53 protein-coding genes and 9 pseudogenes (1 of these 62 running past the window's edge) are annotated in these 56,903 nt (G+C 69.1%); 35 read left to right on the top strand and 27 right to left on the bottom strand.

Annotated features, from left to right (window positions below; genetic code table 11):
- Positions 1-147 carry the start of a hypothetical protein gene (locus ACFVT1_RS37510; RefSeq protein ID WP_389804346.1) on the bottom strand. It extends 1,275 nt beyond the left edge of the window, so 147 of the gene's 1,422 nt are visible here — the first part of the coding sequence; the start codon lies at positions 145-147; its stop codon lies beyond the left edge, outside the window.
- Positions 148-661: 514 nt separating this feature from the next.
- Positions 662-1,231, bottom strand: coding sequence for a hypothetical protein (locus ACFVT1_RS37505; RefSeq protein WP_389804344.1), 570 nt, complete (start codon positions 1,229-1,231; stop codon positions 662-664).
- Positions 1,232-1,281: 50 nt separating this feature from the next.
- On the opposite strand from ACFVT1_RS37505, the gene ACFVT1_RS37500 reads away from it, so the two are divergent.
- The 4 genes from ACFVT1_RS37500 (at position 1,282) to ACFVT1_RS37485 (ending at position 3,032) form a co-directional block, all read left to right on the top strand.
- Positions 1,282-1,452 (top strand): hypothetical protein, encoded by a 171-nt coding sequence (locus tag ACFVT1_RS37500; protein WP_351266512.1) that lies wholly within the window; start codon positions 1,282-1,284, stop codon positions 1,450-1,452.
- Positions 1,453-1,528: 76 nt separating this feature from the next.
- Positions 1,529-1,834: a DUF6247 family protein gene (locus tag ACFVT1_RS37495; protein ID WP_389804351.1), complete on the top strand. Its 306-nt coding sequence runs from the start codon at positions 1,529-1,531 to the stop codon at positions 1,832-1,834.
- On the top strand, positions 1,831-2,091 hold the full coding sequence (locus ACFVT1_RS37490; RefSeq protein WP_382229442.1) for a hypothetical protein: 261 nt from the start codon (positions 1,831-1,833) through the stop codon (positions 2,089-2,091). Before ACFVT1_RS37495 ends, ACFVT1_RS37490 begins: the two co-directional genes overlap by 4 nt.
- A 416-nt stretch (positions 2,092-2,507) precedes the next feature.
- Complete coding sequence (locus ACFVT1_RS37485) at positions 2,508-3,032, top strand: hypothetical protein (protein WP_389804341.1); 525 nt, start codon at positions 2,508-2,510, stop codon at positions 3,030-3,032.
- An 86-nt stretch (positions 3,033-3,118) separates the two neighbouring features.
- Here ACFVT1_RS37485 and ACFVT1_RS37480 read toward each other — a convergent pair.
- The 4 genes and pseudogenes from ACFVT1_RS37480 to ACFVT1_RS37465 all read right to left on the bottom strand — a co-directional run bounded on the left by ACFVT1_RS37480 (position 3,119) and on the right by ACFVT1_RS37465 (position 6,284).
- Positions 3,119-4,778 (bottom strand): annotated as a pseudogene (locus ACFVT1_RS37480) (IS1182 family transposase).
- 177 nt (positions 4,779-4,955) lie between these two features.
- Positions 4,956-5,462: a hypothetical protein gene (locus tag ACFVT1_RS37475; RefSeq protein WP_389804338.1), complete on the bottom strand. Its 507-nt coding sequence runs from the start codon at positions 5,460-5,462 to the stop codon at positions 4,956-4,958.
- Between the two features lie 140 nt (positions 5,463-5,602).
- Positions 5,603-5,899, bottom strand: a complete 297-nt coding sequence (locus ACFVT1_RS37470) for a hypothetical protein (protein ID WP_389804335.1) — start codon at positions 5,897-5,899, stop codon at positions 5,603-5,605.
- A 136-nt stretch (positions 5,900-6,035) separates the two neighbouring features.
- Positions 6,036-6,284, bottom strand: coding sequence for a hypothetical protein (locus tag ACFVT1_RS37465; RefSeq protein ID WP_389804333.1), 249 nt, complete (start codon positions 6,282-6,284; stop codon positions 6,036-6,038).
- A 149-nt stretch (positions 6,285-6,433) separates the two neighbouring features.
- Between ACFVT1_RS37465 and ACFVT1_RS37460 the strand changes: the two genes are divergently transcribed.
- The 5 genes from ACFVT1_RS37460 (at position 6,434) to ACFVT1_RS37440 (ending at position 9,882) form a co-directional block, all read left to right on the top strand.
- A complete protein-coding gene (locus ACFVT1_RS37460; protein WP_389804330.1) occupies positions 6,434-6,745 on the top strand; it encodes a hypothetical protein in 312 nt (103 codons plus the stop codon).
- A complete protein-coding gene (locus ACFVT1_RS37455) occupies positions 6,745-6,903 on the top strand; it encodes a hypothetical protein (RefSeq protein WP_389804327.1) in 159 nt (52 codons plus the stop codon). Before ACFVT1_RS37460 ends, ACFVT1_RS37455 begins: the two co-directional genes overlap by 1 nt.
- A 622-nt stretch (positions 6,904-7,525) precedes the next feature.
- Complete coding sequence (locus ACFVT1_RS37450) at positions 7,526-7,822, top strand: hypothetical protein (protein WP_389804325.1); 297 nt, start codon at positions 7,526-7,528, stop codon at positions 7,820-7,822.
- 67 nt (positions 7,823-7,889) lie between these two features.
- The gene (locus ACFVT1_RS37445) at positions 7,890-9,155 is read left to right on the top strand and encodes a WD40 repeat domain-containing protein (protein WP_389804322.1); all 1,266 of its coding nucleotides are present in this window, start codon (positions 7,890-7,892) and stop codon (positions 9,153-9,155) included.
- Positions 9,156-9,678: 523 nt separating this feature from the next.
- Positions 9,679-9,882, top strand: coding sequence for a hypothetical protein (locus tag ACFVT1_RS37440; protein WP_389804319.1), 204 nt, complete (start codon positions 9,679-9,681; stop codon positions 9,880-9,882).
- Between the two features lie 126 nt (positions 9,883-10,008).
- On the opposite strand, the gene ACFVT1_RS37435 is transcribed toward ACFVT1_RS37440, so the two are convergent.
- Positions 10,009-10,428, bottom strand: coding sequence for a hypothetical protein (locus ACFVT1_RS37435; protein WP_389804316.1), 420 nt, complete (start codon positions 10,426-10,428; stop codon positions 10,009-10,011).
- Between the two features lie 228 nt (positions 10,429-10,656).
- On the opposite strand from ACFVT1_RS37435, the gene ACFVT1_RS37430 reads away from it, so the two are divergent.
- Positions 10,657-10,950, top strand: a complete 294-nt coding sequence (locus ACFVT1_RS37430) for a DUF4158 domain-containing protein (RefSeq protein WP_389804313.1) — start codon at positions 10,657-10,659, stop codon at positions 10,948-10,950.
- Positions 10,951-10,978: 28 nt separating this feature from the next.
- Positions 10,979-13,684, top strand: coding sequence for a Tn3 family transposase (locus ACFVT1_RS37425; RefSeq protein WP_389804348.1), 2,706 nt, complete (start codon positions 10,979-10,981; stop codon positions 13,682-13,684).
- A gap of 133 nt (positions 13,685-13,817) precedes the next feature.
- Here ACFVT1_RS37425 and ACFVT1_RS37420 read toward each other — a convergent pair whose 3' ends face one another.
- Both ACFVT1_RS37420 and ACFVT1_RS37415 read right to left on the bottom strand, forming a co-directional pair.
- A complete protein-coding gene (locus ACFVT1_RS37420) occupies positions 13,818-14,489 on the bottom strand; it encodes a response regulator (RefSeq protein WP_389804310.1) in 672 nt (223 codons plus the stop codon).
- On the bottom strand, positions 14,486-15,661 hold the full coding sequence (locus ACFVT1_RS37415) for a sensor histidine kinase (RefSeq protein WP_389804308.1): 1,176 nt from the start codon (positions 15,659-15,661) through the stop codon (positions 14,486-14,488). The genes ACFVT1_RS37420 and ACFVT1_RS37415 overlap by 4 nt, the downstream gene beginning before the upstream one ends.
- Before the next feature lie 225 nt (positions 15,662-15,886).
- On the opposite strand from ACFVT1_RS37415, the gene ACFVT1_RS37410 reads away from it, so the two are divergent.
- From ACFVT1_RS37410 to ACFVT1_RS37395, 4 genes are all read left to right on the top strand, one after another.
- Positions 15,887-16,807: an ABC transporter ATP-binding protein gene (locus tag ACFVT1_RS37410; protein ID WP_389804305.1), complete on the top strand. Its 921-nt coding sequence runs from the start codon at positions 15,887-15,889 to the stop codon at positions 16,805-16,807.
- Positions 16,804-17,637 (top strand): ABC transporter permease, encoded by an 834-nt coding sequence (locus tag ACFVT1_RS37405; protein ID WP_389804302.1) that lies wholly within the window; start codon positions 16,804-16,806, stop codon positions 17,635-17,637. The genes ACFVT1_RS37410 and ACFVT1_RS37405 overlap by 4 nt, the downstream gene beginning before the upstream one ends.
- A gap of 401 nt (positions 17,638-18,038) precedes the next feature.
- The gene (locus tag ACFVT1_RS37400; RefSeq protein ID WP_389804299.1) at positions 18,039-18,833 is read left to right on the top strand and encodes a recombinase family protein; all 795 of its coding nucleotides are present in this window, start codon (positions 18,039-18,041) and stop codon (positions 18,831-18,833) included.
- A 55-nt stretch (positions 18,834-18,888) separates the two neighbouring features.
- Positions 18,889-19,713, top strand: coding sequence for a sensor histidine kinase (locus ACFVT1_RS37395; protein ID WP_389804297.1), 825 nt, complete (start codon positions 18,889-18,891; stop codon positions 19,711-19,713).
- Between the two features lie 503 nt (positions 19,714-20,216).
- Here the strand turns inward: ACFVT1_RS37395 and ACFVT1_RS37390 are convergent.
- The gene (locus ACFVT1_RS37390; protein ID WP_389804294.1) at positions 20,217-21,095 is read right to left on the bottom strand and encodes a serine hydrolase; all 879 of its coding nucleotides are present in this window, start codon (positions 21,093-21,095) and stop codon (positions 20,217-20,219) included.
- 639 nt (positions 21,096-21,734) lie between these two features.
- On the opposite strand from ACFVT1_RS37390, the pseudogene ACFVT1_RS37385 reads away from it, so the two are divergent.
- Positions 21,735-22,959 (top strand): annotated as a pseudogene (locus ACFVT1_RS37385) (IS110 family transposase).
- 501 nt (positions 22,960-23,460) lie between these two features.
- Positions 23,461-24,528, top strand: a complete 1,068-nt coding sequence (locus tag ACFVT1_RS37380; protein ID WP_389804292.1) for a bile acid:sodium symporter family protein — start codon at positions 23,461-23,463, stop codon at positions 24,526-24,528.
- Between the two features lie 288 nt (positions 24,529-24,816).
- Here ACFVT1_RS37380 and ACFVT1_RS37375 read toward each other — a convergent pair whose 3' ends face one another.
- Positions 24,817-25,566: a transposase family protein gene (locus ACFVT1_RS37375; protein WP_389804290.1), complete on the bottom strand. Its 750-nt coding sequence runs from the start codon at positions 25,564-25,566 to the stop codon at positions 24,817-24,819.
- Positions 25,567-25,859: 293 nt separating this feature from the next.
- Positions 25,860-26,618, bottom strand: a pseudogene (locus ACFVT1_RS37370) (transposase); the annotation flags it as partial.
- A 49-nt stretch (positions 26,619-26,667) separates the two neighbouring features.
- On the opposite strand from ACFVT1_RS37370, the gene ACFVT1_RS37365 reads away from it, so the two are divergent.
- From ACFVT1_RS37365 to ACFVT1_RS37325, 9 genes and pseudogenes are all read left to right on the top strand, one after another.
- Positions 26,668-26,910: an ATP-binding protein gene (locus ACFVT1_RS37365; RefSeq protein ID WP_389804287.1), complete on the top strand. Its 243-nt coding sequence runs from the start codon at positions 26,668-26,670 to the stop codon at positions 26,908-26,910.
- A 421-nt stretch (positions 26,911-27,331) separates the two neighbouring features.
- The gene (locus ACFVT1_RS37360) at positions 27,332-27,985 is read left to right on the top strand and encodes a response regulator transcription factor (protein ID WP_389804284.1); all 654 of its coding nucleotides are present in this window, start codon (positions 27,332-27,334) and stop codon (positions 27,983-27,985) included.
- On the top strand, positions 27,976-29,244 hold the full coding sequence (locus ACFVT1_RS37355; RefSeq protein WP_389804281.1) for a sensor histidine kinase: 1,269 nt from the start codon (positions 27,976-27,978) through the stop codon (positions 29,242-29,244). The genes ACFVT1_RS37360 and ACFVT1_RS37355 overlap by 10 nt, the downstream gene beginning before the upstream one ends.
- 39 nt (positions 29,245-29,283) lie before the next feature.
- Positions 29,284-30,555, top strand: a complete 1,272-nt coding sequence (locus ACFVT1_RS37350; protein ID WP_389804278.1) for a hypothetical protein — start codon at positions 29,284-29,286, stop codon at positions 30,553-30,555.
- 325 nt (positions 30,556-30,880) lie between these two features.
- Entirely contained in the window at positions 30,881-31,390 is a 510-nt protein-coding gene (locus ACFVT1_RS37345) for a hypothetical protein (RefSeq protein WP_389804275.1), read from the top strand.
- Positions 31,391-31,523: 133 nt separating this feature from the next.
- Positions 31,524-31,789 (top strand): annotated as a pseudogene (locus ACFVT1_RS37340) (hypothetical protein).
- The gene (locus tag ACFVT1_RS37335) at positions 31,758-32,291 is read left to right on the top strand and encodes a DUF6879 family protein (RefSeq protein ID WP_389804272.1); all 534 of its coding nucleotides are present in this window, start codon (positions 31,758-31,760) and stop codon (positions 32,289-32,291) included. Before ACFVT1_RS37340 ends, ACFVT1_RS37335 begins: the two are co-directional and overlap by 32 nt.
- A 16-nt stretch (positions 32,292-32,307) precedes the next feature.
- Positions 32,308-33,153 (top strand): annotated as a pseudogene (locus tag ACFVT1_RS37330) (helix-turn-helix domain-containing protein); the annotation flags it as partial.
- A gap of 281 nt (positions 33,154-33,434) precedes the next feature.
- Positions 33,435-33,821, top strand: coding sequence for a DUF6415 family natural product biosynthesis protein (locus tag ACFVT1_RS37325; RefSeq protein WP_389804269.1), 387 nt, complete (start codon positions 33,435-33,437; stop codon positions 33,819-33,821).
- Between the two features lie 94 nt (positions 33,822-33,915).
- Here the strand turns inward: ACFVT1_RS37325 and ACFVT1_RS37320 are convergent, their stop codons facing one another.
- The 3 genes from ACFVT1_RS37320 to istA form a co-directional block, all read right to left on the bottom strand.
- Positions 33,916-34,710, bottom strand: coding sequence for a hypothetical protein (locus ACFVT1_RS37320; RefSeq protein WP_389804266.1), 795 nt, complete (start codon positions 34,708-34,710; stop codon positions 33,916-33,918).
- A 121-nt stretch (positions 34,711-34,831) separates the two neighbouring features.
- On the bottom strand, positions 34,832-36,136 hold the full coding sequence (locus ACFVT1_RS37315) for an ATP-binding protein (protein WP_389804263.1): 1,305 nt from the start codon (positions 36,134-36,136) through the stop codon (positions 34,832-34,834).
- A complete protein-coding gene (gene istA / locus ACFVT1_RS37310) occupies positions 36,133-37,731 on the bottom strand; it encodes an IS21 family transposase (protein WP_389804261.1) in 1,599 nt (532 codons plus the stop codon). Before istA ends, ACFVT1_RS37315 begins: the two co-directional genes overlap by 4 nt.
- Positions 37,732-38,077: 346 nt before the next feature.
- Here istA and ACFVT1_RS37305 point away from each other — a divergent pair, with 346 nt between their 5' ends.
- Entirely contained in the window at positions 38,078-39,442 is a 1,365-nt protein-coding gene (locus ACFVT1_RS37305) for a hypothetical protein (RefSeq protein WP_389804258.1), read from the top strand.
- Entirely contained in the window at positions 39,442-41,793 is a 2,352-nt protein-coding gene (locus tag ACFVT1_RS37300) for a pPIWI_RE module domain-containing protein (protein WP_389804256.1), read from the top strand. The genes ACFVT1_RS37305 and ACFVT1_RS37300 overlap by 1 nt, the downstream gene beginning before the upstream one ends.
- Here ACFVT1_RS37300 and ACFVT1_RS37295 read toward each other — a convergent pair.
- The 10 genes and pseudogenes from ACFVT1_RS37295 to ACFVT1_RS37250 all read right to left on the bottom strand — a co-directional run.
- Positions 41,721-42,425: pseudogene (locus tag ACFVT1_RS37295) on the bottom strand (transposase); the annotation flags it as partial. The gene ACFVT1_RS37300 and the pseudogene ACFVT1_RS37295 overlap by 73 nt on opposite strands.
- A gap of 268 nt (positions 42,426-42,693) precedes the next feature.
- A complete protein-coding gene (locus ACFVT1_RS37290) occupies positions 42,694-43,230 on the bottom strand; it encodes a GNAT family N-acetyltransferase (RefSeq protein ID WP_389804254.1) in 537 nt (178 codons plus the stop codon).
- Positions 43,231-43,534: 304 nt separating this feature from the next.
- Positions 43,535-43,597: pseudogene (locus tag ACFVT1_RS37285) on the bottom strand (hypothetical protein); the annotation flags it as partial.
- 90 nt (positions 43,598-43,687) lie between these two features.
- The gene (locus ACFVT1_RS37280; RefSeq protein WP_389804251.1) at positions 43,688-44,176 is read right to left on the bottom strand and encodes a universal stress protein; all 489 of its coding nucleotides are present in this window, start codon (positions 44,174-44,176) and stop codon (positions 43,688-43,690) included.
- Positions 44,177-44,181: 5 nt separating this feature from the next.
- Positions 44,182-45,132: pseudogene (locus ACFVT1_RS37275) on the bottom strand (ArsB/NhaD family transporter); the annotation flags it as partial.
- 112 nt (positions 45,133-45,244) lie between these two features.
- Positions 45,245-45,907, bottom strand: coding sequence for a hypothetical protein (locus ACFVT1_RS37270; RefSeq protein ID WP_389804248.1), 663 nt, complete (start codon positions 45,905-45,907; stop codon positions 45,245-45,247).
- Between the two features lie 45 nt (positions 45,908-45,952).
- Positions 45,953-46,339: a fic family toxin-antitoxin system, toxin component gene (locus ACFVT1_RS37265; protein ID WP_389804245.1), complete on the bottom strand. Its 387-nt coding sequence runs from the start codon at positions 46,337-46,339 to the stop codon at positions 45,953-45,955.
- On the bottom strand, positions 46,336-46,632 hold the full coding sequence (locus ACFVT1_RS37260; protein WP_389804242.1) for a DUF1778 domain-containing protein: 297 nt from the start codon (positions 46,630-46,632) through the stop codon (positions 46,336-46,338). Before ACFVT1_RS37260 ends, ACFVT1_RS37265 begins: the two co-directional genes overlap by 4 nt.
- Before the next feature lie 337 nt (positions 46,633-46,969).
- The gene (locus tag ACFVT1_RS37255; protein WP_389804240.1) at positions 46,970-47,206 is read right to left on the bottom strand and encodes a hypothetical protein; all 237 of its coding nucleotides are present in this window, start codon (positions 47,204-47,206) and stop codon (positions 46,970-46,972) included.
- Between the two features lie 893 nt (positions 47,207-48,099).
- Positions 48,100-48,498 (bottom strand): annotated as a pseudogene (locus tag ACFVT1_RS37250) (putative phosphothreonine lyase domain-containg protein); the annotation flags it as partial.
- 201 nt (positions 48,499-48,699) lie between these two features.
- Between ACFVT1_RS37250 and ACFVT1_RS37245 the strand changes: the two are divergent.
- Positions 48,700-49,068 (top strand): VOC family protein, encoded by a 369-nt coding sequence (locus ACFVT1_RS37245; RefSeq protein ID WP_389802580.1) that lies wholly within the window; start codon positions 48,700-48,702, stop codon positions 49,066-49,068.
- Positions 49,069-49,114: 46 nt separating this feature from the next.
- On the opposite strand, the gene ACFVT1_RS37240 is transcribed toward ACFVT1_RS37245, so the two are convergent.
- Entirely contained in the window at positions 49,115-49,603 is a 489-nt protein-coding gene (locus ACFVT1_RS37240; RefSeq protein WP_389804237.1) for a transposase family protein, read from the bottom strand.
- 533 nt (positions 49,604-50,136) lie between these two features.
- Between ACFVT1_RS37240 and ACFVT1_RS37235 the strand changes: the two genes are divergently transcribed.
- The 5 genes from ACFVT1_RS37235 (at position 50,137) to ACFVT1_RS37215 (ending at position 55,502) form a co-directional block, all read left to right on the top strand.
- Entirely contained in the window at positions 50,137-51,339 is a 1,203-nt protein-coding gene (locus ACFVT1_RS37235) for an FAD-dependent oxidoreductase (protein WP_389804235.1), read from the top strand.
- 218 nt (positions 51,340-51,557) lie between these two features.
- Positions 51,558-52,985, top strand: coding sequence for a rhodanese-like domain-containing protein (locus ACFVT1_RS37230; protein ID WP_389804233.1), 1,428 nt, complete (start codon positions 51,558-51,560; stop codon positions 52,983-52,985).
- Positions 52,982-53,959: a TSUP family transporter gene (locus tag ACFVT1_RS37225; RefSeq protein ID WP_389804230.1), complete on the top strand. Its 978-nt coding sequence runs from the start codon at positions 52,982-52,984 to the stop codon at positions 53,957-53,959. Before ACFVT1_RS37230 ends, ACFVT1_RS37225 begins: the two co-directional genes overlap by 4 nt.
- Before the next feature lie 285 nt (positions 53,960-54,244).
- A complete protein-coding gene (locus ACFVT1_RS37220; protein WP_389804227.1) occupies positions 54,245-55,027 on the top strand; it encodes a GntR family transcriptional regulator in 783 nt (260 codons plus the stop codon).
- A gap of 94 nt (positions 55,028-55,121) precedes the next feature.
- Positions 55,122-55,502: a hypothetical protein gene (locus ACFVT1_RS37215; RefSeq protein WP_389804224.1), complete on the top strand. Its 381-nt coding sequence runs from the start codon at positions 55,122-55,124 to the stop codon at positions 55,500-55,502.
- Here the strand turns inward: ACFVT1_RS37215 and ACFVT1_RS37210 are convergent.
- Positions 55,450-56,136, bottom strand: coding sequence for an IS5 family transposase (locus tag ACFVT1_RS37210; RefSeq protein ID WP_389804221.1), 687 nt, complete (start codon positions 56,134-56,136; stop codon positions 55,450-55,452). The two genes, ACFVT1_RS37215 and ACFVT1_RS37210, sit on opposite strands and share 53 nt — an antisense overlap.
- Before the next feature lie 560 nt (positions 56,137-56,696).
- Here ACFVT1_RS37210 and ACFVT1_RS37205 point away from each other — a divergent pair.
- Positions 56,697-56,903: transposase (locus ACFVT1_RS37205; RefSeq protein WP_389804218.1), on the top strand; the 207-nt coding region annotated here is incomplete at its 3' end.

Raw genomic sequence — 56,903 nt, 5'->3', positions numbered from 1 at the left:
CTGCGGGCGGTTCCAGGCAGCCTCACGCACTCCTGCGTCCAGCGCGAGCCAGTCACCGGGGTCGGCGACATCAAGCGTGCTTTGAAGCGGCGCACCTCCCGCGAGCCGTGTCGCTGCCGCTGCCCCGTCCTTGATGTCCTCAAGCATTCCCGCCCCTCCAGCAGTCGTACCAGTGATCGTAGAATCCGGGGTTCGCGTAGGGCGCGTGAAATATGGCCCGTGATCGCCGAGGGCCGCCGCTCGGCACCGTGCCCACCAGAAGCCGAACGCGGTGACATCGCCCCTGCTTCGCTTGCCGCTGGTGACAGGTAGAGCGCCGCATCGGTGACAACCACCACGCTTTGTCCTACCGAAGCCGCAGGCCAGCGGATGCCGATGGTGACAGCTATCGTGCTTCGGCACAGCGACTGAGCGCCTCATTTGGCCGGTGAGCGTTCGAGTCGGCTGCTTGAGCGTTCCGCGTTGAGAGCGACCGAGTTGGGTGGCGTAGGCGTCGAGCAGGGGCTTCATCTGTCGGTAGAAGGGCATCTCGTTCTCGTTGAGCCGGTGCGTGAGGTTGTATCGATCTCGGCTCCATCGGCGCTCGGGGTCGTGCTTCGGGAGGGCAGGGGGCGAACCGGGCTTCACCGCAGGTGACTTGGGACCAGATGAGGCCGCCGGCTCAGGAGCCCCCCGCTCCCGTGTCGTTCGAGGGGCGCCACGGTGGAGGCCACGGGACGTCGTGGGCGATCCGCGCCCCCTGGACGCCGAGATCGCAGCGCACGGCCTTCAGGAAGTCCGCGCGCGCCTTCCGGAACTCGAGGTAAGCCTCAGGCCATGTGGCGATGCCGGTAGTCGGTATGCCGCGGGCCAGCCACTCGATATGCCAGAGCGCGTGGTTCAGTTTGATGGCGGCGGTATTGCTGTTTACGTCGCCGAGGAGCCAGAGGGCCTCTGCGAGCGCCGATCGGTGGGCCTCTGTTGCTGCGAGTTCCTTGAGCACCTCATCGGTCGGCTCCAGCGGTGTCGACCCGGTAATGAGCCCCCGAGCGATGGCTAGCCCTGTGTACCGGCTGCTGAGTTGCTTGACGGTGTGGGCGTATTCCGCATAGGCGTTGAGGCGCCGCTCGTCCCATCGGACGGATTGCTCGCGCCGCCACCGAGCGCGCTCGTTCACGGCGGAGACAGCCAGAGACACCACTGCGCCGATAGCGACACCAACGAGAGGCAGGGCCTGACTAGCGAGACTCATCCTTCTCCCCCTTGAACGGAACGAACGGCTTCCCGGGTTCATAACCCCCGATGAGGGCGGCGACACGTGGGGCCCCCGACCAGCTGCTCGCCAGCGACCCGAGTGACTCGGAACGCGCCACGGCCGAACTCCTCAACTACGTGGCCGCCACCTGGGACAAGCAGGATCTGCCGCTGCGCGAGCACGCGCAGGCCGTCGCCCGCGCCCTGCGCACCCGGTAGGAGGGATCACCGCATGTCCGCTTCCACGGCCACCCGGCACGCGTACCGTGAGGTGACGACCCGCCGGGAGGACCAGATGAGCGCGCAGCCCGACCACGCCCCCGTCACGCCGTACGCCCCCGCGCCCGGCGCGCCAGCCGAACTCCTCGCCCAGCTGCGCGCCGACCAGCACGCTGAGAAGTGGGTGCCGGCCTTCGAGCGGGAGTGGTCGGCCGCCCTTGAAGAATCCCGCCGCACGTTCTCCCTGACCGGGCTCTACGAGGTCGTCCAGGACTGGCAGGGCCGTATCGCGCACGCCCCGGCCGTCGACGCGTTCGTCGCCTCCGGCTACGACGACAGCGACGCCGTCGACCTGGCGGAGCTCCGCCGACGGCGCCGGTGAGCCCGTCGCCGTACGCGGTCCGCGTCTCCGCCCCGGCCGCCAAGGCCCTCGACGCCCTGCCCGAGCACGCGGTGGACACCGTGTGGGACATCCTCGCCGCGGCCGCCGCCGATCCGTGGGGCTTCCGCCAGTTCGATACCGCCGACGACGAGGGCGAGGACGTCCGCTACGCGGCCGTCGGCCAGCTCTCCGTCACCTTCTGGATCAACCGGCCCCTGCACAGCCTGACGGTCCTGAACATCGTCTGGCTCGGGTAGCCACCCGTGGAAACGGCCCGGCCCCGGCATTGCAGCGACACTGTTGGCGAATCCGGGAGACGCGTGACGTCGGCGGGGGGCTTTGCACGCTCGCCGGTTCACCGATTGGCGTTCGGTGACCCGTCTTGTCCTTCCCTCCCGGCAGTGGGGTGGATACGGTTTCGTCCACCAGTGATCGCAGATAGTCATGCTGTCAGGTTGCAGGGGAGTTGGGGGAAATGGTGTTGAGTAAGCGGGCCCGTACCCGCGGAGTTTCTGGGTTAGTTCTGTCTGTCCTTCTCACGACGGCCATCACTTCCTGTTCAGGCGACGACAGTGCATCCCCTGGGCCGTCCCGGCACGCGTCACACAAGCAGACGTCGGAGCAGCCCGCCCCTGCTGCAAGCGATGCGCCCAGCGACGACGACCTTCGCCGCATGCTGCCCACCACTGCGGAGCTGCCCGTGGGGTGGAAGCTCTCCGGATCGAATTCGGTCGGCTGGCGTGACGGCGACACGTCTGAGGAATTCGCCAAGTATCTGCCGTGCTCCGCGACGGCTCAGGAGTCCGCCGAGCGGCACGGCTACGGGAGCGTCGTGGTCGATAGCCCCGGCAACGGGGGCGAGGGGATCGACTTGCGCCTTTCCGTGCCGCGGTCACCGGACACCTACGATGATGGGCCCGCGCCCAAAGCCGAGGCTGTCACCCTGGTCGAGGAGAACCTGACGCTTTACCGGAAGATGTACGACTGCTACAACCCCAAGAGCGCCAGCATCGGAGACTCCTCGATAGTGTTCACCACCGAGCGCTTCACGCACATCATCATGCGCGTAGGGCCGGTGGAAGTGGCCATCAATGGTGTTCCTGACGGTCGGCTGACGGCCGAGGAGTGGGCGCGCGTCATGACGGAGCGGGTGCGGGCGGTGCTGGACGGGAAGAAGCCCACCGCTCGGGTCGGCTGACCCACCTCCAACCACCGCACCCCCGCCGACACTACGACACGGTTGGCGAATCCGGCCCGCTGGTCTCGATTCCGGCCCGTCGAGTTCTACTCGGCGGGCCGGAGGGCTGCCAGGTGCGATGTGCGAGTGTGGGCTCGTGGGCTGTCGGTCCACCAGGCGTTGAAGCGGTGGAAGTTCATCGCAGTGGCGGTGAGCTGGTGCTGTAACCGGGCCTTTGCAAGGCCGGAATACCGACATCTTCGCAGGCCGAAAGCCCGGACGCCCTGGGAGATGGTGCCTTCGACACCGGCCCGGTGTGCGTACTGCTCCTCCCACTCCCGGGTTTCTTGCTGGGCACGTGCCTGCTGGATCACCTCCTGCTCCGCCTGGGGGCGGAGGGTGAGCCGGCGGCTGATGTCGGACTTCGTGCCTGGCGCGAGTGCATTGCTCACGATCCTTGCAGGGACGGCAGGCAGTCATCGAAAACCGTGCCCGGACCACGGCCGCCCCGTGCTGGGAGCGTTCTTCCCGCCAACTGGTGCTGGTCTTGCCGTTGGGGCAGGTCACCCGCCGGTTGTCCCAGTCGATGGTGAAGTCGGCTTGGGAGAAGGCTTCGACGTCCTTGGTCTGCCAACTGGTGGACGCGAGGATCGGGCCCACCAGGTCGACCTTGTGATCCCGGCGGGCGATGACCACCTCCCGGGCTGTTGCATAGCCCGCGTCGACCAGGTGGCGGTCAGGCAGGAGGCTGCGCTCGGCGAGGTGTGCGTGGATCGGGGCGACCAGACGCACGTCCTGGACGGTGGAGTCGGTGGTGGCGACGCATGTGATCAGGTTCGGGCTGTCCGGCTCGCAGGTCTCGGTGAGGTGGACCTTATAGCCGTCCCAGAAGACGCCGCGCTTCACACTCCCTCGCGCGTCGGTGTCATAGGGCGTGACCAGCCGCTCCGCGCCCGGCGGCCGGTCCTTGAGGTCCCGGCGACGGACCTGCCCGTCGTCGACGAAGTACTGCTGGATCCACATCTGCCGCAGGGTCTGCACCCGCTGAAGAAGCCGCAGGCAGGCAGGGGCATCCGGCCGGTGCACGGCCTCGATGAGAGTCAGCCCGTCGGCACCGATCTGCTCGATCAACTCCGCCCGCTTGGCTTTGCCCTTGGGTAGACGGGTGTCTTCGAACCGGATCGCGTACCGGTCGAACCAGTCGGACGGGACCCAGCTGGCCAACCACTCCGGCTCGTGGGCGGCCACGCTGTTCAACGCTGCCCGCAGGGTCTCACCGAGCCGCACCAAGCCGTTGATCTGCCGCGCGACAGCCAGCACGATCGTGGAATCCGTGCGGGCCCGGCCGCCGGCCTTAAGCAAACCGTGCTTCGCGGCGGCCTGTAAGACCTGGTCCAGGAGCTTGATCCCGGCGTCTCCCGAGATCAGCCGGTCCCTGAACTCGGTGAGCACCGAGTAATCGAAGCCCGGATCGGCCAGCTCCAGCCCCAACAAATACTTCCAGCCCAGCCGTCCGCGGACCGCGTCCGCAGCCTGCCGGTCGGACAGACCCTCGGCGAACTGCATGACGGACACCAGCGCCAGCCGGCCCGGCGACCACGCCGGCTTCCCCCTGCTCGGATACAGGTCGGCGAAGTCCGCGTCCGAGAACAGCTCGCCCAGCTCGTCACGGATTCGCATCGCCAGGCTGCCCTTCGGGAACGCAGCCCGCGCTACCCGGGCCGTCTCCCCAGGAACCCCGTCGACCATCCTGGCGTGCAACGACACCGACACCCTCCCCAAACGCAACGTCGACCCCTCACGACCACAATGGGGTCGCGAGGGCGGACGTCACGTTCAGCCCCAGAATTCGCCAACAGTGTCTTGCAGCTGCCGGGGCCGGGCCGTTTCGCATCGTAGACACCGCCGTATCCATCCGTTGCCACCCGGCGGCAACGGCAGTTGTCACCAGGCGCCACGGGGGCGGTCGGCACCGAGCTGTACTTCGCGGCGGCACTCCGGGCATTCCGGCGGCCCTTCCACCTGGCGCGGCCTGTCGTCGTTCGCCCAGCTGAACCCGCACAGCGCCTTGTGCGTGACGCCCCGGAAGGATTCGTCCTTGATGGCGTGGGAGCCGTAGCCCGGCACCATCCAGGTGAACGTCGCCTCCCCGTCGTACGGAGCGCTGCCGGGCCAGGCGTAGGCCGGCTCGGTCGTGGTGCAGCGCATCCGCAGATCAGGCCCCGTCCAGCGATTGCCGTACCGGATCTCCGAGCTGGCGTCGACCGCGTCCGCGAGGCGCTCGAAGGACAGGTCGAAGTCGTGCATGTGCTTCCACCGGCCGGGCCGCTGCTCGCGCATCAGCGAGCGGAACATCAGCAGCAGCCGCGCCAGGTCGTGCTGATCGACCCGGACCGTGTTCGTCTCCGAGTCGTAGCCGTACGTCGGGTCGTGGGCGGGCTTCTTCGGCATCGGTCCTCATTCGCGTTGCTCGGCGGCCAGCGCCCCGCCACAGGGCCTGCGGTGCGGCCGGATACTCAACGACCCGGGCCCGCCAGGGCCACGCGGCCTCCGCCGTCCGTGCGCCGGCCGAACCGCGTGGCCCTCGCGTCTCAGGCTTGCGGCGGTGTCGCGCCGGGCAGCTCCCCGGAGAAGGCCCACCACTGCTCGATGGTCCACACGGCGACGCTGGAGCGGTCGGTGGACATCCGCAGCCACACCTCCTCGCCACCGGGCATGAGCGCCACCTCCAGGTGCTCCTCATCCCACGTGCCCACCGGGTACATCCACTCGATGCCGTCGGGCCACGTCCGCATCGCCACCGTGCGCACGCTCAGCGCCGCGGCGAAGGCATCCAGCGCCGCCTTGGGTATCCGCACCTCCGCCGGCTCCCGCTCGATCCCCGCCACCTGGCCCCCTTCTCCTCGTGCGGCGGACCCGCGCCCGCCATCGCGGATCAGCGTGACAGACCCGCGGCGCCCCGCACGGTGTAACGCTGTGAGGCTGGCAGGCTCACAGACCGTTTCCCCAGGTAGACGAGGTGAACTATGAGGCTGTGAGGGTGTGAGACGGAGCTCGCGCCCCGTGCTCCCGCACGCCCTGGTGGTGCCCGCCGGCCCGGAGGACGATGGAGTCGTGGGCGAGCAGCACGACGACCAGGAGCACGGCGCCGAACCGGCGCGGCCGCCGCTCACCGCGGCCCGCGCCCGGGAGATGACGGCCGGGCTGCGCGAGGCGATGGACGATGTCCGGCGCTCCGTGGCGGTCCTCGCCGCCCGGGTCCGCGACGCGCACGCCGCCCGCGTCTGGTCCCCCTGGGGCACAGCAGCTGGGAGTCGTACTGCGCCGCGGAGTTCGGCATCAGCCGCGCCCAGGCGTACCGGCTCCTCGATGTCGCCCGCGCCCTGGCCGCGATCCACGGCGCGGTCACCGCCAGCCCCGGCTTGTCTCGCACGCGAGACACTGACCCCGGTGCCGCGGCCGCGCTCGACTACGGCCTGTCCCAACGCGCCCTGATCGCCGTCTCCGGCCGTACGGACGACGTCGCGGAGCTGATCACCCGCCGACTCACCACGCTCGCCCACAGCGGCCTCCAAACTCTCGACACCGCCACGGTGCGCGCGGTGGTCCGCCAGGCCGTCCGCGACATCCGCACCGCCCCGCCCCCGCCGATCCGCCGGCGGATCCGACCGTCGCCGCGCCGCGCGCCGTCGTCGACGACCTCGCCGCCAGTACCCACGCGATCGGGGAGCTGATGCTCGAAGTCGCGCCGGCCTACCTCTCCGACATCGAGGCCGCCGACGTCCTGGCGCTGCTGTGCGAGCAGATCGGCGAGCCCCTCGAACACGGGCTCGCCGCCCGCCGCTACGCGATGTCCGGCGACCGCCGCGCCCTGCACCTCACCGTCCTGTAGAGCGCCATTCCCGGCTGCTCCTGTGTGGCACACAGCCCGTTTCCCCAGGTGGGCGCGGTGCGCTGTGAGGTGTGAGGCGGGGCGGGCGGCCGTCGTTGGTGGCGTGCTGCTCACGGTCCTGGTGGTGGCCGTCAGGTTGCAGCACGGTGGTGTCGTGGGTGCAGCGCAGCATTTGCATGGGCCAGGCGGCACACGGGTGCTGCACAGGTAGCAGGCCGGCCCCGGCCGGTGCAGCACGGCCAGCTGCTGCAGGCAGCTCGGGCCGCGCTGCCTGCAGCCGGCGCCTGCTGCCCCGCGGTGTCAGAAGGGCCGGAGCTGGGACGGCCAGCCCTGGAGATCGCCCCGGCCTACGAGTCCGACGACGTCGCTGCGGTACCGCCAGCCGTCCCGGCCGGGTCGTCCGGTGTCGGATGTCCAATTCCCCGGGCGTTCGTCCTGCTGCGGTTCTACGATCGGTGGGTACGGGGCCCGTGTGGGCGGAAGTCTTTCCGTGCGAGAACGGTGTCGGCGGTTGATGGATGCCGGGGTCCCGTGATGTCGGCCTGCGCCCGTGGGCCGGTTCCCGACGCGACGTTCGTGGCGGGGTGTTCGGTCTTTCCGGGGGGCGTGGATGAGTCCGGTCGTGCAGCGTTTCGTGGGCGCGGTGGGGGCGGTGGTGGTCGCCGCGGTGGTGAACGTGGCCACCGGGTTCCTCACCGATCACCGGTCGACGCGGTGGTGGGTCTCCGCGGCGGTGTTGCTCGTGGTGGGGGTCGCGGTGCAGTGGTGGCTCCCGGCGGCACCCGCGCAGCGTCGGATGCAGTCGATCGAGGACAACACGGTCGGCGGCTCGGTTACCCAGACGTCCACCGGGCCTGCGGAGCAGGAAGCGCGCCGGAACGACATCACGGGCGACTTCGACCAGCGCCAGGATGGGTGAGCCGCGGAAGAAACTCCGACGCCTGTTCCGTCGGCGCCCCGCGCGGAGCCCCGAGACCGCGCAGGACGTGGCCAACAGCACAGTCGGCCGGGATCTCCAGCAGACCAACTTCGGCGGTGACCAGTACATCAACATCATTCACGTCGACGAGCAAGGTCTCGAGCAGGCCCGGCACCTGTGGGAACCCCGGCACCACCCCGATGAACACCTCCCCGGACAGCCCCCGGGCGCGTTACCGCGGCCCGGTCTCGCCCCTCACCCCACACCGATCCATATCGGAGCCGGGACCGGGGAAACGCCGACCACCTCGGGTGGACCGAGCCGCCGCACCGTTCTGCTCGGCGCTGGCGCCACCCTGGCCGCGGCGGCCGGCGCACTCGTCGTCCTGCGCCTCACCGACGAAAGCGCCGACGCCGATGACTATTCCCTGGCCGGGCATGCGGACAACGTGAATTCCGTGGCGTTCAGCCGCGACGGCATCGTGGCCAGCGGCAGCGTCGATAAAACCGTGCGTCTATGGAACATTGCCGATCGGGGACAGAAGCCCCGTCTCCTCGAAGGAGGCCACAGCGGAAAGGTGAATGCCGTGGCGTTCAGCCCAGACGGCAAGACCTTGGTCAGCGGCGGCACCAATGAAATGTATTTCTGGGGAGCGGACGGCACCAAACTGGGTCCCGCCGAAGGCGACGTCACCTGGGTGATGTCGGTGGCGTTCAACCACGACGGCAAAATCCTGGCCAGCGGCGACTACGACCACACCGTGAAACTGTGGGACGTCGCCAGCCGGACACTGATCGACACCCTCGAAGGCCACACAGACGCGGTGACTTCGGTGGCGTTCGACCGCGACGGCCGAATCCTGGCCAGCGCCAGCAACGACAACACCATCCTGTTGTGGGACTCCGACGATTGGAAGAAGCAGCCCGTCAAGCTCACCGTCGGCCCCAAGACCGGGGAGAGGGACGACGGGCTGAAAGGCGTGGCGTTCAGCCCCGACAACAAATACCTGGCCGCCGCGGGCGGCAACCACGATGTGCTGTTGTGGGAGGTCGCCGACCTGAAGAAGGATCCCACCCCCCTCAGACGCCATTCGAGCCCTGTGTCCTCGGTGGCGTTCAGTGGCGACAGCAAGACCCTGGCCAGCTGCGGCCGCGACAACGCCATCCGGTTGTGGAACGTCGAGACCAAGGAACTCATCGTCACCCTTTCCAGCACCGAGTGGGTAAAATCGGTGGCATTCAGCCCCGGCGACGAAGCCCTGGCCAGCGGCGGCGACGACCACAAAGTCTGGGTGTGGAAGCTTCCACGGCCAGCCAACGGAGACACCCGATGACGATTGAATCGTCCCTCATGGAGCCGATGAGACCACGGCGGTAGCCAGCTGGCTTCGTTGATTACTACCTCGATAGAGCCAAGCCCGACGAACCCGGCTGCTCCTATGTGGCACACAGGCTGCTTCCCCAGGTGGGCGAGGCGCGCTGTAAGGATGTGAGGTGTGAGGCGAGGGCCTGTGGCAACGGGACGCCGCTGCTCCTGGTCGTGCTGTTCGCCGTGGTGTGCAGCGGGTGCTGCTCGGTGGGGTGCTGCTCGTGGTCCTGGTGGTGGTCGCTGGGGTTGCAGCACGGTGGTGTCGTGAGTGCAGCGCAGCATTTGCATGGGGCAGGTGGCACACGACTGCTACACGGGTAGCAGCCCGGCACCGGCCGGGAACGACGACGGCGCCCTCCCAGGATCGGGGGCGCCGTGCGGCGGCGGTTCAGCCGGCTAGCCTGAGAGAGGGCCGTACCGCGGGGGCCGGCGCGTCCAGCTCAGGGTCGAAGTCGGCGCCGGAACATACCTCATGAGTGATCTTATGCGTGAGATCTATTCACCCCAGGCGGGCGCATTCAGCAGAGCTGCGCCCCGAAGCCCTCCAAGGCGCGCTCGCCACCAGCGCGACGATCGCGGCCGGCGCAACCGGCCTGTGGCCGACCATCCAGGCATTCGCCGACATCAAACCCAAACGCGCACACGGCAAGTGGCACTACGTATGGGGCCTGCAAAAGAAGGCCGCCCGCTGAGCCCGCTGTCACTTCTCCCGGCCGGGGAACACCATCTACAACTACGTGCCCCAGCTAAAGGGCGGTCGCCTCGCCCGTCAGACCTGCTGGGTACGGAATAAGCCAGCAGGATCGATGGCGCGACTCTTACCGGTGCCCCGGCAACCGTTGGTCGGCGTCCGGGAGAGCCGCCATCCGCCGGTTGTGCCCTTGCTTGCGCCGCAGGGCAAGGTTTTCGTGGTAGAGGTTCGCGGTGACGGTGGCGAGGGCATCGAGCTTCCCGTTCAGCTCCGTGACCTGCTGTTTCACTTCGCGGAGCTGTCGGCGTAGGGTGTCGATTTCTTTGTCCCGGCGGACTTCGCCAGGGGTCCGCAGGACCTGACGGGGGACCTTGGCGTCCCACTCGGCAAGGATGTCCTCGGCCCGGTGGACGGTCGCGTGGCTGACCCCGGCCTCGCGGGCAAGGCTCTCCTTGGTCAGAGCCCCGTCGGTGCGGATGGGCTCACCTGCAAGAAGCCGCTGCATGGCCTCCCGCAGTTTGGTGGCCGTGGCGGCGGAGACCGGCATCAGTTGCTGCCCTTTTGGTCTTTGAATGCGCGGGTGATCCGCTGGACGTCGGCGAGTTCGATCAGGACGGCCTCGCGACGGGGCGGGGCCAGGCGGCGGTCCTTGGAGGCCCTGTTCTCGTATAGCTACCGCCAGGTGGTGTGTAGCGCTGAGTAACCGCCATAGCCCTCGTTTCCCCGGGCTGGCCACCTCGTTGAGCTGAACGAGTGACGGTGAGAGGTGGGGTGGATGCGGCAGGACTGGGAGCCGGAAGATCTGATCGAGATCTGGACGCTGCTCGAAGACGATATGGAGAGGGTGCGGAACAAGTCCGGGGCGACCCGGTTGGGCTTCGCGTTGTTGCTCAAGTTTTTTGAGGTAGAGGCCCGGTTCCCTGAGTCCGCCAAGGAGATGCCCGCGGCGGCGGTGGACTACGTGGCCCAGCAGGTGAAGGTTCCGGCCGGGGCGTGGGCGGACTACGACTGGCAGGGCGACCGGATCAAGCGGCACCGCAAGGAGATCCGGGGAGGCGTGCGGGTTTAGGGCGAACACCGAGGAGGACCAGGAGCGGCTGGCCGAGTGGCTGGCCGCTGAACTATGTCCGGTGGAGCTGTCGCGGGATCGTCTTGCGGCGGCGGTGGTGGCCCGGTGCCGTAACGAGCGCATTGAGCCGCCGGCCCCGGGGCGGGTCGGGCGGCTGGTGGGCAAGGCGGTCAAGGACTTCGAGGCCCAGTTCTGCCGCAGCAGGGTGGAGCGGATCTCGCACGCGACGCGCTCGCGTCTGGAGGATCTGGTCGCCGTCAGCGAGGACGAGACGGGCGAGGGAGCGGTGTCGGGCGGCGGGCGGTCGCACTTCGCCGAGCTGAAGGCCGACCCGGGGGCGCCAGGGCTGGAGAGCCTGCTGGCGGAGGTGAACAAGCTGGAGCGGGTGCGGCGGTTGGAGTTACCCGCGGACTTGTTCGCGGACGTGTCGGAGAAGCTGGTGGAGGCGTGGCGGGCGCGGGCGTCGAAGGAGTATCCGGCGAACCTGGAGCGGATGAAGCCGCCGCGGCGCCTGACGCTGCTGGCTGCGCTGTGCCATGTGCGGCAGACGGAGATCACCGACTCGCTGGTGGACCTGTTCATCCAGCTCGTTCTGAAGATCAACACTCGGGCGGAGCGGAAGGTCGACAAGGAACTGAACGCCGAGCTGAAGAAGGTCCGGGGCAAGGAGGGCATGTTGCTGCGGGTCGCAGAGGCCGCTTTGTCCGAGCCGGCCGGCTCGGTACGGCGGGTGATCTACCCGGTGGTCGGTGGGGAGAAGACGTTGAAGGCGCTGGCGGCGGAGGCCGCGGCGAACGAGGCCCGCTACAAGGCCCTGGTCCGCACGGTGCTGCGGTCGTCGTACTCGGCGCACTGGCGCCGGATGCTGTCGCCGCTGCTGGGCGCGCTGGCGCTGAAGTGCAACAACACCACCTACCGGCCGGTCATGGACGCGATCGACCTGCTCCAGCGCTACCTGGACCAGCCGTTGAAGGAGGGCGCGTTCTTCGATCCGGCGGAGAGCGTGCCGCTTGCGGGGGTGGTGCCCGAGCAGTGGCGGGCGGCGGTGGTGGACGACAAGGGCCGTGTCGAGCGCATCCCGTATGAGCTGTGCGTGCTGGTGGCGCTTCGGGACGCGGTGCGGCGTCGGGAGATCTGGGCGGTAGGGGCGAACCGGTGGCGTAACCCGGAGGACGACCTGCCGACGGACTTCGAGGAGAACCGCGACGTGCACTATGCCGCGCTGGGCCAGCCGCAGGACGCCGGGGAGTTCATCGCTGCCCTGCAAGGCAAGCTCCGCACTTCGCTGGACCGCTTCGAGCAGGCGCTGGTGGAGGGAACGACGGGTGGGGTGGCGATCGTCAAGAAGCACGGCGAACCGTGGATCAGAGTCTCCCCGCGCGGCAAGCAGGAGGAGCCCGAGAGCCTGGTGGCGATCAAGGGTGAGATTGAGCGGCGCTGGGGGACCATCGACCTGCTGGACATCTTGAAGTACGCCGAGTTCGACACGGACTTCATCGCCGAGTTCACCTCGGTGGCCACCAGGGAGATGCTGTCGAAGGATGTGCTGCGGCGCCGGCTACTGCTGGTGCTGTTCGGCCTGGGCACGAACATGGGGATCAAGAGGGTCGCGGTGACCGGCAAACACGGCGAGAGCGAGGCGACGCTGCGGCGGGTGCGGCACCTGTTCGTCAACCGCGCCAACATGCGCGCGGCCCTGCGGAAGCTGGTGAACGCCACCTTCGCCGTCCGCGATGAGATGTGGTGGGGCACCGGCACGGCGTGCGCCTCCGACAGCCGCAAGTTCGGCGCCTGGTCCTCCAACCTGATGACCGAGTGGCACCAGCGCTACCGGGGCCCCGGCGTGATGATCTACTGGCACGTCGAGCGGAAATCTGTCTGCATCTACTCCCAGCTGAAGTCCTGTTCGGCCTCCGAGGTTGCCTCGATGATCGAGGGCGTGCTGCGGCACTGCACCGACATGGAGGTGGACCGGCAGTACACCGATACGCACGGAGCCTCCATCGTCGGTTTTGCCTTCGCGCACATGCTCGACTTCAAGCTGATGCCGAGGCTGAAGAACATCGGCTCCGCGAAGCTGTACCGGCCGGCGGCTGGGGAGGACGACAACTGGCCGAACCTGGGCCCGGTGCTCTCCACCAAGACGATCGACTGGGAGCTGATCGCCCAGCAGTACGACCAGATCGTGAAGTACACCACAGCCCTGCGGCTGGGCACCGCCGAGGCCGAGCAGGTCCTGCGCCGGTTCACCCGCGGCGGCCCGAAGCACCCGACGTACCGGGCGATCGAGGAGCTGGGCCGGGCGGTGCGTACTTCGTTCGTCTGCGACTACCTGGCCGACGTCGAGATGCGCCGGGAGATCCACGAGGGATTGCAGGTGGTGGAAAACTGGAACTCAGCAAACAAGGACCTCTTCTACGGCAAGGACGGCGACCTGGCCGGTGCGGACAAGGAATCCCAGGAGGTCAGCATGCTCGCGCTGCACCTGATCCAGTCCGCGCTGGTGCACGTCAACACGCTGCTGATGCAGGAGGTCCTGGCCGACCCGAAGTGGGCGGACAAGCTCACCGAAGCGGACCGCCGGGCGCTGTCCCCGCTGTTCTGGACCCACGTGAATCCCTACGGCCGGTTCGAGCTGGACATGAACAGCCGTCTCGATCTAGACCTGTCCATCCGGGCGACGGTGCCGAGCCCGCGCACTCCGCAGGGGGAAGCAGCAAGCATCCCAGCGTGACGCTCCGGGCCTGGCCGGAGCCGTGCCGAAGACGACGTTGCCCGGGACGCTGAAGAGTCCCGGGCAACGTCGTGAGCGGCGGCAGGGCTGTGCGAGGAACGGACCAGGAAACCGGTGTTGCTGTCGGACGCGCTCAGCCGGGCAGCGTGACGAGCCCCGTCTCATAGGCGGTGATCACGAGCTGAACCCGGTCCCGGGCGCCCAATTTGGTGAGCAGGCGCGACACGTGCGACTTGGCGGTGGCCACCGTGATGAAGAGGTCCTCCGCGATCTCGGTGTTCGACCGACCGCGCCCGATCAGGGTCAGGACTTCCCGTTCCCGCTCGGTGATGCCCTCGACCAGCCGTGGGGAGCGTGCCGGGGCGGCTTCGGGGCGCCCGGCGAACTCTGCGATCAGACGACGCGTGACACCCGGGGCGATCAGCGCGTCGCCGGCGGCGACCACGCGGATCGCCGCGAGGATGTCGTCGAGCGCCATGTCCTTGACCATGAAGCCGCTCGCTCCGGCCCGGAGCGCACCGTAGACGTGGTCGTCCTCGTCGAAGGTGGTCAGGACGAGGACGCGGGCGGTCGCCGGACCGGCGGTGATCAGTCGAGTGGCCTCGATCCCGTCCATGCCGGGCATCCGGATGTCCATCACCACGACGTCGGGGCATATGTCCCCAACCAGTTGGACCGCCTCGGCGCCGGTGGACGCCTCACCGACGACCTCCAGGTCGGGGTGGTCGGCCATGATCACGCGGAGGCCGGACCGCACCAGCGGCTGGTCGTCGACGAGCAGGACGCGTACGGGACTGCCGGTCATTGGGCCTCCACCGGAACTACGGCGAGGTCGGGCAGGGGCAGCCGCGCCGCCACCCGGAAGCCACCCTCGGGACGCGGCCCGGCGCTGAGGCGGCCGTGCAGCAGAGCGACCCGCTCGCGCATGCCCACGATGCCGAAGCCGTGGGCCGGGCCGTCCTCGGTGGCGCCGCGCCCGTCGTCGACGATTTCCACGGATAGTTCCCCGTCCCCGTACTCGATGGTCACCCGGCAGTGTCCGGTGCCCGCGTGGCGGACCACATTGGTCAGCGCCTCCTGGACGATACGGTAGGCCGACAGGTCGATGTCGGCGGGCAGGGGGCGCTGTTCCCCGCCGCGGCGCACGTCGACGCGTACGCCGACGTCCGCCGTCGTCGCCGCCAGCCGTTCGAGGTCCGCAAGACCGGGCGAAGGCGTGATCGGTGCCCGCCCCGAAACCTCTGCGTCCGGGTCTGCCTGGCGGAGTGCCACCAGCGTGCGCCGCAGGCCCGACAAGGTCTCTCTGCTGGTGGCTTCGATGGCTCGCAGCGCCTCGTGGGCCTCCGCGGGCTGTGTCCGGATGACCCGGCTTCCCACCCCGGCCTGGATGGCGATGATGCCGATGCTGTGCGCGACCATGTCGTGCAACTCCCGCGCGATCCGCAGCCGTTCGGCGATGACGGCCTCGGCCACCTCCTGCGCGCGCAGCTCCACCGCGTGCTCGCGGCGCTCGCGGCTCAGCAGACCGACCGTGCAGGCCGCGGCCATCGCCAGGAGGGTGATCACGAGGTTGACGGTCAGGCTGTCGCCGTACGCGAAGCCGCCGACGAGCAGGAGCTGGACGACGAGGGATGTGGCCGCGGCGACGGTCGAAGCCCGCCGCGCGCGGGTGGCGACGATGAAGCCCAGGACGAGGTCCACCGCCAGATACGACAGGAACTGGCCCTGGTACGAAGCCGACAGATCCACACCGGCGGAGCTCGGGGGACCCACCACCACGGCCGTGGATCCGAAGAGCGCCATCGCCAGGGCCAGGACCGGACCACGTCGCAGGACACCGACGAGCAGGCTCGCCGCCAGCAGTGCCCCAATGCCGTGGACCGTGCCCGAAGCTCGCGGCGCACCTCCTATGAGCAGACCCACCGCGAGGACGTACAGAACACCCCCCACCCAGGCCATGACCTTCGTTCTCGTCATCGGCGGTGTGCCCTCTCGAGGCGATGTGCCCACTCAAGAGAAAGGTCGTGCCCTGCGACGCGCCCAGGCAACGGGGTGGTCGGTACGTCGTTCATCCCGCGAGGCTATCCAGCCGCCGACCCTGCGGCATCGGCCCGTGGACGTACGCCCACGGGCGAAGGCGGCCACGGGATTGCCGCCCACGGCCCCATGACCGGACGGGGCCCTCCCGGCAGGGTTGTCCATGTGATCGAAGTCAACGAACTCACCAAGCGCTACGGCGGCAAGACCGCCGTCGACCAGCTGTCCTTCACCGTGCAGCCGGGACAGGTCACCGGCTTCCTCGGCCCCAACGGAGCCGGAAAGTCCACCACCCTGCGAATGATCCTCGGCCTGGAAGCCCCCACCTCGGGCACCGCCACCGCCAGCGGAGTCCCCTTCCGCGGCCACGCCCGGGGACTGCGGCACGTCGGCGCCCTCCTCGACGCGGGTCAGGTCCACGGCGGACGCACCGCCACGGCCCACCTGTCCGCCCTGGCCCGCAGCAACGGGATCTCCCCGCGCCGTGTGGACGAGGTCCTGCACGAAGTGGGATTGACCGATGTGGCGAACCGCCGCATCGGCGGGTTCTCGCTCGGCATGAAGCAGCGCCTCGGAGTCGCCACCGCCCTGCTCGGCGACCCGCCGGTGCTGATGTTCGACGAACCGGTCAACGGCATGGACCCGGAGGGCGTGCTCTGGATGCGCCGCCTCTTCCAGCGCCTCGCGGCCGAGGGCCGCACGGTCTTCCTCTCCAGCCACCTCATGTCGGAGATGGAGAACACCGCCGACCAGCTTGTCGTCATCGGCCGGGGCCGGCTCATCGCCGCCGAATCGGTACGGGACTTCGCGGCCCGCAGCACCGGCCTCGGAGTGGTGGTGGGCACGCGGCAGGCCGCCGAGCTGACGACGGTGCTGACCGCCGCCGGCGCATCGGTCGAGCCGGAGGGATCGGCGGGCGCCGAGAAGCTCGCCGTGACCGGACTGCCGACGGACCGGATTGCCGCGCTCGCCTTCGAGAACGGGATCCTGTTGAACGAGCTGACCTCCCGAACCGCCTCGCTGGAGGAGGCCTTCATGGAACTCACCGCCGACAGTGTCGAATACCAGGCAGGACAGCCCCGATGACCACACAAGCGTCCGCCCTCGCGACCATTTCTGCCGCGTCCCTCGCCGAGCCGCCCGCCCGCTTCCGCGACCTGATCGCCTCCGAGTGGATCAAGATGCGGTCCCTGCGCTCCACCCCGTGGGCCCTCGCCTTCATCACCCTGTTCGTCATCGGGTCCGGCGCCGTGGCCACACTGGCGGACAAGGCCGCGGGCTCCGAGCCCGGTAGTTTCCTGGTCTACGACGCCTTCCCGTCGACCGGTTACATGACGTTGATGCTCGTCGCCGGCAGCATGGGCGCTCTCACCGTCGTGAGCGAGTACAGCAGCGGGCTGATCCGCACCACCACAGTGGCCGTCCCCGCCCGTGGTGCGGTGGTGCTGGCCAAGGCGGTCGTCACCGCCGTGCTGTGGACCGCGGTCGGCACGGCCGCCTCCATCGGATCCTTCCTGGTCTCCCAGGCCATCCTGGACGGGCACGATGCCAGCGTTCCGATCGCCCACTCCGACGTGTTGCGGCCGCTGGTGGCATCCGCGTTGCTGGCTCCGGTGTGTGCCTTGGTCGGTCTGGGCCTCGGCGTTCTGCTCCGGCATGCCGCCGGGACCATGCTCACCAGCGTCTTCATCCTGCTGATGCTGCCCACCATGTTCTCGGAGAGCAACCGCTGGTCGGCGGACGTCAAACACACGATGGTGTCGGCCGCCTGGGCTCGTCTGGTCCAAACTTGGGAGCCGGATCCCGGATCCCTGGGCTACACCACCACGCTCCCCGGCTCCTGGATCGTGTACGCCCTCTGGCCGCTGGTCGCGGTCGCTCTCGCGGTGGTCGTCGTACGGCACCGCGACGTGTGAACGTGCCTCCGAAACGCGCGTATCGCACCCCGGAGGCACAGGGGCAAGGCCCTCGAAGCTTCTCACAGCCCTGATGAACGTCTCTCATAAACGACCCTTTCCCGGAGCAAGATCGGAAACGGTCCGCACGAGCGGCCCGGACCGTTTGATCCACTGTCACAACTCGTTCTCACACAAAAGTGGAGCCAGACGTGTTCTGGGAAATGTTTGTGACAGTATCCGGGGTCATGACGGTCCCTCAAACCGCACTCGTGTCCGAAGCGGACGACGTCGAGCGCCACCCCTGCCCACGCTGTAACGCTCAGCCAGGCTCACCCTGCCGCTCGCGCTCCGGCGCGGTCGCCGGGACCTACCACACCGGCCGCTTCGCGAAGGTGCCCCGGCTCGCGAAACTCCTGCGCGTGCCCACCCCCGCCGACCGCGCCCCCGGCCAGCCGTGGCGGCCCGGTACCCCGGCGCCCGCGCCCGTCGACCCGGACGCCCCGAGCGCGGACATCCGCATCGGATACGCGCGCTGCTCGACCCTCACCCAGGAACTCCAGACACAGCTCGACGCGCTTGCCGCCAAGCGCATCCCCCGGGACAAAATCTTCGCCGAGAAGATCAGCACCCAGGTCCGGGTCCGCCCGCAGTTCGAGGCAGCCCTCACCGCCGCCCGCGAGATCAAGGCCCACGCCCCGCACTGCCAGGTGATCTTCACGGTGTACGAGATGAAGCGCCTGGGACGCGACGCCGCAGAGCTGACCGCCCTGGCGGATCACCTCACCGCCCACGGCCTGGTCCTGGAAATGCTCGCCGGACCCCTCCAAGGGATGTACGACCCCAGCGGTCCGGGACGCCTGCTGTTCGGGTTCTTCGCCGCGATGGCCGAGACCGAGCGGGAGAACATCCGCGAGGCCACCCTTGAAGGACTCGACACCGCGGCCCGCAAGGGCAACCACGGTGGCCGGCCCCCGGTCATCACTGACGACATGCTGCACACCGTGCTCCGCCGCCGTGCGAACGGCGAGTCCGTCGAGGACATCCAGCCCGACCTGCTCATCCCCACCGGCCGCCGCAAGGGACACAGCCCCAGCCTCTCCAGCATCTACCGGGCGCTGGCCGAGCACGAAAAGGCCCAGGCGTACCCCGAGGCCGTCGAGACGGCGCATGCCGACTTTGCCACCCTCCAGCAGCGCGACCGCAGCCCCAAGTAGTTACTCAGCGCTACACGCCACCTGGCGGTAGCTATACGAGAACAGGGCCGAGACGTTGCGCCGCCAGGTCATCGACATCGGGGCCACCGACCTGCACCGTCGCCTGGACCTGCCGACCTCCCAGGACGAGGTCTACGCGCTGGCCGTCACGCTCAACGACATGCTCGCCCGGCTCGACGAGGCGTCCGCCGCGCAACGACGCTTCGTCGCCGACGCCGCCCACGAGTTGCGCAGTCCGCTCACCGCGATCCGCGCCCAGTTGGAGGTCATGGCCGCCTATCCCGACCCGCGGCGTGACCCACTCGCCGCCGCGAGCCTGCTTGAGGACGCCCTACGCCTGAACGATCTCATCGAGGACCTTCTGGCCCTGGCCCGCAGCGAGGATCCCGCGTCGCAACGGCCGGGCACCGTGGTCGACCTCGACGAGGTCGTCCTCGCCGAGGTGCGGCGCCAGCGACGCCTGACCTCCGCCCGCATAGATGCCCGCCGGGTCTCGGCCGGGCGGGTGCGGGGGGATCCGGAGGCCTTGCGCCGCGTCGTCCGCAACCTTCTCGACAACGCCCGCCGTCACGCCGTCGACCAGGTGCAAGTGGCGCTCGGCGTACGCCTTGGCCTCGTCGAGCTCACGGTCAGCGACGACGGCTCAGGCATCCCGGCCGCCTACCGCGCCCATGTCTTCGAGCGCTTCACCCGTCTGGACGAGGCCCGCTCCCGTGAGGCGGGCGGCTCAGGCCTCGGCCTTGCCATTGTCGGCAAGGTCGCCACCGCCCACGGGGGCACCGTATGCGCCGAGGAGGATCCGCCACCTGCGGAGGGCGGGCTCGGCGGTGCCCGTCTCGTTGTGCGGCTGCCGCTGGCGCACGCGCAGGGTGGGAGCTGACCGGCGGACCGACCCCATCCCCGCCGGTAGAAAGCAGACTCCGCCCGTGTTCTCGGACGCTCCGATCTATAACAGTTTTGTCGCCGAGCAAGCGATGTTCCTGCTCAGGTACGCGGCGTAGCCCAGGAGCTGGGACAACAATTGGAGCGCGTCATGCCGCCCGGACACCGGATCGTCGCCGCTGTGCCGAGGCAGGACAACCAGCATCCCCGACCCCATGCCTGACCACGGCTTACACGCCGGGTCGAGCGCCCCTGCGGCTCCTACCAATGGATGAGGTGACACGAGGGCGGAGAGCTCGTCTTCGCGCACGATCCCGACAGCGGGATCCGCGTCTGGACGCGGGGCCTGGTCCGCCGCAGCGCCGAAAGCGCCCGACGGCCCCGCAGTGTCGCAGTGCTTGGGGCGGCATCGGGATGAGTTGCGGCCTGCGGCCGTGGCTCAGCTGCTGCGGCTTCGGGCTGCGATGCCTGGAGCATCAGGCGGCCCCGGTGGCCCTCCGGTCAGCGGCTCGCCGCAGAGCCCGCGCTGCTCAGGTCGTGGTGGATGACGCGGGCCGCTCCTTCGATGGTGCCTATGCCGTAGCCCATGGTGCGGCTGCCGGTGGAGAGGACAGCCATGCCGTAGTTGTGACCGCCGCCGGTGAAGGCGCCCACGCTGTGGACCCGCCAGCCGCCGATGGTGCGCGGCAGCCAGCCATTCTTGACGTGCACCGTTGCCGTGGCGGGTGATCCGGCGGGCACCCCCCACTGCTGGCCTGGCGTGACGCGATTCATCAGATCGAGGGCGTAGCCGCGCGACGCGGGGCCGAGCACCGCGTTCTCCGTCGTCAGTAGTTGCATCAGCCGAAGTTGGTCGCCGGCGGTGATCTGGGTGAGGCCCCAGCTTTTCCCGGATCCGGGAACGGTATGCCGCATTTGTGTCAGAGTGAGGAATCTTTTGAAGCCGGCGGCGCCGATCTGGCGCCAGAGGGCCGAGGTGGAGTCGTTGTCCGACTTGGTGACCATGGCGGTGGTCAGTTCCACCTCCCGCGGAGTCAGTTTCCGGTGTGCCTCCTCGGCCTGCCGCAGCAGTGATCCGAGCACTGAAACCTTCACCACGCTGGCGGAGTCGAAATGCGTGTCGGCCTTGAGTTCGCAGGTGGTTCCGGTGATCCGGTCGTACAGAGCCAAGGACGATGTACCCTCTCGCCCGCCGAGAGCACTGGCGATGTCGCGGGAAAGGTCGGAGGCCAGGCCCGGCCTCTTCGAGGTACAGAAAACCTTCGCGTCCCCCGCCGTGGCACTGGCGGTGTCGGCCGAGGCCGGGGTTGCCATGGTCAATACGGCGAGCAAGGAGCTTGCGGTCAGGGCAGTGGCAAGAGAGCGCCGCGAGCAGGCCAATATTCGTGATCCATACATGAAGGCTGTGTCCTGTCCCGTTGCGTGTTGAAGGTCACCTTGCCGCGCGTTGTAGGGTCGGCTGCGGGGCGGCTCCCGCTGTGATTGCTGACAATCTCTCAGCCCAACCGGGCTCCAGCAGATTGCCGCCCTGGCATCTGTCCGGGCTGCGGAGAATCGATGAGTGGGAGTCGGGGCTCAGCCATACCGGATCGAATCCTAAGAATTCACATGCCAACGGCGACGATACGTGGCCCGGTATCGGACATTTTGCATATATGGGGCGAAGTGGTCGACGGACAGGCTTTGTTGTCGTGTGATATTCGCCAAGATGCCGCGGATGCGGCGCCCTCACGACCAGCGAGGCGGCAGGTCGGCTCACGCACTGCAAGGGACAGGCGCCCGGGTGGTGCCACGGGGATGCTGCGGAGACCGGAATCCTCAACGGTCATCGGGCGGGGGCGCCGCCGACCTCGGCCAGCTTGCCTTCCGGCGCCGAAGCCACCACTGACCGACGACCGTCTGGTCCGGTGCAACGCCGGGCCGTTTCAGGGCGGGGATGTCTGCGTAACGTGTTGCCGGCGTGTGGTGCCGCAGGGACGGCCGGGAACTGAGGAGACGAGAGACGAGGGGCACGCACACATGGTCGACACGACCGCGATAGACCTCTTCCTCGGCCTGGATCTGGGCAAAGAGTTCCACCACGCCCACGGCCGGACCGCGGACGGCAGAAGCGTGTACGACAAGCGGCTGCCCAACACCGAGCCGAAACCGCTGGAACTCTTCACCAAGCTTGTGGCGAAGTTGGGCACCGTTTTGGTGACCGTGGACCAGGTCGCCAACATCGGCGCGCTGCCGTTGACGGTGGCCCGCGCGGCGGGCTGGCGGGTCGCCTACCTGCCCGGGCTGTCGATGCGCCGGGCTGCCGACCTGCACCCGGGCGAGGCCAAGACCGATGCTCGCGACGGGTTCGTGATCGCGGAGACCGTCCGGTCCATGCCGCACACCCTGCGTGCGGTGGACCGTGACAACGAGGTGCTGGCCGAGCTGGCCATGCTCACCGGCTACGACAACGACCTGGCCGGTGAGGTCAACCCACCACCAACCGGCTGCGTGGCCTGCTCTCCCAGGTCCATCCCTCCCTCGAGCATGTGCTCAACCCGCGCCTGGCCTACCCCTACGCTCAGGCCCTCCTGGCCCGGCATGGCTCCCCCCCGGCAAAGCTGAAAGACTCGGCCGGGTCCGCTGCGAGGCCCTGCTGAAGGCGAACGGCTCGCGCAAGGCCCACCACCTCACCACCGAGATCTACGGCGCTCGCCGAGCAGACTCTCGTCGTTCCCGGCACCGAGGCGTCCGTGCTGATCGTGCCGGGCCTGGCCGCCCAGCTCGCCGCTGCCCACACCCAGCGACAGGCCACCGAGCAGGAGATCGCCAGCCCTGCTGGAGGCCCTCCCTCTTTTCCACCTCCTGACGTCACTGCCCGGAATGGGCGTCAGGACTACGGCCGCGTTGATCGTCGCGCTCGGTGACGGCACCGGCTTCCCCACCGCCGGACACCTCGCCTCTTATGCCGGACTCGCCCCGGCCACGAAATCCTCAGGCACCTAGATCCGCGACGAGCACGCACCCCACCGCGGCAACCGGCTCCTCAAACGCGCCCTGTTCCAGGCCGCGTTCGCCGCGATCGGCTGCAAAAACCGACCCATCCTCCTGGAGCTACTACGACCGTCAGCGCGCACGCGGCAGGACCCGCACCCAGGCGATCCTCCGCCTGGCCCGGCAACGCGTGGACGTCATCCACGCGATGATCCGCACCGGCACCCTCTACGAACCACGCACCCCCGACGACATCGGTCTCGCCGCCTGACGACTCCGCCGCCCCTACCAGCCAGGCCCCGTCACGCCCGCGCACCGGCACGGCAACTCCAGCCTTGCCAGCCACCGGCCTGCCCATCAGGCACCCGATCCACCGGGAGCGTCCCGCTTCGCGGGACGCTCCCAAAAACCATGGCCTACCCCCATGATCCGAACCTGACGGGGTTGACGAGACAGATAGGGGCACCCTCGGGCCGGGAGCTTCCGTGCCCGCTGATTCGCTGCACTCAACGCGGGTGGATTCGAGGCAAACGCCGCCGCGTCGAAGTCCTGCCGGGTGGTTCTGCCGGGCTGCCTGTGACCGGGTTCGAGGTCGCGTACGTCGCTCCGTACGTCAGAGTTACGCCGTCCGCTGACGGAGGTGTGGGCCATGCCGCTCGAGAGCGCCCTCCCGGTATGCGCCTTCGCGTCGCACCGCCGACAACGGAACCCGCCGCGCCGGTGGCGGTCGGCGGCGAGGTAGCACTGTGTCACGCGTAGGCTCCATTGCGTGATGACTGTGGTGAATGCTGTGCAACGGCGGCTGCTGGGGCTGATGCTGGCCAGCTACGTGCTGGCCGGCGTGTTCCCGGTACCCGGCGAGAGGCTGCGCACGCTGGCGCTGCCGATCTCTGTGGGCGCGAGCGCTCTGACGGTGCCGATGGTGCTGCTGGCGGTGATGTTATTCAACGCCGGCCTAGGGGTGCGCGTCTCCGATCTGCGCGGGGTGGTGTCCCGACCGGTGCGGCTGGTGCTCGGCATCGCGGCCAATGCCCTGCTCCCGTTACTCGTGCTCCCGGTCGTCGCTCTTGGCCTGCGTACCTGGCACGATCCGGCGGAGGCGGAGGGGCTGGTGGTCGGGCTGATGCTGGTGCTGGCGATGCCGATCGCAGGCGGCGCCGCCTCCTGGGGGCAGAACGCGGGCGCCAACGTCCCGCTGGTCGTTGCCATGGTGATGGGCTCCACGCTGCTCAGCCCGCTCACGGTACCCCTCGGAATTCACCTGGCCGGCCAACTGGTCGGCCCCGACGGTGCCGGCGCCCTGGACGACACGACCACAGTCGACTTCATCGCCCGGACAGGAGCCGGGGTCTTCGCGCTGGTCTCGGTGGTGCTGCCGTGCCTAGCCGGAGTCGTCGTACGGGTCGCGCTCGGCGAGGACCGCATCCCTCGAGTCCTGTCAGCAGTCAAGTCCGTCAACCTGATGAACATCCTGCTGCTCTGCTACATCAACGCGGCCGGCGCGCTCGGACAGGCCCTCGCCCACCCGGACCCGGACTTGCTGGTGCTGGCGCTCATCCTGTCCGGCGCGGTGTGCTGCCTGGCCTTCTGCTGTGGCCGATGGATGTCCCGCTGGACGCACTCCGACCAGCCAGACGGGGTCTCTCTCACGTTCGCCACCGGTATGAACAACAGCAGCGCGGCTGCCGTGCTGGCCGCCGGCTGGTTCCCCCACCGCCCTGCGGTGCTGCTGCCGATCCTCTCCTACAGCCTGCTGCAGAAGATCATCGCAGGAGTGGCGGCAAAGCCACCTCGCCCCGGGAAGAGGGGCGTGGCCGCCGACTACGCAAGGTTGGGCTGACCACCTCGAGTTCCGGCTGCTCAACCTGACCCTTCACCTCGCCGGTCACGACCACCGAGCAATGCAGCTTCTGACTCGCAGGCGCGAGTGTGCTGCCCCGGCCCCACACGCACCTGCTGGGCAGACCGGCCGCCGGTCCACGCGCCTGGCCGACCGGCTCCACCATCCACATTGACACGGGCCTGGGCGGACAGCGGTCGTCGTCAGCGAACCTGGACACGGTCAAGGCGTGTGATTCCCAAGCTCAGAGCGCGAGCTCGATTCTCGTCACCCGTTCCATGAGCGTTTTCAGCGTTGCCTCTCCAGGGTGAGGACGGCTGCGGCGATTGACGTCATGCGGTTGGGGCTTACGCGGGACCGGCGGAAGATGCGCCAGGACTTCAGTCGTGCCATCCCTCGTTCGACGGGTGCCCGGGTCTGGGCCAGTGCTCGGTTGGCCGTGCGCCGGGTCGAGGACAGTTCGCCGCCTGGAGGCTGTTTGCGTCCGGTGGTTACCCACGGTCCTGCTCCCTGGTAGGCCCGGTCGGCCAGGACGGGGACGCCCTGGCGTTCCCAGATCCGGATGATTCGGTGCGCGCGGGCCGCCGTGAGGTCGTGGATGCGGCCGGGCAGTGCGGGCGAGATCCACAGCGTGTGGCCCGTCGGATCGGTCACGACCTGCACATTCACGCCGTGCCGGCGGTGCTTGTGGGAGTAGGCGGTCCGTCCGTCGCCGACCCGGTCGCACTCTGCGAGGGTGCCGTCGAGCAGTACGTAGTCCGGGTCGCTCTCGCGCAGGACCTTGAGCAGGCCCGGAGCCCGGTCGGCGAGGAGAGCGATCACGGCGGAGGTGTAGGCGTGGGCGGTGCCGACGGAGATCCCGAAACCGGCGGCTATCTGGGCGAGGGTGTCGTGCTTGCGCAGGTACACCAGGGCGACCAGCGCACGCCGATGCGGCGGCAGTTTGCAGCGCCGGTCACCCTCGCGGGTGACGATGAGCATGGTGGCCCACTCGACCAGTGCGTGCGGGAGGTCGAGTGCGGCAGGATAGGGAACCAACAGGGCTCCTGTAGATTGGTTGAGACCTCGAACACCTCCCTCAACGGCACGGGGCCTTGTGCGTTGCGGCCCCCACCTCGACCTCACCGGCGTCACCCGATCAGTGGCCACGCTGAAAACGCTCACTAGCCTCGATCTTTCGTGACGGTCTGCCGGTTCAACCGGTGGGCCGTTTCGATCTGTCGGGGGTGGCGGTGGGCATGTTGAGGGCCCGGCTGTCGCGTCGGGTGGGCGCCGGGTTCCACGGCTCCGGGGGTGTTCGGTTGCTCGTCGGGGTGAGTCGTTGCCGCTGGTCAGCCGGGGTCCGGCAGGGCCTGGAGTCGGCCGAAAGCCGTGGTGATCACGTCGGTCCAGGGCCAGTGGCCAGCCAGGCGCAGGACGCGCCGGCGGCCGGTGGTGACCAGGCGGGCGGCGGCGGAGAACAGCCGCAGTCGTAGGCGTTTGGGTTCCCAGCGGCGGGCTGGACCGGTCAGGGCGAGCATCGGCATCCAGGCAAGGGGGTCCAGGGCGATCTGGATGATCTCCAGCCAGATCTGATTCTGCGCGGTGTGGTGCAGGGGGAGGTTGTGCAGGCCGGTGTCGCGGGCCTGCGCGGATCCGGTCCTCGGCGCGGGCTCGTTGGTGGTGCCGTAGTTCCAGACGCGCGATCGCGGCGTTCACGGTGTTCGTGGCGAAGCAGGTCAAACGCATCCCGTCGGCATCGGTGAACTTCAACTGCGCACCGGGATGGGATCGTTCTTTGCGGACAATCAGCCGCATTCCCATCGGCCGGCCCTTCAGTACATCGCCGGCAAGTTCGTCGATCCAGGCGCCGTCGCGGACCTGGCCGTCTGGTTCGACCGCCGGGTCCAGGCCGAGGCCGGGACCTGCAGCACGGTGTGGTGGACAGCGTCGCTGATCGTCATCCCGACCGAATAGGACAGCCACTGGCCGCGCGCGGTCAGCCAGTTCAGTCACTCGTGGGTGCCCCCGGCGGAGTCGATGCGGATCAGAGTCTGCCGTCCGCGCCGGTAGGCCTTCGGCAGCTGGGACAGGGCCAGTTTCGTGGTGGTGCTGCTGGACAACGCGCGTGTGCATGGCCGGGGCACCGTGCGGCTGACGGTGCGCAACCTCGAGGACGCGTTGGCCTTCGATGTGACGGACGAAGGCGGGATGGAGGGAGACCCGTCACACCTCTTCGACCGTGGGCACAGCGATGGCGGCCAGGGAGCGGGCATCGGCCTGGCCCTCGCCCGCGACCTGGCCGTCTCCCTCAACGGCAGGCTCTCCCTGACCGGTCGCCGTCCGACCACGTTCACTGTGCTGGTGCCCGTGCACGGCGGCGAACCGCAGGACGGCGGCTGACTACCGATCGACGGACACCTGCGTGCGCTACGGCGAGGTCGGCCGCAGACCGGTGCCGACCCGTCTGGCGGCCGTCTTCTGCAGCAACCCGTAGGCGAGAACAGGCCTGAAGCGCGCCGACCGACTGCCGGTCGTAGCGGAGCGGCAGATACGGCTTGTCCGGCAGCGAGGCCGTGATCAGTACGGCACTGGCACTGCCGTTGTTCATGCCGCAGACCAGTGTCACGGACGAGGCGACGGGCGCGTCGAAGCGCAGGATCCGGGCGGGCGACCAGGCCGAGCGCGAAGGACCGCAGGCACAACAGGGCCGCCGCGGCTTGGCAGCAGGGCAGGGGCCGTGCGGGGCCAGCGCCTTCCACAACCCCCAGGTGACTGATCAGGGCAGATGGAAAACTGGGACAGGAGTATCTAGGGTCAGCACGTGGCTTTCATCATGGTGTGCGAAGACGACGCGGCGGTCCGTGGCGTCCTCAAGCGCGCCCTGGAGTACGACGGCCACACCGTCTCGGTCGCCGCCACGGCCGACAGCCTGCTGCGGCAGCTCACACCGGCGCCCCATCTGGTCGTCCTGGATCTTGGGCTCCCGGACGCCGACGGCCGCGACGTCTGCCTGGCCCTTCGGGCTCGCGGTGTCGACATGCCGGTGTTGATGCTCACCGCGTTGGACGGCCTGCATCACAAGGTGGGGGGCTTCGAGGCCGGCGCCGACGATTACATGACCAAACCCTTCGACGTCCCGGAACTGCTGGTCCGGGTCCGGGCGCTGCTGCGCCGGGCCACCGCGGCGCCCGCACCGCGCGAGGTCGTCCTCGATCCGGCGAAGCACGTGGTGACCTATGGCTCGGTGAGCGGGCCCCTGACCCCGACCGAGTTCCGGTTGCTGGGCCGCATGATCGCTTCGCCGGGCGACGCGGTACGCCGCCACGCCCTCATCGCCGCCGGCTGGCCGCACGGAGCGGAGGTCAGCGAGAACACCCTCGACTCCTTCGTGCGCCGGCTGCGGATCAAGCTGGGGCCGCTGGGCGTGGCCGAGCGTCTGGTGACCGTCCGCGGCGTGGGCTACCGATGGCAGTGACGGGATTCCGTAAGCGGGTCGTCGCGCTCACTGTGCTGATCGCCACCGCCGTGGTCGCGGTACTGGTCGTGGTCTCGCACGTGCTGCTGAGCCGGGTGACGGACACGGACGCGCACGATCTAGCCCGGACCCGCGCCGAGGCGGTCGCGGCGAACGTCACCTCCAAGGGCGGCCGTGTCGTACTGACGGAGAACGGCAGCGAGGCACTGGACGAGGTCGCCTGGGTGTATGCCGACGGCCGCCTCATCGACGGTAACGTACCTGCAAGCGTGGTCGATCGCGTCGAGGAGCTGGCAGACTCGGGGAGATCGCAGACCACGACGGTGGGCGACTACCTCCTGTACGCGCGGCTGGTGCCGATCGACGGCCACCACGTCATGGTGGTTGTCCGGGTCGACCTCACGCCCTACGAGACATCCGAGCAGCGCAGCCTGACCTTGTCCTTGATCCTGGGCGGCCTCACGATCCTCCTCGCCGGCGGTGTCGCGCACCTCGTGGTGCACCGCGCGCTGCGGGTCGTGCACGAGATGGCCGCCCTCGCCGACGACTGGGGCCATCACGAACCCGGACGCCGTTTCGACCTCGGAGTTCCCCGCGACGAGTTCGGGGAACTGGGACAGACCCTGGACCGCCTCCTGGAGCGCGTCGACAGCGCACTTGCGGATGAGCGCCGACTCACCGATGAAATCGCCCACGAACTGCGTACCCCGCTCACGGTCCTGCGGGGTGAGGCGCAGCTGGCGCAACTGTCCGGCGAGCCGGTGGTGCCAGAGGCGGTGCTGAGCGAGGTCGACCGCCTCGACACGGCGATCACGACGATTCTGCGCGCCGCGCGCGCACGGACTGACGACGAGGCCCGGTGCGATCTGCGCTCCGCCGCGCGGCAGGCGATCGGCTCCCGCGCGGTCGAGGTCACCTTCCCGGCGAAGGCCGAGGTGGCCGTGGCGCCCGACGTCGCCGCGTCCCTTCTGTCACCCCTGCTGGAGAACGGCCTGCGGCACGCGCAGTCGCGAGTGTGGATGACCGCGCGCATCCAGGGCGAGACCGTGGTGGTCGATGTCCTGGACGACGGTCCCGGATTCGATCCCGCGGACATCGACCGGGTCTTCGAAGCGGGTGTGACCGGCGGCGACGGTTACGGTCTTGGCCTGCCGGTGGTCCGGCGCCTCGCCGCCTCGTCCGGTGTGGAGGTCCGCGCGATCGCGGACGGCCGCGGTCACGTCGAGGTGACCCTTCCGGCCGCGCGTGCGGCCACGTAGTCAGGTTGATTGCAGGTTCACCCCCGTAGACCTTCCCGCATGACAACGACAGCGGAAGCACGCACGCGCAGCGGGCGGCTCATGATCAACAAGGTCCCCGAGGTCACCATCTGGTTCTGGGTGATCAAGATCCTGTGCACCACCGTGGGTGAGAGCTTCGCCGACTGGATCAACATGAAGCTGGGCGTCGGCCTGGTGAACACGGCCTGGATCTTCACCGCGGTGATCGTGGTGGTCCTGGCCGTCCAATTGCGGCTGAAGCGGTACGTTCCGTTCCCCTACTGGCAGACCGTGGTCGTCGTCAGTGTCACGGGCACGCTGTACACCGACATCCTCACCGACCAGCTCAACGTGCCGCTGTGGATCAGCTCCGCCGTGTTCTCGGCCCTGCTCGCCGTGGTCTTCGGCGTGTGGTGGCTGCGCGAGCGCACGCTCTCGATCCACTCGGTCACGACACTGCCACGTGAGTCGTTCTACTGGTTCGCCGTTCTCGTCACCTTCGCACTCGGCACTGCGACCGGCGACTGGACGCTCGAGCTCACCGGCTGGAGCCCGGGCGCCTCGGTACTGCTGCCGCTCGGCCTCATCGCGGCGATCACGCTGTTGTGGAAGTTCGGCGCGAACCCGGTGCTGTGCTTCTGGCTCGCCTACATCCTGACCCGCCCGCTGGGCGCCAACATCGGGGACTGGCTCGCGTCCCCGAAGGTCGCCCAGCCGGGCGAGCCGACCGGTCTCGCCCTGGGCACCTTCACCACCAGCCTGATCTTCCTCGGCCTCATCCTGGCGACGGTGATCTATCTGACGGCGACGCGCTCGGACGTGACCGAGACCTACCAGGCGGCCCACGCCGAACACGCCACCGGCGACCCGCGCAAGGAGCGCGTCGCGCTGGCCGGCTTCGGACTGCTCGCCGTCGCGACCACGGGCCTGCTGGTCTGGGCCCACGTCCAGCCGCACGTCGGCCCGGCGCCGGAGGAGGACAATACCTCTGCCGTCCAGATGGCTCCGGGCGTGGCGGTGAAGAAGTTCCCGCCTGCCCAGGTCTCCGCGCTGCGGACCCTCGCCTCGACCTCGCTCAAGGACGCACGCTCGGCAAACGCGACGGGCGCGCACGCGGCCGCCCAGTCGCTGCGTGACCTGTGGGACGCCGACCAGGCGTCGTTGCAGCCGCTGGACAACACCGGCTGGACCTCCATCGACGCTCAGATGGACAAGATGTTCAAGACGTTCGGTATCGATCACTCGAATCCGCCGATGTCACCTGCGCGGCAGGAGAAGGAACTGAACGCCCTCCTGACGGACATGGGCTGACAGACCGCACAGCGCCCCGGCCGGCCCACCCGGCCGACGGGCTCAGTGTGCCGGGGTGCGCAGGGAACCGCGCCGCCGCGGCACACGCCGGCGAGCCGCGCCGGGGGTAGGTGAGGGCCAGGTCCAGGCCCTGGCCTGTGGCGAGTTCGATGACGGCGAGGGCGCCGTGGGGCCGGAACATCTGCTCGGATCGGGGGCATGTACGAGGCGTCGCGAGTGAAGCGCCAGGCCCCACAGGCAGGGCGAGTGCGAGCTTCTTCTTGCCGGAGACGAACGCACGCCGTCCGCCGCGGTCGGCCAGGGGCCGACGGACCTGGACCTCGGGGTGGAGGGCGCCCTCGACACCTACGACCTGATCGTCCTCCTGCCGAAGTCGGGGTGGAACTACCCGGACCGGGAGAACGCAACGGCGCACGTGGTGCTCGGTGAGATCAACGTCTTCCCGAACACCGACTGCAGGACCGCGCTCGCCGGACCCGGAGGCGAAGAGAGGGGCGTTCCCCTGAGCCCCGAGCAGAGCGCGGCGGTACTGCGGGAGCGGTGCCTGGACTTCCTCTTCGGCTTCCCGAGCCTGCCCATCCGGCTGGAGGGAGTGATCTGGCAGTCGAACGGCGAGCTGCCCGTCGACGCGGACTACCTGGCGGGCGTTGACCGGGACATGAACCGCGCCGGGCTGCGCCCCCTGGGCTGGACGCTGCGCGAGCGATTCCCCGACCAGCACAGGAAACTGCCCGTGCCCGACCAGGTGAAGGACCCCGGCTTCGTCCAGCGGTACGAGCCCGCCGCGGAGCGCCTGCGCAGGGCGCTGGACGCTCGCCCTGTCGGCAGGAACTGACCTGCGAGGGCTGGCCCGCTCCGCGATGCGCGGGTCAGCCCTCCGGCGTTCCCGGTCCTCTTGACCGGCTCTCCAGGCTGCGGGACGGTCGGTGCGCGCAACTATGTGCAACCACGTCGCAGGGGAGAGCGCCATGACGTTACGGTTCGTCGGGATCGACCCGAACACCGGCGGTGGTGGATCGCCGACGGTGTGGGTGGAGGAGGAGAGCGCCGACCTGGTCCTCCAGGGCCCGGAAGCCGAGGAGGTTCTTCGGGCGCTGGTGGGCGGGACCCAGTGGGTGGCCGGCCATGTGGTGGGGATCCCGCCGCATGAGACGGTGATCCGGATTCCGGCCCGGATGATCCGATTCTGAGGGAGGCGTGTGATGTCGCAGAGCAGCGTGCCCGACTTCGCTGAACTGCTGAGGGGCGCTCAGCACAGCGCGGTCCACTTGGAGATGCGCGACTCCTACGGCGTCGGTGACGAGGCCGAAGAGATCGCACTGTTCGCCCGGACCGGTCAGCTCGACCTGGACCCCACGGCCCGCTGGTGGCCCGAGTGGCTCGGTCTGGTGAGGGAGACCCTGGCCCGCGGCGTGGTGATGCGGCGCGCGCGGATCGTCTCGGAGCCGGTGACCGACTACATCCGGTGGGAGCACGCCGCCACCGTGCTGAACGTGGGCGCCGGCGAACAGGTCCGCTGGCTGCCCCGCCGCAACGCCTCCGACATCGCCCTGCCCGGCAACGACTTCTGGCTGATCGACGACCGCCTGGTGATGTTCCACTTCTTCAGCGGCGACGGCGACTGGGTGGACCCGGGCTGCGAACTCACCGAGGACCCGGCCGCGGCCGCGCTGTGCACCACCGCGTTCGAGACGGTCTGGGAGCGCGGCGTCCCGCACGAGAAGTACACCGTCTAGGCCCCTGAGCAGCCCCATGAGCACATCCCCATCGTCCAGCGCCCAGGCAGCCCGCGAGGCGCTCGCCGCGCGCTTACAGCACCTGCGCAAGGAGGCCGGCCTCACCGGGAAGGACATCTCCGCCCGGTGCGGCTGGCATCCGGCGAAGACCACCCGCCTGCAGAAGGGCGACGCCCCGCCCTCGGACAGCGACATCCGTGCCTGGTGTTCGGCGTGCGGCGCGGACGACCAGGCCGACGACCTCATCGCCACCGCCCGCGCGGTCGACTCGATGTACCTGGAGTGGCGCCGCCTGCACAGAGGCGGCATGCGCAAGGTCCAACAGGACTGGAACACCCTGCACGAGCGCACCCGCGTCTGCCGCGTGTACGTCTCCAACGTCCCGCCCGGGTTCTTCCAGACCACCGGCTTCGCCACCGCCCTCATGGGCCAGATCACCGCCTTCCAGGGCACGCCGAACGACGTCACCGAAGCGGTCGCCGCCCGGGTCGCCCGCTCCCGCTTCCTCTACGAGGGCGGCCACCGCTATGTCGTCCTCATGGAAGAGTCCGTCCTGCGCTACCGCACCGCCGACCCCGACGCCATGCGCGGGCAGCTGCGCCACCTCCTGGCCGTGATGCCCCTCGCCTCGGTCTCGCTGGGGATCGTCCCGTTCACCGCGCAGCGCACCGTATGGCCGCTGGAAGCGTTCTACCTCCACGACGACACCACGGCCGTCGTGGAGACCCTGACAGCGGAGATCAAGGTGACCCAGCCGCGTGAAGTCGCCGACTACGCCAAGGCGTTCGCCGGCCTCTCGGAGATGGCTGTCCATGGCGACGACGCCCGCGACCTCATCCAGGCCGCGATCGACGCACTGGAGTTAACTTCCGCAATTTCCCGCAATCCCGTTGAGGAACGACCGGCGGTCTCCGTAGCGTCGAACGACACCGACGCACCAGCAACGGAGGCGGTGCCCATGAGCGCACCCACACCCCCCGGCCCCGCGCCACAAGGCCCCGGCCTCCAGCCGCCCGACTACGGCCGGCCTTCCCAGGCGCTGATCGCCCGCGCCGACCGCGGCTACGCCCGCTTCCTCGCCGTCCAGGCCCCCGCCGCCGACACCGGCGACCACGACCAGGACGACGACGTGGCGGGCGCACGATGAGTGGCACCCACGTCGTGCTCCACGACCCGCGCGGCCTGATCGAGGCCGAACTCCCCCTGAACCGCGTCCCGCACGAGGCACTCGTCACCGCCGTCCTCGCGTGGAAGAACCCGGACCTCGCACCCCGCGACTACGAGCAGATCGCCCTCCAGCTCACCGGGCACGCCCGCGCGGTGGCCGCCGACGTCCGTCGCCACGCCGCCGCCCTGCCCAAGAACGACGGCCGCGGCGCCCTCGCCGAAGTCGTCCTCCGCGAAGCCGACGGACGCCTGTCCGCCCCGCTGCAAGGCACCGCCCGCTGCGTCCAGAACCGCGCCCGCCTCGTACAGGCCCTCTACACCCGGCTGGACCGCCTCACCGAACCCGCCCCGGCCACCGCGTAGTTCCCGGGATAGCGCCCCAAGATCCCAGGGCCAAGCGGCCGCTGTCACATTCGGCGGGGCGTCCATACCGGCGGACGAGTTCGGTCAGCAAGCCTCAGCGCCCCTCGGGAGCCACGTCGGCGCGGAAGACGGGCAGGCGGCGCAGCCGCGCGAAGAGCAGGCCGGCGTCGAACATCTCCTCGTCCTCGTCCTCGTCGGCGGCGAAGACCTCGTCCACCAGGAACGCGCGCAGCTGTTCCTGCACGCCGTCCCCGTATCCCCCCTGGTAGTCGTCCACGTCGAAGTAGAGGTCCGCCTTCACGGTCGCGATCGTCTCGTGGTCGTCCTCGATGACCAGGCGGGCGCGGATGGTGCCCGCGTGAAGCGTGCTGTCGTTGTAGTCGCCGTAGACGACGTCGGCCTCGATGTCGCCCATGACCAGCATCTCGCCGCTGGTGAGGACCCCCCGAGCCTTCACCGCGCCGCCGATCGCCACCACCGAGTCGGGGCCGCAGTCGGCGAGCACGCCGTCGACCGTCACCGATCCGGTGACCACGAAGGGCGCGCCCACGCCCAGGTCGCCCTTGACCACCAGGTCGCCGTGGTGGAAGAACGGGGTGTCCACTTGCTGGTCGCCGATCAGGGTGCGGGTCGTTCCGGTGTCGCCGAGAGTCTTGGCGCACATCTCCGGGACGTACCCGAGCAGGTCGGGGTCGAGGGCGACACGCAACTGGGCGACGAACTCCTGGTAGCTGTCGAGGTCCCTCTCCACGAGACCGGCGAGCCAGCCGCTGTCGCTGTCGTCGGATTTGAGCGCGGCAGCCCGTTTGGCCCGCATCACCTCGACGGTCCGCCGGATCGCGGCCATATCGATGGGCAGCGGGGCGTCGCCGTTCTTGTTGTGTGCCATGACGTTCGCCTTGTCTGCGGTCAGGGAACGGGCCGGTGTGGCCCGTCCGTCGGGGGTGTGGACGATCGCGTTATTCCCCAGGGGTAAGTTCACGTAATTCCCCAGGTCCTGGCTTGTGAGGCTAGGTTGCGCCGGGCAGTCCCAGGGCGACCAGGAGGGCTGAGGAGAGTTCTTCCGCGAACAGGGCCGACCCGGTAAGTGTCTGCCGGATGGCTTCCTCGTCGGGCGTCAGTCCGGCAGCGGCCGACCAGGCGAGTGCGCCGGCCACGGCGGGTTCGACGGGGAAGTGCTCCAGAGGTATCTCGTAGCTCTTCGCCATCTCGCGGTTGAGCAGCCCCTCCCAGCTGTTGCCGTCCGGCGTGAGGGCCTCGATGAAGCCCACATCGCTGTCGAGGAAGGACACTATGATGGCCGGTGTCCCCGTTTGCTGGACGAGGTTCGCAAGGCTGCGCCGTCCGGCGTCGGCGAAGTCCGTGACCTGCCAGCCCTCCGCCAACGCCTGCGTGTCGTCGATGCCCGTGAACCCGGCTGCCCGCATGAGCTGGTGCAGTTCCCCCGTGGACCGGGTCGTCAATGATCCGCCTGAATTTCCCATGGCCCGCAAGTTAGCCGATGCCTCTGACAAGCCAATTCGTGCCCCTGAGACGTCGGCATGGGAAGCCGGGACAGCGGACCCTAGTGGGTCTTGTCGGCAGTGTTCCTGGGCCGTTTGTTCGGGCGGTAGCTGGGCCCGTTCATGATCACCTGGTGGCTGGTGTTGATGAGCCGGTCCAGGAGGGACTCGGCGACGACGGGGTTGGGGAAGAGGGGGATACCAGTCGCTGGGCGCCCTGTTGCTGGTGATGATCAGCGAGCGTCCCTGGCGCTCGGAGACGAGTTCATAAAGGTCGTCGGCCTGGGCCGCGGACAGCTGTCGCATGGCGAAGTCGTCGAGGATGAGGACGTCGGGGCGGACAAGTTCACGGATCCGTTTCTCCCAGGTGCGGTCCGCGTGGCCGCCGGCGAGGATGCGGCTGGTCTTGGCGAAGCGGACGTGGGCGCCCTGGCGGACGGCGAGGTGGCCAAGAGCCTGGGCGATGTGGGTCTTGCCGACGCCGACGGGGCCGAAGAGGATGACCGACTCGCCGGCGTGAAGCCAGCGCAGGGCTCCCAGGTCGCGGATCTGGGCGGCGGGCAGTTTCGATGAGGCGGTGAAGTCGAACTCCTCCAGGGTGACCTGCTGCTCGAACTTGGCTCGCTGCAGGCGCCGTTGGAAGGCGACGGTCTCGCGGCGGGTGATCTCGTCCTGGCAGAGGACCTGCAGGAAGTCGAGGTGTCCGAGTTCGCCGCCGTGGGCTTGGGCGAGGCGAGCGTCGAGGGTTTCCAGCATGCCGGACAGTCGCAGGGTCTTGAGTGACTCCCGCAGGGCGGCGTCCATCACGGTCATCGGGCTTCCACCTCGGCTTCGTCGTGGACCTGGTCGTCGTGGTCGTCGTCCGTCGCGTCGGGGGTCGTGACGGTGGCGAAGAGCTGGGCGGGGCCGTGGAGGAAGGCCGCGGCTCCGGCGTCTCCGCTGATCTCGGGCTCGGGGTCGGTCTCGGTGCCGGCGATGAGGATGCCCTTGATGGTGCGGTAGGACGGGTCGCCAACCGCGATGGCCCTCACGCAGACGGCCTCCAGCCGCGGCTCGCCGTACTTCTTCCGCAGGCCGAGGACCCCCTGGGCAGCGCGGAGCCGATAGAGCACGTTGACCTCCAGCAACTGGTCGACGACCTCGCGGCAGGCGTCGCCGACCTCGGACGCCTGGCTGCGGCACCAGACCGGCGTCCGCATCTGGAAGGCGATCTTCTCCGGCGGATAGTCGCTCTTGTCGGTGCGTTTTCCCTGATCAAGGGCGGTGTGGGTCTTGATCAGGGAGCCGTTGTGGAAGACCTGGACCATCGTGGCGGTGGAACGGACATCGACCTTGCGGCCGATCAGCTTCCACGGCACCGAGTAGAGGGTGCGGCCGACCTTGATGTGGATGTCCGGTCCGACCGTGGCCGTCGACCAGCGGGTCAGCATGAACGGAGTCGGCGGCAGAGGCAGCAGTTCGGCCGCCTCCAGCGCGTCGAACACGGTCATCGGGGCGGCCCCGCTCAAAGGCCGGCACTTCCGCCGGCCGGCGACCTGCTGGCTCCAGGTCACGGCCTCGGCCTGCATGTGCTCGATCGAGGTGAACTCCCGGCCTCGCCAGAACGAGTCGCGGACATAGGGCATCGGCCGTTCGACCCGTGGCTTGTCCTTCGGCTTCGCCGCCCGGGCCGGATCGACCAACGCGCCGTAGTGCGTGGCAAGTTCCGCATAGGCTTTGTTGATCTTCGGGTCGTAGAGGTCGGGCTTGTCGACGCCGGTCTTGAGGTTGTCCGGGACGAGCCGGCGCGGGACGCCGCCGAAGTAGCGGAAGGCCGCGACGTGCGCTTCCGTCCATGCGTGCTGGTCCAGGTGCACCACCGGCCGGACGAACATGTGCCGCGAGCACGGCAGCACCATCACGAACGCCCAGACCCGGTGGCGTTTCCCGGTCCGCGGATCGATCCACTGCCCGAGGAAGCCGTAGTCGATCTGAGCCTCCGAACCGGGCTCGATCTCGTCGCGCAACACGGTGACCTGCGACTTCGCCACCTCGTCCGGCAGCGTCGCGTGCACCCAGCGACGGAACGAGGAGATCGACACCTGCAGCTTGTGCTCGTCATGCAGCCGCTGGTGGATCGTCGAGACGGTCACCGTCCCGAGCAGGCTCTTGATGTAGTCGCGGTGCTGGTCGATGTCCGGCCACGTCACCTGCCTGAGCCGTCTGTCGATGAGCCCCGGGAACCACTCCTTGATCAGCTTCGACCAGTCGGCCTCGCTCATCGGCGGCCCGCCCGGGCTGATCCCGGCCGCTTCCGCCGGCGCCAGGTACTTCCTGACCGTCTTGCGGTCCACCCCCAGCGACGCGGCCAGCTCGCTCATCGAGCGGCCCGCGTACCAGTGGACGTAGATCTCGGTGATGTCGACCACGACGAACGTTCTCCTCGCCATCCGGGCTGCCCATCGGCCATCCGAACCACGGGACGAGGAACATGAGCAGCTCCGCGACGACCAGGTCCCTCGATCCCGACCTCCGCGCTACCCATGGCCAATTAGGGGAATTCGGGATGGGGAATTACGTGACGCTCAAACCGCCCAACCTGGGGAAAAACTTGATCGTCGACACTTCCAGGAACTGGCTGGCATCCTCGCCCGGGCCGTCAGCCGGGACACCAGCGAGGACGAACTGCCCGTCCTCAAAACGGAAATCTCCCGGGCGCTCAAACGTCTCAAGATTCCCAGAAGGCGGCACCTGGACGTCACCAACGCGCTGCTCGTGCGCGCCTGGCTGGGTAGTCTCCACCAGAGCCTGACCTACCTGAAGTCCGTGATCGCCGGACTCGGGTCCCAGCTGACCGCCGGCCGCGAACTGGCACGAGCACTCGGATCCTTCACACAGAAGGCCGCCCTGCCGTACGGGCCCCTGGGCTACCAACTGTTCGGATTCAAGGTCAACAAGGACAACCGGGGCGGCGGCGAACTCTTCGTCCAGTCCCTCGGCGGCGACCCCCACACCGGAACCGTCCAGCTCGGCGGCACCATGGCCCTCGCCACCGCCGGCATCGAGCGCAGCGTCCTCGCACTGTCCGCGACAGCCTTCTTCCCGCGCGCGGCCTGCGAGCACGTGCACACCGAGCCCGCCTACGTCATGACCGACGCCACCCCCGGCGCGGTCACCGCCCTGGCCGGCAACGTCTCCGCCTCGGACACCGCATGGGACCCCATCACCATCGGAGGCATCACCGAAGCCCACAAACCTGACAAAGTCCGGGAACTCGGGGAGCGCCTGCGGCAGACCCGGCTCTCCGAACACCTCCGCCAGCTGGAGATCGACGACCGCGACCGGGCCAGAGCCATGGTGGTCTCCAACTCCTACAAACAGGCCATCCTCCTCGCCGCCGGCATCGCCTCGGCCGCGCTGCAAGCGTCCTGGATCGCCGTTGTCGTCCCCAAGACAGGCATCCCGCCCGGCATCCACCTGCCCACCGGCGTCGTGACCATCACCATCGACGAACTCGAGGACCTGCCCCGCACCCACCCCCACGTCAAGGTCATCTGCGCGCCCCTGTCACTGGTCGCCCGCGGACTGAACATCCTCGTCCCCGGCACCGAGAACTCCGCGCTGGCCTCGGTCTGGGTCGGCCTGCGCCCCGTCGCCGACCTCCACTCACCCGAGGCGATGTACGCCAGCATCAACGCAACCGCCATCGGTGCGGCCTGCCCAGGCCCCGACCCCGCCCGCATGCTCGCCATCCAAAGCCGGGCCGCCCGAAGACACCTGCACACCCTGCTGCGCAGCAACCCCCGCTTCAGCAGGCTCCCCCGCTACCTGAAGACCGAGATCCTTGCCGGAATTCTGGTCGACCTCATCCAGCTCGCTGGCCGCGCCCGCCGCGGAGGCACCCCCGTCCAGCTCTACCTCGTCGACAACTCGCTCCTCGACACCCGGCTGGGCTCCGACTTCCCCTCGCTCGTGCGCTCCTACTACGACGGCCTCACCCAAGACGAACAGGCCAGCCTCCGCCGCATCTACGGCACCACCCTGACCGCCTGGCTCGACTTCGCCCACGCACCCGACATCCCCCAGCTCACCCACGTCCCCCTGCCCCGCAGCGAAGACCTTGATCACGAAGGTGTCTGATGACCACGGACCAGACCCAGCTGTCCCTGCTGGCCTGCCACACCGATGAAGAGCTCCTGGGCTCGGTACTGCTGTACCGCCTGCCCGAGGTGAAGATCGACATCGCCTGGAAGAAGCTGCGCGAGGAATACTGCGGCATCACCGGCTCCAAAGCCAACCTCCCCTACAGCGGCCTGCTGACCGTCCTGCGCGCCATCGGCTACACCAGCGCCACCCTCTTCCCCACCTCCAAGACCGACCCGCCGAAGTTCCTCGCCACCACCCGGCCCATCGACCGCGAAGACCTGCACGCCGCCATCACCCTCTGGGAACAGGCGCTGCTGCAGACCCCGGCCGACTGCTTCACCTTCCAGCACCCGAGCCAGATCGCCGACCTCATCGCCGGGACCGCCCCCGAAAAAGTCCAGCTGTGGGACCAGATCACCCGCACCACGGCCTGTATCGACGCCCTCGGCTGGGTATGGACTGCGGCCGGCTGGATCATCGCTGAGAAACTCTCCGGTGAGACGTGGACGATCGACGGCAAAACCATCACCTTCCGCCGCGATCTCGCCAACTGCCTCCAGGTTTGGGACCGCGAACTGCTTTGGGACAACACCTGGCTCGCCGCCCGCGGAGAAGCCCGCGACGACATCGTCGCCGACGACGAGGAAGACACCGACAACACCTGGAAGACGGCCACCAGATATGCCACCCTCCGGCTCGACGTCATGATGAAGTCCCACCCCGGCCTGCCCCACCCTGTGGCCGTAGTGCAACCCTCCGTCTCCCGGTTGAGCAACACCCTGCGCAACGCCCGCGCGGCCTGGTTCGAGCCCCGCGACGCCAAAGGCCCCCTCCTCAACCTCGAGCTCGGCGGATACGGCGACCACACCCACCTCAACCACACCACCCGCCTGGCCCTGGACCCGCCTGCACGGCGAACACGTCTTCCCCCGCGACAAACACGACGAGTTCCTCGCACCCAGCGCCCTCGACCTGAGCGGCCCCCCCCCGGCAAGCTCCGCGCCCTCGTACCCTTCGCCGTGAGCTACCCGGTCGGCAGGGGCGTGGGCATGTACAGCCAACGGGAACTCGCCCGGTACGTCAGCGCCGTCCTCGACCAGCCCCTGGTCAAGTGCGTACAGGTCGCCGGCCGCCGCCCCTTCGGCCACGGCCGTACCACCGTCGAAGGCCGTGACGCGGTCCTGTGGGACGACGAGAACCTGCCGCAGATCATCGCAGCATCCGGATGCCGGAAACTGCGCATCCTCGCCCTCTACAAGAGCCAGGCCATGCGCACACGCATGCAGTTGCTGCTGGCCTACCACTTCAACCGCCCCGACCTCGCCGCCACCGGCATCGGCGAGAACAAGCCCGCCTCCCTCAACGAGCACGTCGAGGTCCTGTTCCAGTCGGCACCGGAGCTGCTGGCCCACGGCGAGCACCACGACCAGCGCCCCGCCCTCGTCAGGCAACTCCACGGTCTCGACGCCCCCGAGGACACTCGCCTGCTCGCCCTGTGCGAAACCGAGTACGACCCCAAAGCCTGGGCACGCCAGCGACGCGCCTCGAAGAAGACCGGCTCCACCGTCGTGAACCCCGACACCCTGGATGCCAAGCACCGAGTCAACGGCGAACTCGCCCGTCACCGTGTCCTCGCGCAATTTCTCACCCTGTACAAGCCCGGACGCCGCAACCCCCGCAAGAAGGAACGCGAGCTCACCACCGATCTCGAACTCCTGGGCCTTGAACTCCAAGGACACCACCGCGGCCACATGGCCATCGCCGACCTGTCCCGCGTGGCCGGCCTCGTGCACCCACAACTGACCAAAGCCCTCCGATCCGGCCCCAACGGCCTCAAGGAACCCCTCGTCCACGTCGGACTCCACCTGCGCCAGCAGCGCGGTGATCGGCGCATCGCCACCGACGAGCCGAAACTGATGTGGACCCTGGTCGCCCTCGTCCCCCACGGCCCGTACTGGCGAACACTCGCCTACCTCCCCGCCGAACACGCCGGACCTGGCACCTGGCTCGACTACGCCACCGCCAACTACCACTTCCGGGCCCGGCCACTGCCCGAAGGCCGACGCCGCGACGAACTCCTGCCCCGCCACATCGACCGCGCCCTCTACGAACTGGGCGGGCACGCCGGCCCGGCACAGGGATACGTCATGTACGTCTCCGGAGGCGAGGCCCGCAGCATCTGGCCCCTGCTCGCCAACAAGAACCTGGGCGCGACACCCGACACGGCCGGTCAGATCAACAAGCGGCCGGCACTGCCCGGTTTCACGCTCCCGCCCCAGGTACTGGGATCGCCGAAGACGAACTCGCCGCCGTGCTTGGGCGGTCGGCCACCCTTGGGGTCGTAGACCCGTGGCGGTGCCGCCCGACGCGTCACGCGGTCGGACCGGAGCCGGCCGAGGATCTCGACCGGTAACCCTGCCAGCAGATGGGCGATGCGCGGGGTGTCGTATCCGGCGTCCAGCACGACCAGGACCTCCGGGTCACCTGGTTTCCACTGGCTGGCAGCGACGAGCCGCTCGACGACCTCGCGGATCTGCAACGCGGTCACTGCGGCAACATCGGCGCCGGGCTCCAGGCGGACCGCATCCAGCACCGCCGTCCAGGACGTGCGGCCGGTCTCCAGCGCGGCCACGACCGAGTACGGCCATCCCGGCACCATCTGGTGCTTGCCCTCGCCCCTGCCGAAGGTGTGGCAGAAGGTCCGGTCGGCACAGGTGTTGGCATCCGGTCGAAGCCATGGCGAGACGTCCACGGCCAGCACCAGCCTTCCGTCCGCAGCCCTCGGCAACGGCACCCCGGCCAGCGCGCGACGCAGCCGCCAAACGTCGATCCGTCCCTGGTTGAGCCCGCCGTACAGAGCTCCGTGACCGCGGCGGTGTTCAGGCGCGAGCGCGAGATCGACCAGCGTCCGTACCGGCCCGTCCGTGCACAACAGTGCGTCGCATAACTCGAACAACGCGTCGCCCCGCACGGTCATGCACGCGTACAGCTCCGACCGGAAGTGTGACACTTCCGCGAACGCATCCCGCGGGACTCCCTGATGCACCAAATTCACGACCACGGCCTTCGCGCTGATCCACTCTGTGACGGAGCACAGGATCAGACGAAGGCCGCTTCCATGTCCGCTGAACTGCGAAAACACCGATCAAGTTCGAGCCGCGTTCGAGCCCGGTCCATAAACGACAAGCTCAGCGACGGTGTGCTCGGCAAGACCGAGCGGGACTACAAGCGGAAGTTCCGGCTGTTCATGCCCGGGGCGTCCAATCGTTCGCGAGGAGGCCAAGGATGGCCTCGTCTGCGTATGCGCCGTACACCCAGGCGGAGTGCCGCAGCGTTCCCTCTCGCGTGAACCCCGCCCTGGTTGCCGCTGCGATCATTGGGGTGTTGTCCGTGAGGGTCTCAATCTGCAGGCGCTGCAGTCCACGTACGGCGAATCCGTATTCGCACAGCGCCTGCAGGACATCGACGCCGAGCCCGCGGCCGCGGAATGCGGGTCGCAGGGAGATCCCGATGTGAGCCGTCCTGCTGTGCGTGTCGATGCCCCATAGCAGGGCCTCGCCGACCAGCTCCTGCGACTCCAGCTCCACTACGGAGAAGCAGGCCGCCTCGTCCGACGGCTCAGCCACTGCGTAGGGCGACTGCCCCGAGCCTGGCGGGATGGGCCGCCACGGGCGGGAGTCGGCGCGTGACCGTGTGGCCACATCGTCGTACAGCTCGGACTGGAGAACTGGGATGTCGCTCTCGTGCCGGGCACGCAGCCCGATCTTTTCGCCATGTATCACAGCGCATTGCTATACGAGGGGAAGCAGCCGATCAACCGCTTTTCCCCCGGCGGTTCCACGCGGGTGGCGGTCATGCGAGCCCAAGGAGGGCGAGCGGACGTTCCGGGTCGGGGGCGTGTGCCGCAGGGCGGCGGCGATGTTGGGTGCGCCGGACAGTCGCAGGGCTCCGATGGCGAGGTTGCGCCAGGTGGCCATCGCCCGGGGGTGCGTTGCCGGTGCGCAGTTGTGAGGCACGGCAAACGTGGTGCGACCACACCATCCCCAACCCGTCCAACTGCTTCACCCGCCCCGGATCGAGACGCCCCGCCTTGTGGAACCTCCGCTGGTCCGCGGGCCATGTCCCGAGTGGGAATCCGGCCGGGCCCAGTCATCGGGGATGACGTAGTCGTACGGCATCCGTAGCTGCTCCGCGCCGTGTCTTTCACGTACCGGGGCGGCGGCCTGGATACCGCGGCGGCTAGCGGTGGTGCGGTGGTGGCGGGATGGTGGCCGTGCTGGGTGCGGTCTCCGGCCAGACCAGCAGGACCGGGCAGGGTGCGCGGTCGACGATGAAGCGGCTGGCGGGGCCGAGGCTGCGGGGTCCGAGGTGGGTGCGGTCGCCGTCGCGGGCGAGGACGAGCAGTTCCGCGCTCTCTGCGGCGGTCACGACTTCTCGTTCGACGCGGCCCGAGCGTTCTTGCCGGATGCACGGGCGTCCCACCCGCCCTGCCGCGCTGGTCAGGAGCTGTTCGGCGGAGGCGGCGGCCAGGTGCTCGACCCGCGTGCCGGGGTCGCGGTCGGGGCGGGCGCGGCCCAGCAGTCCGGCGTAGGAGCCGTGTGCGGCGCCCGGCACCTCGTGGACAGTGACGTGGAGCAGCACCAGGTCAGCGTTCGCGGACGTGTGGGTGCGGGCGGCGTCGACGCAGGCGGGCCAGGTGCCCTCGACGATCCAGACGATGACGGTCATGGTGTTCAGCCTCCGATCGTTTGGAGTGAGGCCCACAGTGCCACGACTGCGAGCAGCAGGGCGGTGGGCACGGCGAGCAGGCCGAGCCGGGTGAACTCGCCGAGGCCTACGTCGGTGTTGTGTTCGCGCACGATGCGCAGCCACAGCAGGGTGGCCAGGGAGCCGGCGTAGGTGAGGTTCGGGCCGATGTTGACCCCGAGGAGGACGGCGAGGACGGCGCCTGGGCCGGTGGGGGCGGTCAGGGAGAGCAGCACCAGGACGGCGGGCAGGTTGTTGATGATGTTCGCCAGTACGGCTGCCAGTGCCGAGATGGCGAGGAGGGCCGGAAGACCGGTGCCGCTGGGAACCAGGTAGCCCAGCGCGCTGGCGAGGCCGTTGTCGACCACGGCCCGGACCACGATGCCCAGGGCCAGGACGAAGGCGCAGAACGGCAGGGCCGCGGCCCGGACGATCGCCGTGGGGGTGGTGCGGCGCTGGGCCAGGGCGTGGGCCGCCAGGACGGCCGCGCCCGCGGCCGCGGCCCAGGCCGGGTTGATGCCGACCGCCGAGGTCAGGACAAAGCCCGCCAGAGTGCCCGCCACGGTGAGCAGGGCGAACAGAGGCAGTTCGCGGGGCTCGTCGGCGGGCGGGGCCTCGGCACCCGCGTCCAGGTTAGTGGCGAAGAAGCGGCGGATCACCACGTACTCGGCACCGATGGCCACCAGCCAGGGCAGCGCCATCAACGCGGCGAAGCGGGTGAAGCTCAGGCCGCTGGCGGCGAACGCCAGCAGGTTGGTCAGGTTGGAGACCGGCAGCAGCAGCGAGGCGGTGTTCGACAGGTGGGGGCAGGCGTAGAGGTGCGGTTTGGCGCGGGCGCCCAGCGGGGCGGCGGTGGCGAACACCACCGGAGTCAGCAGCACCACCGTGGCGTCCAGGCTGAGCACTGCGGTGATCAGTGAGGCGGCTACGAACACGACGGAGGGGCCGGATTCGCCCGCCAGTTGAGGGTTTGGACACCTCCTCCCCGTCAAGGGCGCCTACGGCTTCATGTATCCGCTCTGACCGCCGGTACGGCGTGGCATTGCCGCTCTACCGCTCGGCGGTGCCGTCCTCACCGTCAATCTCGTAGATCCGCTCTTGAAGCCGTTCACCAGCCCAGTCCAGCCCGGCGCCCAGGTCAAACCAGTGCCGATCCTTGCGGACTTCGGGTGGCGAGAGGTTCACCGCCGCCCAGGAGAACACCCCCAGGAGGATGGAACGCCCGTGCTGCGTTGTGCGCACGGACAACGCAAACGGCGCGGCGAGTGCCGCGCGGGTTACCAACATGACGTGTTCGTCCTCAGAATGTCGACGCCCACCCGTGAGAAACCGGGGCGTTTCAAGGATCTTGACCCACTCGACCACTGCGTCTGCCACCTGGGCGCGCAAGGACTCCTCGATGCCCTGCCGGATGGCGGTCGCGGGATCTTCGCCGAGCCAGCCAAGCCAGTGATCAGGGTCAGTGAGCTTGCTGAAGTCGTCCTGTGGTACCCCGTGACGGGGATTCTCCTGGTACTCACCTGTCAGTTTCCCGCTGCTGTCCACCAACCACGCACCGCGGATTGCCTCGGGAGGTACGTAGCCGTTCGGGTCGTCGATATACGTCGGATCGATCTCGGCGACGCTGCCACCTGGATTCTCAGCAGCCGCAGCCAGCAGTGCCGACTCGTTCGGTATGCCCTTACGTCGGCTGCGCGAGCCAAAACGCCCCACGTTCCTACTCCCACTGTTGCCTGCCTAGTGACCACTGCGGGCAGGTCAGTTGATGGTCCAGTCGCGCAGCTGACGGGCGAGGCGGGCGACGCCCAGCGTCCCTGCGGCGGCGTCGCGCACGAGGGCGACGGCCGCCTTGGGCGGGTAGTCGAGCCGGTGTCCGTTCAGAGCGAGGTACGCCTCGGTCGAGTGCCAGGCAAAGGCCTCGCCCGAGTGCCCAAGGCAGGGGAGTTTTGACAGGGTCTGCAACAGTGCGGCGGCCTTGAGGTGCACGGAGCCGTAGACGTCGCGTTCCATGGCGCTGGCGTTGACCCGCGCGACGGCCGCGTACAGCGGTCCGAGGTCGTCGACCTGCGGGTCGCCGTCGAGGAGCTCGGCGGCGTGCAGCAGGAAGGTGATGTCGAGCGGGTGCAGCGGTTCGGGCTGGGTCACGCGGCCTGGCCCCGCTCCTGCTGCTGAAAATCGGCACGGGCCTGCTGCTCGGCGGCTCGCTGCTCCGGGGAGGGGTCGGTGCTGCTGGGTTCGGCGGTGAACGCGGCGCCGCTGCGTGTCATCGACTCCTTGAAGCCGTCCAGGAACCGCTGCTCCACGGCGGTCGCGCGGGCGTAGGCCGCGGAGAGGATGTACTCCTGCAGGCTCACTCCTTCCTGCGCGGCTGCGGCGGCGATCGCGGCCCGCTGCTGGGGGTCGGGGAAGCGTAGGCTCATGGCTTTCGGTTCTGACATGGTACCGATGATACCAGTGGTATCACTTTAGGCCCAGAGCAATGGCTCCGCTGGAGTGAGGCGCCAGGTGAGGGCAGCTCTGAAGCCGGTGGAAGCCACCCGGCCAGGGCGGATCTCACCCAGGCCGCAGCGACCCGTCTGGACGCCGTGGAGACCGGCTGGGCCGGGCTGCGGCGGGATGTCCACACCGCCTCCCTTGTCGTAGCGGGAGCCCTCACCGCTCTTTGGAATCTCCCCGCGCACTGACCGCCTCGGCCGCGCGTTGTCCACCGCTCGCTGCGCGCATGCGTGCCCGTGGACGCATGCAGTGTCTGGCGGGGCCGTGGCCTGCTGCGGTTCAGTGGGAGGCTGCGCCGGGGCGGGCGAGGGTGGCGGCGCTGTTGTAGGGGAGCAGTGATTCGTTCTCGACGAGTGGCACGATGACGTGCAGCAGGTCGTCGGCTGCTGGGCTGCTGGTGCCGGCGTGGCGTTCCGCGACAGCGGCGGTGGCGCCGGCGAGGAGGTCGGCGAGCTGGATGGACGGGTGCTGCTCGGAGCTGCCACGCAGGAGGTGGGGGAGGGCGATGCCCTTCACTCGGGAGGACGGGGTGGCGGCCCGGGTGACGCGGAGGACGTCGGCGAGGTAGCCGAGCCGCTCGTCGGTGAGGGGTTGGTCGGTGAGGATGCTTACCGGGCCCTTGTGATGGCGGGCCCGGCGCCGCCGCGGAGGTCGCTACCCACCAGCCACCACCGGGCCGGCTGTGACCTGAGGAGGGTGGGGGAGCAGCGACTCGAGGTTGTCCCGTACGAAGTCCGCCGCCCTCCTGACTGACTCGTCGGCCCCTGCTTGGTCTTCGTAGACGCTGGTGGAGAGCATCACTCCATCTCCGGCGTCGACCCAGTAGTAGGCCACGAAACCGGGGACTTGGCGCAGAAGGGGCACGAATCCGTCCCCCACTCGGCGTGCCGCCTCGGCAGGATCAGTTACCCCTTCGTACCGCCGAACGACTGCGTACATAGCTGATCTCCTCACGGATCCCAAGGTCGCCTCGCTCCGAATACATGCCCTCCACGCCGCCTCCGGCTCGCAGTACGTCCGCAAGGCCCTCGAATGGGCGCACGGGGCATCCAACCTGGTTCCGCCGTGGCCAGGGCTGAGCGAAAAGAGGGCTCACGGAACTCCGGGCAGAGCCTTGAATCTCCCCACCCGGCGCTCGCGGGTGGGACGAACCTGCTCCCTGAGATTCCCCACCCACGGACCGCCGATCTAGGCCAACTGAGGTTCCCCCGCAGCGCGGGAGTGGCTGACTAGCTGGTCAAAGCGGGTGGCTACGGCTACGTGCGAGCTTTGCCGCTTCTTGGCGCAGTGGACATCGTCCCTGAGCCGTGGTCTGCCACGGGGCCGTCGGAGTCGTCAAGCCGGGAGCGGCCGGGCGGGCTCCGCGCCCGCCGGTCTTGGCCCCGAGGGCGTGTGGGCCGGGTGGGCCTTCATCCTGCGCCTGCTGTCGGTCGGATGTGCGGTGCCCGCGGGCGTTGTGCGGCCGGGCGGGTCTGACGGTCGCGCCGGATGATTTTGGCGGTTCCGGCGGGGCTGGTGTAGATGCTGGTTCCGTCTCCGTATTCTCCGCGCGCGGTGGCCTCGTCGGTTTTGTAGGCCAGAGCGTCGCGGACGCCGAGTGACCGGAGGGCGAGCAGGACGCGCTGTACGTCCTGTTCGTCGTGGTAGTTGGCGGTGTAGATGATCACGGGTCGGCGTGTGGGATCGCCGTCGAAGTCGCTGCCCAGCGTGGCGACCTTGGCTCCCGGTCCGAGCTGTCCGGCTTCCACGGCCGTCTTGATGAGGCGCCAGCCCGCATCGAGGGCGCGGACCGGCAGGAGCCACAGCCATTTGCCGGCTTTCGCGAATTCATTGAAGCTCCGCCATCTTGAAGTGGCTGGTCAGCGGGGTGGCGTGACCTCGTTTCGGGGTGCGTGTTGGTCGTGGGCGGCAGTCTGTGTTGTAGATCGTCCGGCGGGTTGGTTTTGCCGATGAGTTCACCGCCCTCGAACGGTCTACCCAGCGACACGACCGTTCTCGACAGGAGTGCCATGTCCACTATCCAGCCAGTGATCATTACTGCCGACCAGGACGTTCTGCTCGGTTTCTATACGAAATTGTTCGGCGCTGAGGAGATCTTCCGGGTACCGGCGGAAGGCCCGGCCTTCTACCTCGGCTTGCGCATCGGCGACACCGACCTCGGGCTGGTGGCCAAGGCGAACCCGGGGACCGGGGCGGCGTCGCGGATCCTGCTCAGTATCGGTGTCGACGACGTCGACGAGACGCTCGGCCGGGTGGAGGCGCTGGGCGGCTCGGTCCGCGGCGGCCCCAACGACATGCCGTGGGGACAGCGCGTCGCCCACATCCAGGACCCCGACGGCAACCCGGTGAACCTCACTCAGCCGATTCCGGCCCGGTGACGCTGTTCCGGGGCATGTGCTGATCGTGGGCTACCTGCGGTAGAGATCAATTGTCGGTGGTGGCCTCGATGTTCGTCAGGACGAGCAGCGCGCGAAACAGGTGGGTGGCGCGGGCGGGGTCGGTGCGGAGCTTGGTGAGGATCCGCCAGTTCTTCAGATGGGCGAAGTCGTGCTCGACGGGGGCGCGTCCGGCGGCGAGGACTCGGTTGGCTTCCTTCTCGGCGGGGGTGAGCTTGCGGGCGCGGGTGGCTTTGAAGCCGGTGACGACCACCGGGTCGTCCGGATCGTCGTCCAGGCCGAGGAAGCCCAGGTCGGCCAGGGCACCGAGGCCGACGGCGCGCAGGTGGGCCGGGATGTGGTCGCGGCGGGCGGCGGTGATGTCGTGGGTGCGGCCGGGCCGGGACGCTCCAGCACCTCGGGGTCCGTCATGCGCCGGATCGTTGGAGCGGCACCGGCGACCGCGGGCGGGAATCCGCAGAACCGCCCTGCCAGACGATCTACCCCGCAGACTGCCGCCCACGACCAGCACGAGCACCCCAAGACGGAGTCACACCAGACCCCTGACCAGCCACTTCAAGATGGCGGGGCTTCAACATAGAAGGCGCCTGTTACGGGGGCGCTCACGCGCGGCCAGCCGACCTGACATGCAACCCCATTGGACCGATGCACCCTACGGCCGGCCGTCCTTTCGCCGCAGTTGCCTACCTGCAGCGAAGGGACGCGATGGCTGGATATCCGCCAACTCAGACATTCAGCCCCGCCAGCTCAGCCGCTCACCCGCCACCTGAAGCGCTCAGTCACACCCGGACCGACACGTCCGGGGCTTGCTCGCGTACCCGCGCGGGGATCGGATGTTCATGCACGCGACGTCGTGCTCAACGACGCCGTCGCGCGGTGGTCGCCCTGCGCCCGTGAGAGAAGGCCGATCCGGCCACGCCGAGGTGGACAGGCGCGCAGCGAGCACAAGATAAATGTACGTACAATTGCTTTGGGGTTTGCGCAGGTGGCTTGCGCGCCGGAGTCACGCCGCCTACCTTGAATGTACGTACATATGATCGGGGGGTTCCCTTGGTGACCAAACAGCACCACCGGACCGTGATCATCGGCGGCGGGACCGCAGGTATCTCGGTCGCGGCTCGGCTCCGCCGCGCCGGTGAAAAGGACGTCGCAGTGCTCGACCCAAGCCTGTATCACTACTACCAACCGTTGTGGACGCTGGTCGGCGGCGGACGAGCGCCGCTGAAGGAGAGCATCCGCCCGCAGGAGACCGTGATGCCGAAGGGCGTGCGGTGGATCCGCCGCGCCGCGGTCTCCATCGACCCCGAAGCCCAGGAGGTGACGCTGGACGAAGGCGGCACCGTCTCCTACGACCACTTGGTGGTCTGCCCCGGCATCAAGCTGGACTGGGATCGAGTGCCGGGCCTGGAGGCCGGGCTCGGCAAGGACGGCCTGTCGAGTAACTACCTGCCGCACGCTGCTCCCGCGACCTGGCGCTTCATCCGCGGGACCCGCTCGGGCAGCGCGGTGTTCAGCATGCCGACGGGCGCCATCAAGTGCGGCGGCGCCCCGCAGAAGATCGCGTACCTCGCCGCCGACTACTGGCGGGAACAGGGCGTCCTCGACAGGATCGGCGTCCACCTCGTGATACCCGGTGCCGCCATCTTCGGCGTTCCGGAGTTCGCGCGTGTGCTCGACGACGTGGTCCGCCGGTACGGCATCAACGTCCACTACGGCAGCGAGGTCACCGAGGTGCGCCCCGAGGCCCGCGAGGTGGTCGTCACCGACCTGGGCACCGGGGGCACGAAGACCCTGCCGTACGACATGGCCCACCTCGTCCCACCGCAGAGCGCCCCTGACTGGATCAAGCGCAGCCCGCTCGCCGGAGCCGACGACCCGGCTGGCTACGTCGAGATCGACAAGCACACCATGCGGCATGTCAGGTACCCCAACGTCTGGGCCCTCGGAGACGTCGGATCGTCCCCGAACTCCAAGACCGGCGCCGCCGTGCGCAAGCAGGCGCCCGTGGTCGTCGAGAACCTCCTCGCCGCGATGAACGGCCGGGAACCCACGGCCGCCTACCACGGCTACTCCTCATGCCCGCTGACCACGGCCCGCAACAAGATGCTGCTCGCCGAGTTCGACTACAGCGGTCAGCCCACCCCGTCGATCCCGGTGATCGACACCATCCGCGAACGCACCGACATGTGGTACCTCAAGCGGCGCGGCCTGCCGTTCCTCTACTGGAACCTCATGCTCCGCGGGCTCGCCTGATCCGAAACCGGAAAGCGGGAACCCGACCGCCGCACCGACCGGAGACCCGGCGGATCGCACCCGCGGTCCCGGCCCCGGCGTACATCGCCACCCTGCCCCCGGCCACCTGGCCGTCGCCGCGCCGCATCCATGACGCGCGGCCCCACCGACCCTCCACCCGCGCCCCGGGCCCGATGCTGCCCCGGCGCACCATCACCGCTCATCCTCAGGAGCCCGTCATGACGAACCACACCGGACCGCTGGTCTTCGTGCAGTTCTACCTCGACTGCCTCTCCCACGCCTCGTACCTCGTCGGCGACCGCACCACCGGCCGGGCCGTCGTGGTCGACCCACAGCGCGACGTCAACGACTACATCTCCACCGCCGAGCGTCACGGCCTGACCATAGAGCGGGTCCTCGAGACCCACATCCACGCCGACTTCCTCTCCGGTCACCTGGAGCTGGCCGAGCGCACCGGCGCCCTCATCTCCTATGGCTCCGCTGGCACGCTCGACTTCGACACCGACCCCCTGGACGACGGCGAGCACCTCAGCCTCGGCGAGGTCGACCTGGAGATCCTGCACACCCCGGGCCACACCCCCGAGTCGATCTGCGTCGTCGTACGCGAACATGCAGGCGACGCCATCCCCTACGGCGTCCTCACCGGCGACACGCTGTTCATCGGCGACGTCGGCCGTCCCGACCTGCTCAGCGCCCGCGGCCGGTCCGCCGAGGGCATGGCCCGCGCCCTGTACCAATCCACCCGCGAGCGCCTGCTCACCCTCCCCGACGACACACGTGTCTACCCGGCGCACGGAGCTGGCTCGGCTTGTGGCAAGAACCTCTCGACCGAGCTGAGCTGCACGATCGGCAACCAGCGCCTGGGCAACTACGCCCTGGCCGACATGACTGAGGACGAGTTCGTCTCCGTTGTGACCGAAGGCCAGCCTGCCGCGCCCGCCTACTTCGCGTTCACATCCGTGCGCAACCGCCAGACCCGTCCAGTCCTGGACGAAAACACCCCCGTTGTCCCCCTCACCCCGGACGCCTTCCTCGACGCCCGGGCGCACGGCGCCATCGTCCTGGACACGCGGGACCCGGAGTCGTTCGCCTCCGCTCACCTGCCCGGCGCGGTCAACGTCCCCCTCGGCGGACGCTTCGCCGAGCTCGCCGGCGAGGTGCTCGACGCCCAGGACAGCATCATCCTGTGCGGCGACCCGGCCACCGCGCGTGAGGCCCGCAACCGTCTCGCCCGCATCGGCTTCGACCACGTCCTCGGCGCCTTGACAACCCCGGTTGACGCCGTCGGCGCCGAATACCTGACCGCCGCCGTGCGCGTGGAAGCCACCGGCCTCGATGACCGGCTCGCCAAGGAAGCGGACGACTTCGAGCTGGTGGACGTGCGCGGCCGGGGCGAGGTGCATGAAAGCGGCACCATCCCCGGCGCCCGCCTCATCCCGCTGCCCGAACTGGTCGGCCGCCTCAGCGAGCTGCCGACCGACCAGCCGCTGACCGTGTTCTGCGCGAGCGGCAACCGCTCGTCGGTGGCCGCGTCCGTACTGCGCGCCCGCGGCTTCGAGGCCACCGACCTACGCGGCGGCTTCTCCGCCTGGCGCGGTGAGGTCGCGCACCCCGCCGGCACGGCCCCGGGTGGCGTCCCGGCGTGAGCGAGCTCATCCTCTCCCTGCTCTGCGGAGGCGTGGTCGGCCTGGCTCTCGGCGCGCTCGGCGGTGGCGGGGGTGTGCTCGCGGTCCCGGCCCTGGTGTATGTCCTGGGCGTCGCACCCGCCGACGCCGGGACCACCAGTCTGGTCGTCGTCACCGTCACCTCCGTCACCGCCCTCGCCCGCCATGTCGGCACCGGCAACATCCGCTGGCGGACCGGCGCCCTGTTCGCCGCGGCCGGCGTGGCACCCGCCATCGGGGCGTCCCTGTTCGCCCACCGCATCCCGCAGGCCGTGCTAACCACCGCGTTCGCTGTCCTGGCCGCTCTCGCCGTCGCGGTGATGCTGCGCGGTCTGCGCGCAGCGCACGGGACGCGCCAGGCCGCCGCTTCCGGGACGGCCGTCTCGCAGGCCACCGCACCCGGGCCGGCCGTGGGGACCGTCGCGTCCCACTCCGGCCGGCCCGGGCTTGCGGACGCGACCGCCGTCCGGGCGGCACCCCGAACGGCCGGCGGGACCAGCGCAGCCGCACAGCGTGCGGACGGTCCCGCACCGGAAGAGGCGGGTGGCGCTGACGCCACCGACGGCCATGGGAGGTCCGCCGGCCGGGCCGGGTTCCTGCGCATCGCCACGGCCGGGGCCGGCCTGGGTGCGGTGACCGGGTTGCTGGGCGTCGGCGGCGGCTTCCTAGCCGTACCCGCCTTGGTATCGGTGCTCCGCCTGCCGATGCGGAAGGCCGTTGGCACCAGCCTTGTGGTCATCCTCATCAACTCGGTCGTGTCCCTCGCCACCCGCCTGGCGGCCGGAGGAATATCCCTCGACCTCGCGATCTTCGGTCCGTTCGTGGGCGCCGCCATCCTCGGCGCCTGGGACGGCAAGCGGCTGGTAGCCAAGCTCTCCGGTGCCGCCCTGCAGCGGGCTTTCGCCGCCCTGTTGCTCGCGATGGCCGTGTTCATGCTCCTCGACGTGTTCGTCTGAGGTTTCCCGCAGGGTCGCGGCTGGTGCCGCGGCGGGTGACGGTTACTGCTGATCGGCTGCCGCTTGAGCGAGGGGCATTCGAGCCCGTCGCGCGGCCTTTGGTGTCCGGCACCCGCCCGGCGGTGCGGGTGCCGGACACATCGGGCCGCCACCCCTGCGGGCCAGGTCGACGCGTCTTTGTCCGAGGAGCCGGTGAGCGCGGGTTTGCACCACCCCTGCAAATGTACGAACATTCACTTTGTGTCAGTAGCATCCGTCCGACCCCCGAGCCCCAGGAGGGCACCGGTGACCTCCCGACCCGGCCCCCGTTCCCTCACCCGATCCGCGGGCAAGCCGCTATGGGCACAGCTGCGCGCCGACCTGCTGCGCCGTCTTGAAGACGGCGAGTTCCGCGGCGTCTTCCCCGGCGAGCACGACCTCGTCGCCGAATACCAGGTCAGTCGGCACACGGTCCGCGAGGCCCTCCGTCAGCTGCGTGCGGAGGGCCTCGTCACCGCCCGGCGCGGCAAGGTCTCCCGGTTCACTGCCAGCCGCCCGCTGGAGCAGAAGGTCGGTGAGGCCTACAGCCTTTTCCGTTCTGTCGAGGAGGTCGGCGCCGTCCAGCGCAGCGTCGTACGTGTGCTCGACCAGCGCGCTGACGGTGTCATTGCTGCCCGTCTGGGACTTGAGGAATCCACACCGCTCGTCTACCTCGAACGTCTCCGTCTCGCCGACGAGGAGCCGCTCGCCGTCGATCGCGTGTGGCTTCCTGCGGACGTCGCCCGCCCGCTCCTGGACGTCGACTTCACCCACACCTCGCTCTACGATGAGCTCGAACGCCACTGCGGCACTCGCATCAGCGGCGGCTGGGAGCGAATTCGGGCCGTCACGCCCGGCCGCGGAGAGCGCACCCTGCTCCACTGCCCCGAGTCCACCGCGCTGTTCGCGATCGACAGGCTCGGTCACGACACCGGCCTACGCCAGGTCGAGTGGCGGCAAACGCTCGTCCGAGCGGATCGCTTCGCCGTCGCCGCCGCGTTCTCCACCGACGACGGCTACCGGCTGGGCGCTCCGGTCCGTACACCCTGAGCTTGACTCTGTCGGGGATCTTGGAGTTTCCCGGTGCGACAGCATGGTCAACGGGCATGCTCGGGTAGTTCCGCCGACCGACGAAGCTGTCGAGGTGCCTGTTGCAGCCCCGGCTGCCGAGACCACCGTCGTGACCGGGGCCGGGGCGGAGCAGGGCACCGCGCCCTCGTCCGCGCCGGTGCCGGGCTCGATCGTGCCACCTTGGCGCGAAGGATTGCCGGTGACGGTGCTGGTGCCGGACTACCAGCGGATCCTGGGCGTGCTGGAGAAGCGGCAGTCGGCGGGCCAAGGGCCGCTGAAGGCCAAGGAGATCACCGTGGAACTGGGCCTTGGGACGACGCCGGCGAAGGTCGAGGGGGTGCGCTCGAAGGCCAGGCGCCTGGCGGAGCGCGGGTGGCTCGTGCAGGAGACGTCGGGGATGTTCAGCGCCGGCCGGCGGCCCGTGGCCGCGCCAGGCGCCGGGTCATCCGCGTGACCATCGACCACCGGATCATCGCCTCGCTGGTGGCGGGCAAGGTCTCGTAGTCCCGGGCCAGTCGGCGCGAATGCATCAGCCACGCGAACGTGCGCTCCACCACCCAGCGCCTGGGCAGCACCACGAACCCCTCCATGTCGTCGGTGCGCTTGACGACCTCCAGGGTGAGCGCGAGTTTCTGCCGGCACCAGTCGACCAGGCCGCCGGTGTAACCGCCGTCGGCCCAGAGCAGGCAGATGTCATGGTGCAGCCGGGTCAGCAGGCCCACGGCGGCGTCCCGGTCGCCGATGTTCGCGGCGGTGACCGCGACGACCAGGAGCAGGCCGAGCGTGTCGGTCACGATGTGGCGCTTGTGGCCGCCCACTTTCTTCCCGCCGTCGTAGCCGCGTGAGGTGGCCGGCACCGTCGCGGCGGCCTTCACCGACTGCGCGTCGATGATCCCCGCCGTGGGCTCTGCCTCACGGCCCTCGCGTTCACGGACCTTCCCGCGCAGCCGGTCGTGGAACTCGGTGATCAGCCCGTGCTCGCGCCAGCGGCGGAAGAAGGCGTAGGCCCGGCCCCAGGCCGGAAAGTCCGTGGGCATCGCCCGCCACGAGATCCCGCCCGCGACCAGGTAACGGATCGCGTCCAGCATCTGCCGGTGGCAGTAGCTCTCGGGCTGCCCGCCCCGGCCGTTGGAGCCGGGCCGGCACCGGCAGCAAAGGCCGGACGGACGCCCACTCCGCGTCCGTCATGTCCGACGGATACCGGCGCACCCGGTCCGGATGGTCGGCCGCGTTGCCGTACACGTGCGCGAGGCAATCACACGATGGAGCAGCCGAGTTGAACTGAACGGGTTCGGAAGCGTACAACAGCGACACCAGGGCCTCCCGGCACTGCTCGGTTAGATTCGCATCCCCGAGCTACCAAGAGGCCCTGTCTTCATGCGCGTACCGCGGGAAGATCACCCCGGCGGGAAACCTGTTCGACCCGCACGTTCCATGATCGGTTGAGATACGGCTTCTCACCCTGCCCGACGCTGATCCGGAGCAACGACGCGACCTGGAGCGGACCCAGCGGTACCAGTACGAGCTGTACAGCAGCAGTGCGCTGCTCCCGACTCGGTCAGCGAACCCGGTGCGACAGCCACCCTCCCTGGCACCGACATCATCACTAAGACCGTGTCCTGTGTGGTGATCGCTCGTTGAGCTGTTCATGGGGCGGGATGCGTGGAGTTGGATTGTTCCGGACGGGCTGTGGGAGATCGTGAAGCCGTTGATCCCGCCGTCGAGGGTGCGGCCGCAGGGCGGCGGGACGCAGGACACGTCTGATGAGACCCTGTTTGCGGCCATCGTCTACGTGCTGGTGAGCGGGTGTGCCTGGCGGGCGTTGCCGCCGTGCTTCGGGATCTCGAAGTCGACT

This window comes from Streptomyces sp. NPDC057963 (genome assembly GCF_042887155.1).
Taxonomy (GTDB): domain Bacteria; phylum Actinomycetota; class Actinomycetes; order Streptomycetales; family Streptomycetaceae; genus Streptomyces.
This window is presented reverse-complemented; position numbering and strand designations above follow the sequence as displayed.

What these genes read in the sequence shown, in the direction of transcription:
- ACFVT1_RS37505 (WP_389804344.1), bottom strand. Translation starts at nt 1,231, where the DNA reads ATGAGTCTCGCTAGTCAGGCCCTGCCTCTCGTTGGTGTCGCTATCGGC.
- ACFVT1_RS37500 (WP_351266512.1), top strand. Translation starts at nt 1,282, where the DNA reads ATGAGGGCGGCGACACGTGGGGCCCCCGACCAGCTGCTCGCCAGCGAC.
- ACFVT1_RS37495 (WP_389804351.1), top strand. Translation starts at nt 1,529, where the DNA reads ATGAGCGCGCAGCCCGACCACGCCCCCGTCACGCCGTACGCCCCCGCG.
- ACFVT1_RS37485 (WP_389804341.1), top strand. Translation starts at nt 2,508, where the DNA reads ATGCTGCCCACCACTGCGGAGCTGCCCGTGGGGTGGAAGCTCTCCGGA.
- ACFVT1_RS37475 (WP_389804338.1), bottom strand. Translation starts at nt 5,462, where the DNA reads ATGCCGAAGAAGCCCGCCCACGACCCGACGTACGGCTACGACTCGGAG.
- ACFVT1_RS37455 (WP_389804327.1), top strand. Translation starts at nt 6,745, where the DNA reads ATGCTCGAAGTCGCGCCGGCCTACCTCTCCGACATCGAGGCCGCCGAC.
- ACFVT1_RS37435 (WP_389804316.1), bottom strand. Translation starts at nt 10,428, where the DNA reads ATGCCGGTCTCCGCCGCCACGGCCACCAAACTGCGGGAGGCCATGCAG.
- ACFVT1_RS37430 (WP_389804313.1), top strand. Translation starts at nt 10,657, where the DNA reads ATGCGGCAGGACTGGGAGCCGGAAGATCTGATCGAGATCTGGACGCTG.
- ACFVT1_RS37420 (WP_389804310.1), bottom strand. Translation starts at nt 14,489, where the DNA reads ATGACCGGCAGTCCCGTACGCGTCCTGCTCGTCGACGACCAGCCGCTG.
- ACFVT1_RS37415 (WP_389804308.1), bottom strand. Translation starts at nt 15,661, where the DNA reads ATGACGAGAACGAAGGTCATGGCCTGGGTGGGGGGTGTTCTGTACGTC.
- ACFVT1_RS37405 (WP_389804302.1), top strand. Translation starts at nt 16,804, where the DNA reads ATGACCACACAAGCGTCCGCCCTCGCGACCATTTCTGCCGCGTCCCTC.
- ACFVT1_RS37380 (WP_389804292.1), top strand. Translation starts at nt 23,461, where the DNA reads ATGACTGTGGTGAATGCTGTGCAACGGCGGCTGCTGGGGCTGATGCTG.
- ACFVT1_RS37355 (WP_389804281.1), top strand. Translation starts at nt 27,976, where the DNA reads ATGGCAGTGACGGGATTCCGTAAGCGGGTCGTCGCGCTCACTGTGCTG.
- ACFVT1_RS37350 (WP_389804278.1), top strand. Translation starts at nt 29,284, where the DNA reads ATGACAACGACAGCGGAAGCACGCACGCGCAGCGGGCGGCTCATGATC.
- ACFVT1_RS37335 (WP_389804272.1), top strand. Translation starts at nt 31,758, where the DNA reads ATGTCGCAGAGCAGCGTGCCCGACTTCGCTGAACTGCTGAGGGGCGCT.
- ACFVT1_RS37325 (WP_389804269.1), top strand. Translation starts at nt 33,435, where the DNA reads ATGAGTGGCACCCACGTCGTGCTCCACGACCCGCGCGGCCTGATCGAG.
- ACFVT1_RS37320 (WP_389804266.1), bottom strand. Translation starts at nt 34,710, where the DNA reads ATGGCACACAACAAGAACGGCGACGCCCCGCTGCCCATCGATATGGCC.
- ACFVT1_RS37315 (WP_389804263.1), bottom strand. Translation starts at nt 36,136, where the DNA reads ATGACCGTGATGGACGCCGCCCTGCGGGAGTCACTCAAGACCCTGCGA.
- ACFVT1_RS37300 (WP_389804256.1), top strand. Translation starts at nt 39,442, where the DNA reads ATGACCACGGACCAGACCCAGCTGTCCCTGCTGGCCTGCCACACCGAT.
- ACFVT1_RS37280 (WP_389804251.1), bottom strand. Translation starts at nt 44,176, where the DNA reads ATGACCGTCATCGTCTGGATCGTCGAGGGCACCTGGCCCGCCTGCGTC.
- ACFVT1_RS37260 (WP_389804242.1), bottom strand. Translation starts at nt 46,632, where the DNA reads ATGTCAGAACCGAAAGCCATGAGCCTACGCTTCCCCGACCCCCAGCAG.
- ACFVT1_RS37245 (WP_389802580.1), top strand. Translation starts at nt 48,700, where the DNA reads ATGTCCACTATCCAGCCAGTGATCATTACTGCCGACCAGGACGTTCTG.
- ACFVT1_RS37230 (WP_389804233.1), top strand. Translation starts at nt 51,558, where the DNA reads ATGACGAACCACACCGGACCGCTGGTCTTCGTGCAGTTCTACCTCGAC.
- ACFVT1_RS37210 (WP_389804221.1), bottom strand. Translation starts at nt 56,136, where the DNA reads ATGCTGGACGCGATCCGTTACCTGGTCGCGGGCGGGATCTCGTGGCGG.